This window comes from Imperialibacter sp. (assembly GCF_048007035.1).
Classification (GTDB): Bacteria; Bacteroidota; Bacteroidia; order Cytophagales; family Cyclobacteriaceae; genus Imperialibacter.
In genome coordinates this window covers 5612724-5670394 of record NZ_CP180355.1, presented here as the reverse complement: position 1 = coordinate 5670394, position 57671 = coordinate 5612724, and the positions used below count along the sequence as shown (strand labels likewise).

Here is a 57671-nt window from a genome sequence, read left to right as displayed (position 1 = left end):
TGTTCAGGATCTGCTTTCAACAGTTCAATCATCCAAATATCGGCATTGGCCAAATCGTCCTGATAGAGGTAAGTCTCCGTCATTATCTCAAGCGCCCTTATACTTTCTTCTTTAGCAAAGCCTCCACTTTTTATACAAGGCATCAGTAAAGCCGGAATGCCAGGAAGGTCGCCTATATCGAACATTCCTTGCGCCCGATCCAGGTTTTGTGTACAAACAACAGTCTGCGCAATTGCACTTCTGGAAATCAGAACAATGAGAACGCTAAACAAAGCGATTGCCAATAACTCATTTTTTTTAGTATCCTTCATCATTTTATTGTTCAGCTCCACTTGGATAATCCGGACAGGTAATTTCGTAATCGATGTCGCTGCCAACGTATTGATTCCATTCTGTTTGGTCAAGATTTCGGTCAATTTCGCTGCACAATCCAGCAGCAATCATATCGGGTTTAGTGGGCCACACCCGAAGGAACTTATCATTACTCGCCGTAGCCAAATAGTGACCGTCAGGAGAAAATGAAACAGCGTTAACATAGTCGCCATGGTCATTCAAAATGGTAGGCAGTCCGAAAATATCGTTAAGCACCCAAAGCTTTGCCGTTTTGTCCCAACCTGATGATGCAAGCAACGTGGTAAGTCCATTGAATTCAAGGTCAGAGACCGAGCTTTCATGGCCATTTAACTCTGCCAGGGTCGTCTTTGCAACGATATCCTGAATGACGATTCTGCCCGACTGATCACCATAAGCCAGAAACTGCCCGTTTCGGCTGAAGGCTACAGAAGTGATTGGAATATTGTCGGCATTGACCAGAGTGGTCTGTAGGCTATTATTAGCCATGTTGTACAAATATACATTGCCGTCAGATCCGCCCGCAGCCAGTGTTTTTCCATCGGCGCTGATAGCCAGCTTTTTCACTGGCTGGTTAAGACTTGCCAAAGATGAAAAAGACGAGAAATTGCTTCTTTGGATTTTTCCATCAGTTCCAACAGACACAAATCCACTCGCATCAGGTAGGAAGACCAAGTCGTATACAGTGCCTCCGTGTGCGTCAAGTAGGTTGGGAGCTTGTGGGTTAGACAGGTCGATTAGCTGTATGTGATCTTCATTGCCCACCGCCAGGTATTTTTCATCGGGACTAACCGCCACAACCCTATTTACGCTGGTATTCGGAACTGGCAACACGTCAATCCCTTCTCTGGCGTCGTTGGACATGCTCCACTTCAATACTCGTCCATCAGATCCGGCTGTGTACATATTTTGACCGTCTTTGCTGTACACTACCGACTTAACCCCGCCGGTATGTCCCTTCCATTTTACCACGTCTGCCCCGTTTTCCGTTGTCCATGCGTTATAGAGCCCCAGGTAAATATCTCCATTATAAGGTTTGTTACTATATTCCCTGAAGAAGTTGAAGGCTTGCATGGCAATGAGCGTCTTTCGGGTAGTATCCTTCACCTGTGCCGTTTTGATCGCCATTGACTGGGCAATGGCCTGGTAACGAAGATCTTCTGCATTTTTCCTCGCTTCGTCCGCTTGTACTCTGGCAGCCGTGGCAAGATCTTTTTGTTCGTTGGCAATCGTTGCTTGCTTTACGGCTTCCTCCTGCGCAATCACTGCATCCTTTCTGGCAGCCTCAGCCAGTAATGTAGCAGCCTCAGCATTTCTTCTTTGTTGATCTGCTTCGTTTTTTTGTTCAATCGCCTGGGTCGTGGCTAGCTCGGCCTTTTCCCGTTGATCGTTGGCCTCTTTTGCGGACTTCTGGGCTGCCTCCGATTGGATTTGAGCCTCATCGGCATTTTTCTGTGCTAATTCAGCCTGTTGTTCGGCTATGACAGTCTGTTTGGTCGCCTCAGCCGCCAAAATAAACGCATAAATCATCATGAAAATACACACCAGCGCAGCGCCAGCCAGCACAAGTGCAAAGATCCTGGACCGGCGTATCTGCCTCTTCTGGAGAAGCTCTTTGTTTCTTTGCTCGGTTTCGTAGGCTCTCTTGCTGGTTTCAAGAAAAACAATCGTGCGCTCATACGCTGTGTTGTACCTTTGACCCCACACCAGCGTAGGCCTGTTCTCCTCCTGCCAGTTGAGTGCCAGTTGCAGGTCGGGCATTTTCCACAGACCGGCCCGTCCTTCCTGGTATCTTCCTGCCGATTCAGACAGCTTAAGGTACATTTCTGCTGAACGGCTTTCCTCATCCAGCCATGACTTCAGCCTCGTCCAGATGCGCATCAAGCTTTCATGCGAAATATCAATTACAGTCTCAGATTCGAGCTGTTTTCCATGAGGTGGCATCAGCAAAGACCTGCCCGGCTCCCGGAATTTATCGACCACCCGGTACACCTCATCCTCGGTTACACCGGCAATGGATGCGATGACGCTAAGCTTGGTAGGCCTTCTAATGCCCTGATTTTCTGATCCCCGCTCGGTGAGTGCCTTGAACATGGTCTCGCAGATCTGCTTCTCCCGTTTGGAGAGCATGTCGTAGGCCTCGTTGGCATGCTGCGACAGGGCTTCCTTCAGGGTACCAATGGCGTTATAATGCCTAATGTCCATTGCCTCGGCTTCCCTGTGATTGTCGGCCCAGAATGACCAGGTACGCATTAATGAGTGCTGCAGGATGGGCAGCTGATCGGGGTTGTCTCCCACGTCGTTCAATAGCTGCTGTACCAAACGAGGTGCAATGGTGCCCCCGCCCACGGCCACCGGACCCTCAATCGCCAACCTTTTCTGGTCCCTTGTCATTTGAGGAATCAGATAGTGGCTGTCGTTGATCATCTGAGTCAGCTCAGGAAAAACAGCGCATTCACCGATAAAGTCGGAACGCATAGTGATGGTGACATAAATGGGCTCATCAAACTGATGCACTGCCTCCATCAAAAGGTTCACAAAAGCAGATGACTCGTCCTGAGACGACGTCATGCTTTCAGTCTTCTTATACCGGAAGAGTTCCTCAAACTGATCGACAAGGATCAGGATATTCTCATCTTCCGATTTTTTCAATTGCTTTACTGCTTCAACTAGTCCGAGCGAACTACTTCTAAGCACCGTAGCGGTGATTGTCTTTCTTATCAGCCGTTCCTCTTCTTCCAGTCCTGAATATTCGTCGTCCTTTTCTACCAGCGACTCGGCGAGGTTGTCGATCGGCCCCCCGCCTGGTCGCAACACCACAATTTTCCAATTGGAGCCTGCCTGTGTCATGAATCCGCCGTAGAGCGTTGGAATCAATCCACAGTACATCAATGACGATTTACCGCTTCCTGAAGATCCCAGCACCGCAGAAAACCGGTTCTCTGCCAGCTTTACAAGCACTTCGTCACTCTGGCCTTCACGGCCAAAGAAAAGGTGAGATTCCTCCACGCCAAAGGGTCTAAGGCCAGGGAAGGGGTTAAAGAGAGTTGTGGTGTCGCCTCTCGTTACGGATCCTGTGGAAACCTGTTCAGGTCTTCCATCGGACTCATTGGGGGTAAGGTTGCTAGCACTCATAATTTACTTTTCAATCTTTTCCAGGAATGGTTTCAGTGAATCGGCCTTAAATTCGCCGTTACCGGTTAAAATCAGGGTGCCCTCCTCTTTGAACTCCTCGGCCTTCACTTTGGCCTCCCCTGCCACATAAATAGCTTTTGCCTTCAACGGCTTAATTCTGCCAAATCCAGGAGCCTTCAAAAGATCCTGAAGTTTGGCTTTAATCCATTGGTGATTGGCTTTACCGAAATATATTAGCGAAGCATCACAGCGTCTCAGGTTTTCCTGATGCAGATAGCGTAAGTCAATCAGATCGCCATCAAAAAGGGATGTCATCACCTCGCATCCTTTGGCTGTCAGTGCCTTCGCAATAGGTTGGGCTGCCTCCGCATCCGATTTGTCACAAATGAGATAAATCATTTTGCCTCCTTTGTTATCCTCATCCTCTCTGGCGTAATGATCTCTTGTTTTGAACCTCCCGCCGGTAAGCAGCTCCTCCCTTACAATGGATTTAAGTTCTTGCAGGGTAATTTGCAGCACCTCAGCTTCTTCCACGGCAGCGGCATCAGACTTTAAGTCCTCAATAAAAATCTTTTGCCTCTCCGACACATTGACCATGTCAGGCGAAAGCCAGATCAGCCTTGAAAAAGGCTCTCTGTCGGCACTTTTACTGTTGTGCTCGATTACCTTCAGCACATATTCCGATGCTATCTTGTTCTGTATATCTACAATCGAAAGGTCAGCGCCCTTCGGCTTGTAACCATAGTCCTCACCAATCAAGTGAATCGACAAACGGCACTTTTCCAAATCTGACTTTACCATCGCTTCGAGGAGCTTGGCTTCCTTGGGGAGCGACTGCTCCGGCAACACCCTGTAGCCATGGCGCAACAACTCTCTTTTGATAATGTCTCGTTGAATAAGAATGTCAACACCAGTGCTCGCCAGGTAAACGGTACGCTCTTTGGGAACTATGTCTTTTGTGGTCTTCTTGGTTGATCCAAGTTTGTCAAGAATCTGGAAAATGTCGTACGACATATCCACCAGTTTCAGCCAGTAGCTTCTCTCCGCTTCGGATCCAAAATACCTTGTGTACTCCTGTGCCTCTCCAGTCATTGGATCAATCTGAAACAGGTCGTAGGGCAAAATCTCCTCATACTCAGGCAGGACACTGTCAATTTCCACAGGATGCTTTAATACCTTAAACATTCTTGCCTTCCCGGCAACGCTCAGGTTTTTATCTTCGGTGGCCTTAACACCAAAGTGAGAAATACCTTTTACCAGTTTGGCGTCTGCCTTGAAGTTGTTTGACAATATGGCAATCAAAACAGCTGCTTTCTCAATTTCTCCGGGATCCTGCTGACTTTCGTCTATCATTCTCACATGAGGTTCCTCCTTCATTATTTGTGTAAGAAGGGTGGTAAGGAACTTACAAAAGCTTGTCACCCAGCCCCTGTCGCCCGCTATCCTTGGATGGTTATCTTCTGAGGAAAAACTGATTAGAATTTCTTTTCCAACTGCCATTTTTTTCAGGTCAAAATCTCATATTCCTTTTAAAAACTCGATAAATATTGTCTTACTATTGACTAAAAAGCAACAGTCTTTCTTCATCCATCACCTCATCTTCTGCTTCGATCTGATCAGAATCCTTCACCGACAAGAGTGTTGCCTCAACCATCTCAATATTTTTGCTCATCAAATCGAAAAGAGCCTCCATTGAAATAGTCAAAAAGATCGCTTCGCTGGTCGTTGTATAGCTGTATTCAAATTGATCTGTCTCAACCAATTTATTGAAGCCGATTACATCTCTACTGCCGAGTGTTCTCTGGCGGCCGTTGTCATCTTGTTCAAGCACGTTGCCCTTAACAATAATGTAAATTGGTGCATTGCCGTTATCTCCTTTGTTGATGAAAGTTATACCTTCCTTCATTCTCACTTCCTCTGAGGCGTCTACCACGTCCGTTAACACCGATCCTGGAATTGTTTTGAATAAATCCAATCCCTTCACAAACACAGCCTTCTCAATGAGCAGCATCTTCATGTGCAAATCCTCTTCCGTCTCAACAAATGTTGGCGGCACTATGGCCCTGTCCAGGTCTTTCTTAACACCCGGGCGTATCCTTCTGGTGTGACGCTGATACTCCCCCTTGTCTTTTTGGTAAATGATCCAGGCAGATGTTTGAAGGATGAGCTTATCAGGGTTGAAAAGATTGGCGATAAGGTCCGCCGACACCTTAGATTCATCGATCATAGACAACCTGTACAATGCAACTGCCTTCGTCCACCTGTTTATATGGTTGTAATCCCTGTTAACTATAGAAAGGAGCAAGTCTTCATAACTGCTAAAAGCCTCAGGAGCGTAAAAGTCATTCAGTTGACTCAGCCTGTCGTGGGGCTTGAGTTCGTCGAAAACGGGGAATAACTTGGGTTTCAATTCATCCTCAAGGATAATATCGAGCATTTCTACGGCGAACGTAATACTTTCACTCGTCCCTACACCGATATTCTCTTTAACAAGCTCAACTGCCTGAGAGTCGTAGATGAGGGCCAAAAGCATAAAAATATCATCATAGTTCTGGGCGTTCTCCTCTTCGATTGCCTGAACAAGAAGATGGTCAGTTTCATTTTCTTTGGGTATTTCGGTGAGCGCTTTTATATTCCAGGCCAGGTCACCAATTTCTGCCTCAATTTGAATCTTAATTCGGGCTGCCTGAAAGTCCTTGGCATGGTAGCCTATATAACTAAGTGATAGTAAGATCTCTGAAACGATAGCCTTATCCGGGAAGTCAATTTTTTTCCATAGACGCTCAACCCCCTCAGGGCCACCAATACGCCCGAGAATCTGCACAACCCGAAACATTGTGGTAGCTTGTTGTCCTGTTTTATAAAACGCAGTATCTACAGTGTGCAATGTCGGTTCTCCGCCAGCAATTAATGCCGCCTTAGCAACATTGGAATAAACGGGCACATGAAGGTTCTCAATCATAATGGGCCAAAGCTCGGGCCATTTATTGATTCCAGCGCTGGTGATGGCAGCTGTCCTTACGTTAACGTTGATATCTCTGGCAAGCTCCACAAGCAATGGGATATACTTTTCGTCATCCAATTTCGCCAAAACTTGAGCAGCGAATACCCGATCTTCCATATCAACAGACCTCGCCAGCTTTCTGATGCTAACCTCGTTCAGCTTGTAGTCTTCAGCCAGTTGCAAGAACGCAATTACCTCTATCGCCAGGTTCCGTATTTCCTCCTCTTGTTCATAGGATGCCAGTTTTTTGATTTCTGCCAGCTTCTCAAAGTTATTTACCTGCCTGCACTTGGCATAAGCATATTTTCGTACCTCCGAATGGGGGCTCTTGAGCGTTTCCACCAGAATTTTTCTGAATTCAATCGGCTCCAGCTTCTCAAATAGCTTCATCGACAGAATAATACTTTCTGCATTGTGCTCATCAAATTCTCTCTGAAGCACATTAACTGTGCTATTCTCATTCTTCTTGCCTTTGGATCCCAGTGCTTCCTTTTGCCTTGTCAAAGTAATTTTCAGCGTTCCCTTATACTCATCGTAGAGCTTCACAGCAACATAGATGACGCCAACCGCCAAAAAGATGATGATGTACGAAAAGTGAATTAATTTAAAGAAACTAAGCAAACCCAGGCCAATTAATGCAGCGCCGGAGATGAGTGCGGCAAATTCATTCACTACCCCTTCAATCCTGGACTGAATATCAAACCGGATTTTAATATCCAGAGGCAGGAAGAATATCTTAAAAGCCGGATTTTCCAAAGCATCTTTCAGGGAGGCGGTCAAAAGCCTGGCAAGGCCGGTAAAAAGAAAAAACAAAATGTACTCTTCATTCTTTACCTCGAATCCAAAAATATGCCCGGATACGATGGCCCCTATCGTTAGTCCTCCGAGTACGATAGGCATAACCATGAGCGAAACCTTCAGTCCAAATTTCCCTATGATAAGGTCGTTAAGAAAGCTCTGAATAATGAAGCTGATGACAATAATGGATCCGTCGTAGAACGATAAAAAGTTGGAAAGTTCGGTTTCGTTCGGGTACATAACATTCACCGACTCATAAAAGCTATACTCAACAAATACGTTAGCTGATGCTGAGAAAACTAAAAACAATGATAACAACCCAAGGTACTTGCTTTTGAAAAGGTCGGAATAGCTGGTGTCGGGCTTCTCCCTGGAAACCTTTTTAGTGGCACCGTCAAGGTTGTAATTTTTTACGATAAGAAGAGTGAAAATAAAAATACCGAAGGCACCTGCAATGGAAATGAACAGCAAATCGGTTGTATCATTTATCAACTGTAGCCTCCTTAAACCCGGAATGGAAAAGAAAGCGAGGCAGGTGGCCAGAAGTTGGCCAGTATCGATTCCTCCCATTATTCTCTTCGATGCCCGCAGATTGAACATTCTGCCGAAGACACCCCAAAAAGTCAGCAGCGTAACAGCTGTTATAGGGCCCATCATCACAAAAAAAGCAAAGGAAATCCAGGGACTGTCGTAAAACTCATACGTTCCTCTCAGCAAGGTGACATACGCCAGGATCAAGAAAGTATTGGTAATAGCGAGGCTGGAGAAGTTAATGTTGCGCTGTAGAGAAACAAAAACAATTGTACTTACGATCCCCAGGAACCCTCCAGTAAAAAAGGCGATGCCTAACAGACCTTCCCCCATTCGGCTGATGAACAGTGTTTCTGCGCCAACCGTATAGGTAGCCAGGAAGATACCCATAAAAAAGCCTTTACCGAGGAGCAGCCACATCTGCTTCTCCTCGCCTGGCTCACCTCCTAAAAATTTTAAGAAAGCCTGCAGCACGTATCAGTATAGTTAGGTTGACATTTCCGGCGCACAGAATGCACCAGAATACTGCCAAAGTACCAAAAAAAATCGTCTTAAGGAAACATACAACCAATAAGATGTCGGCTCACAGGGCAGCGTCCAAAAAATAGCCAACAAATACAATTACAATTCTACATAAAAATATTACAACAGCCAATTGGCTCTAAAAAAAAGTATTATTTAAAAGATTGCGTCTATTTGGTGACGCCTGTCGAATCTGTTTTATCGGTTGGTATCACACCCTTCGACTGAAGGTAGCTCTTATTCAAACCCTTAATTACCTCATCGGTGATATCGAGTCTTTTGTCCGCATAAAGAACACCACTACCCTTCGTGTAGGTCAAAACAAGGTGGTATTTGTTACTTCCACTGAACTCAGACAGGTAGCCACTCACTGCATTGTACAGTTGTTCGTTGAGTTTGGTCTCTTCTTCTACCAGCTGCTGACCCAAGGTTTGCTGATACTGGTAGAGGTTTTGCTGTTTCACCGTGAGCTCCTCCTCCTTTGCCCTGGCCTGGTTCATCGTCATGTTCTGAGCTGTGTTCTGGAAATTCTGTATTTCTCGCTGAAGGCCTTCCGCCCGGTTCCTGTATTCAGACTCCAATTTTGCTCTCTTTTTTTCCAGGTCACTGCTTATATCCTTGAAATATTCATATTTACTCAGCAGTGTATCCGAGTTAACGTAGGCGATTGAAAGGTCACCACTAATCCTGTCGATGGAAGAATCAAGACTAGCTACCTCAGGTTCTGAAGATGCACTCTTATTGCTAAGCACCAGATAAAACAACACAGCAACTGCTGCTAAAAGGACGACACTAAGTACAGTGGATAGATTTTTCACGCTCTAGTTTTGATTAAGAAGCGGCAAATATATGGAAACTATTTGAACGGCAATGGCTAATGCAATGAGATAATATCTTCGCTGGCGTCTTCTTCGTTTTTTGTTGAATTTGTGAATCTTATCAAAAGACTGGGAGGTATTTGAACCTGGTCGGCCACAGCACCAGGCATATCAACTCCACCATTGGCTTGGCCTTCCTCGGTAATGTCATCATGCTGAATTGCCTGGTTTACCGCTAATGCTTCTTCCGTAACACTCTTGTTTCTGAAATGGATGGCGCAAAAAAGCCCCGATAAGCCGCCAAACAAATGAGACTCCCAGCTTATCTGGTCTGAAAAAGGAAAAACACCAGCAAACAGGCCGTGGTAAAGAAAAACAACTATCATGCTTACCGCCAGTGACCTCGCATCACGCTTGATGAGGCCGAAAAAGAAAAGGAAGGAAACCAACCCGTAAATAATGCCGCTTGCGCCGATGTGAAAAGCTGAACGGGCTGTTGTCCACACCCAAAAGCCGGTAGACAGGTATACAATCACAAAAACCTCGAGCGCTATCTTTCTAAAAAAGAAAAAAAGCCCCACTCCAAGAATCGCAAGAGGAAACGTATTGGAGAGCAGGTGCTGAATATCGCCGTGGATAAACGGAGATGTCACAATGCCCAGAGAGCCTTTCAAAGTCCGTGGATATATACCAAGAAAGGACAAATCAACAGACGTGGCATACTCCCATGACTTGACGCACCACAGTACTCCTACAAAAGCAAGTGTGATAAAAACGCTTTCTCTGAATAGCTTGCGCTCGTTCATGATTGAATTAAGCTATTTCCTGGCAAAATTGTAAGCGTTTGTCAAAAGTAAATATCCTGAGCAAGCCTGAAGGTATTGGCATGGGCCTCCACAATGTCAGTGATTTTTTCAGAATAACCACCTCCCATGGTCACTACCACAGGGAGCCTGCATTCTCTGCAAAGCTGCAAGACCAACCGATCTCTTTCTTTGCACCCCGACTGGCTCAAGGCCAGCCTGCCCAGCTTGTCGGTGGCCAGCACATCAACGCCAGCCTGATAAAATGCGAAATCCGGCTGGAAATCATCCAAAATGCTCTTAAGGTTCGCCTCGAGTAGCTTAAGGTATAGCTTATCGTCAGTACCGTCGGCCAGTCCAATATCGAGACTGGACTGCTCCTTTTTGGCTGGATAGTTTCTGGCACCATGCATGCTCAGCGTAAACACCCGTTTGTTTCCGGTAAATATTTGAGCGGTTCCATTCCCCTGGTGAACATCCAGGTCGATAATCAGGATTTTTGACGCAAGAGAATTAGCCAGCAGATCGCTGGCAGCAATGGCCATGTCGTTCAATAAACAGAAACCCTCTCCCCTATCGGTAAAGGCATGGTGCGTGCCTCCGGCTACATTGAATGACACACCATACTGTAAAGCAAAGCTACAGCATTCAACGGTGCCGGCAGCAATGTTTGCCTCTCGCTCAATAAGTGCCTCAGAGTGCGGAAAGCCAATTTTTCTCATTTCTGCAGCGGAAAGGCTCAGGCTGCTTAACCTCCGCCAGTAGTCGGCGTCGTGCGTCCGAAGTATTTGTTTGGTTGAGAGGTGCCCGGGAGCAAACAAATGATCTCCTTTGATAGTGCCCTCGTAAATGAGTTGTTCCGGAAGCAACTCATACTTCATCATCGGGAACCTGTGTTTATCAGGTAGCGGGTGGTTGTACGCTTTTGACCAGGCCACTCGAAGCATACCGCTGCTTTTTATTTAGTCGTCGCTTTCGTCCGACTCGAAACTGTAAAGCGTTGGATCAAGCCTGAGTTGACCAGCGTTAAAGTCGCTGATAAACTTTTCGACCACTGCAGGAGCAACTTTATCTACGTTAAGGCAGACGTCAATTCCTACACGGGCTTCAAGCTCCTCATCCAGTTCCATGTGCTCTTTCACCTTTACCGACTCCTCCTCTTCAAGATCAAGCATCGTCTCAGTGATGAAAATACCTATTTCTTCTTCGAGTTTCGCTGGCAACATGCCCTCACGAATCTCCACTCCCTTGTTAACCAAATCCCTGTATTCGGGAAATCTCTTCATGGCTTGCTTTTCAGCTTCATCATATAATTCACTTTCGTGATGTAGTTGCAAAGTATACAAGGCGGCATCAAACAACACTTCTGCACCTTTGTGCTTACCTATAAAAAGGAACTCGAGGTAGTCGTCTGAGTTGTCGTCGGTTTCATTGATTACATAAGTAGAATCCAGCGCCTTCATCTCTTCCTTCACCTTCCCAATACTCTTTTCGTCAAACTCAAATTCACTTATTCTCATATCATTTTATTTTGCTTGTGCTGCGGCCTTTTTTCCTAAGCTGTGTATTGTAGTCTAGTAAAAACGCCAATGATATTTCAACGTTCCGGTTTGACCCTTCAAAGTTCTCTTTGTACTTATTCAACCCAAAAAAGTTATCTTCTTTTTCTCCGATGTTGGTATGCCCCATATTGTACCTGAAATCCAACTGCACAATTTGATCCTCCAGCACCGGGAACTCGAAACCACCACCAAAACTAAGCCCCACCTGTAGTCTGTTGGCATTTGGCACTTCTATGATACCGTTTGCAATTGGATAATCTCTTTCGTCCGGCCGTGGTGTGTCATATTTCGTGAAATCATAGTGGTAATTCACCGTGCCCACCTTCCCCTCATCAAGTTCGGATGACGATATCTGACCATTTCCATATACCCAGTAGCTCAAGGCGGGGCCAGCATTCACATACCATTTCAGCGACCCCATTTGAAAGGTACCCCTGAACATAGCCGGCATATCAATGTTATGGAAGCGTGTTACGTTCTTCACGTAGTCCAAACCTCGTTTTTGAATAGTCCTCCCTTTTGTGGAATAATACAATTCTCCGTGAAAAGACCACACCGTCGACTTTGAAGCTGAATAGTTGAAAACCCATCCGCCACTAAATCCAGGTCTCCACACAGTCTCGTAGTCACGGGTGTACTGCTTCTCATCGAAGTGCATGGTGGAGAGGTTGAGCCCAACCTTTGGCCCGGTCAATATTTGGCCTTTTACCAGATAACTACTTAAAAATAAAGTAAATAGAATAACAAATGAGGTTCTTGTCATAGAAAACCCTGAAGGCGATTTATTCAATTATCCGAAATTTAGGGTTTAAAAACAGATTTTTACTCTCAAATTAAAAAAATCTAATTTGAAGTTGAAATTTTACTATAAGAATAAATCTCGCTAGCTTGCGTTAAAAGTAAGTTCTATTCTTTTGGAATTGCCTTTTTTAGGCCGGTTCTGTAAAGATTATTATAAGCTGTAAATTAATTTTGATAAATTTCGATTTCTGTTTTCTATCTGCTTTTGACCCGCTACTGAGAACTGGTTTAAAAGAATAGTAATATTATCCAATAGCGTTGACATGAGAAAACGTATACTTTGGCTTTTTCTGAGTTTTTTACCTTTTCTATCAGAAGCCCAGCAAGTACCTGTTTACAGCCAGTTCTTCATGAATCCCTATCTCTACAATCCTGCCTTTGCAGGTATTGAAGGGCATACTGTTGTTTATTTTATGCACCGGCAACAATGGGTTGGCATTGATGGGGCTCCTCAATATTCCCACGTGGTTTTTCATACCCCTTTAAAAAACCGACTGGCACTAGGCGGGGAAATTAGCACTGACAAACAAGGGCCACTAACAGACAATTCATTCAGGGTGACCGGGGGCTACCTGCTGCCTCTAGACAGGAAACACTATTTGAGGTTCGGACTTTCGTTAGGTGCCGGAAACAATGCAGTAGATTTGGACGCCATTGGCAACAGCGCCGACCCGGCATTGGTCAACCTGCTCGACAATAATTTTTATATGAGGAGCGACTTTGGTGTCACCTATCACTTTGGTAAGTTCAATGCCGGTTTTTCATTGCCAAGCCTCATCAGTCACGACGTTCTCAGTGAAAAAACACTGAGTCCGGTCAGGGTCACTCCCATCGACAACATATTATTCAAGGCTAATTATCGCCAAAGTCTTTTTGACGACGCCCTTGCCTGGGAACCACACTTATTATACAAATATTCCGGAGTCGGTAATAGCCAATATGAGGTGACCAACATCTTTCATATCAAGCACCTTGTGTGGGTGGGCGCTTCCTATCGGCAAGACGCCGGTTTTGTTGGGCTGGCAGGTATAAAAATAGCAGAGCGTCTGGCGGTTGGCTATGCTTATGATTTGCCGTCTTCTGACCTGGCAACTTTCTCCACCGGATCTCATGAAATACACCTGGGACTTCATTTGGGTACCAGAAAAGAGCACGCTGAGCATGTTTCCTCCTTCATAAAGAGCCATTCGAAGTCAAGGGCGGAAAGAGATGAAGAGGCGGCAAGGCAATTGGCACTGGAAGAGGCAAGGAAAAAGCGTGAAGAAGAAAGGCTACAGGCGTTGAACAACACAAAGCCGGAAGAGAAGAAGAGTGCGCTTCTGGCTGACGACACACCTGAAAAACCTGTAGAGGAAAAGCAGCCCGCAGGAGCCTCTTCATGGCAATACGTGTCTGAAAATAACGGTGCGCCCATTTCAAGAACAAATGCTGCCGGACAGGACGAAGAAGGTGTTACGCTGACCAGGACGAACGCCCAGGGAAACAAGGAGTTCATTGTTAGCTTTATTCCTGAAGCCAAGTTTGGGTCAGAGGAAGCGTGGTCTCTCGTGAATAATGCAGGAGTCGCACAGGAGCGAGTGAATGCCAATGGACAAAAGGAGGTCGGCGTGCTTTGGCGTGTGAAGCACGAAGATGGTACAATAGAAGATAAAGTTATTTGGTCGCCCGTCTACACATCTGAGGCCGGGATGAAGGCTGGGATGGTGGCCTCCGGAGTCGATATGACTGCCAGCCAGCACCCAGATGCCGCTCATAATTTTGCGCTGTCAAGCAGCCGCTCAACCATGCCTGAAAGAACGGTTAATGGTGAGAGGCAGGTAGGCTTTGTGTTTAAAAATACTTTGGCAGACGGAACGGTAGAGGAAACTATTGTGTGGGTGCCTGCGCCAGATCCAAACACTGGCGAAAGGTGGGAGTTGGCTGATCCTAACGAGAAGCCTGCAGTAAGAATTGGGCCTAATGGAGAGAAAGAACTTGGCGTAATTCTCAAGCGAATCCACCCCGATGGCACTGAGGACTTGATGGTTGAATATGAGCCGGTGGTGAAAAAAGAGGCGCCTAAGCCCACCGCTAATGCTGCAACCGCACCAAAAACAACAAACTGGATTTATGTTTCCGAGAACGAGGGAGCTCCCATAGAGAGAGAGCTAAACGGAACAAAACAAGAGGGTGTGACGCTTTCCCGAAAAAATGCACAAGGAAATACTGAGTACACTGTAAGCTTTATTCCTGTAGCTGATTTCAACTCTGAAGAAAGGTGGTCTCTTGTCAACTCAATTGACAACGTGGAAGAACGAACCACTCCAAACGGACAGAAAGAAGTGGGCTTGCAGTGGAGAGTTTCTGGCCCCGGCCTGCCATCAAGGGTATCTACCGTATGGTCTCCTGCCTATTCGAGTGAAGCTCTCCTTAAAGAGGATCTCAGGAAACAAGGCGTTAAGATTGGTGTACAGGGAAGAAAAGAAGAGACTGACCCTAACAATAACTTTAAACTCGTGAGTAACTCCGGCGACCGCCCCACGAGAACAATCAAGGGAGAAGATCAGGTTGGCTTTTTATTTAGGAACACGCTCCCTAATGGTGACGTGGAGGAATCGACGATTTGGGTGCCGGCACCGGATAAAGCCAACGGTGAGCAATGGCAAATTGCAGAAGAAGGAGAAAAGCCATTGGTTAGGGTTGGAAGTTCAGGGCAAAAAGAAATGGGCTTCACTGTGAAAAAGATTCATGCCGACGGGAGTCAGGAGTTGCTTGTTCAATATGAGCCAGTGACAAGAGTAAATGCTGCTCCCCGAATTGTGGAAAACACTGAAACTGTGCCTGTAGCTACTCCGACTACCCCAACACCACGAACTGGCAGAAATCTTTTGGAAATGGCCCCCGGTAACTATGTAATAGTCGGCGCATTTGCCAATTTCGACAACGCCCAAAACTATAGCGACACCTTGCTGGATGAGGGTTATTTTACGCAGGTAGGATATCACTCACCCAAGAACTTGTACTACGTGCAGATATACAGTTCACAAAGTTTGCCACAGGCTGAAAAGGAAAGAGACAGATTAAGAAAGAGCCCCACACTGAGCAAGGCATGGGTATATACCGTTAAATGATAATGAAGATGATTAACAGCCATTTTAAATTGTCGTCTAACCCCATCAGGTGGACATCAAAACAGTCTTTGCGTTCAGGGAAACTTTATCTTAGTGTCAGAAATCAGAAAATGGATATGAGGCGGATTTTGTTAACGATAGTCAGTTTGCTGTTCTTTGCTTTCAACGTGGTGGCCCAGAGGCCTTTCATTACTAACCTGGATAAAACTACGGCGGCAGCGGGTGATAAACTCACTATTTCGGGTATCAATTTCCCGACTTCCGCAGCTAACATCAAGGTGCGATTCGGTGCTGGTGTCGGCACTGTCACCTACGCCTCGGCCAACTTACTTGAGGTAACGATTCCGGGCAATGCAACCTTTGGCAATGTTTCTGTGACCAACCTTACCAATGGGCTCATCGGCTATTCATCTGAGTTCTTCACCTTGAGCTTTGGCGGCACTTCGTTTCTCTCAGCAGCAGTCGATGCCTCAGCAAAGTTCGCTTCCGGTCAAAACGGCATGTATGACCTCTGCGCCTGTGACTTTGACGGCGACGGAGTGATTGATGCAGCAAGTTCACACAACAACGACCAGGCTTCCAGGGTACCTGTTTACAGAAACACAAGTGACATCTCCACACTTACTTTTACTGCGGTCAACCTACCCTCGCTGCTCATCAATGAACCAACACTGAGTGTGGCCTGTGGCGATTTGGATGGAGACGGAAAGCCAGACTTGCTGGCCACCAGAGCGATTGCCGGTGTAACCCCGGGTGATATAGTTTTCGCTTTCCGCAACACCAGCACGGTAGGTGCTATAAGCTTTGCAGCGCCAATTTCGCTGACGCTTCCTCCTGATGCCGCAGGCAACAGAAAAAATGTTGGCCGGCTTTCAATTATTGACCTTGACGGGGACGGAAAACCAGAGGTAATTGCCTCCAATCAGGTTGATAATCAAATAGATGCTTTCCGAAACACCTCTGCCGTTGGCACGCTCAGCTTTGATGCTCAACCCGCACAATTCAGCATCGGCGGTAGTCGATCCTTTGGACTGGACGTGAAGGACTTAAACAATGACGGGTTCCCCGAGATTGTGGCTTGTGCACTTCAGCAGGCTAACATCTTTGTGCTGCCCAATATTAGCAGCGCCGGCACCATCGCCTTCGGCCCGTCGGTCACGCTCCCTGTTTCAGGTAACCTTGCGAACCTGGTTGTTGGCGACTTAAATGGGGACGGATTGAACGACATTGCCACAACACAAATTGTCAGCAATGCTGTATCTGTCATCCTTAACCAAACCAGCGAAGTGGGCGGCGCTATCGCCTTCGGTGCAGCAAATACATTTAGCGTATCGTCAGGCGCCTGGGGACTTGACCTCGGCGACCTGAATGGTGACGGCAAGCTTGACCTGCTGGTGGCCAGCACCACCAGCAACAACGTGACCGCCCTTGTCAACACCTCGACGACCGGCCTCACTTTCGACAGATTTAACGTCGCAGCCGGAACCACAACCCGAAATGTGAAGATTGCTGATGTAAATGCCGACGGAAAGCCCGACTTGCTGGCAGCAGGCATTACGAACAACGAGTTGATTGTTATTGCCAACAGAAATTGTATTTCGCCAACAATAACGCCAAGCAGTGCCACAGTTTGTACTGGCACAGATTTCACTTTAGAGGCAACAAAAAGCATCGGACATACCTACACATGGGAAACCGCTTCCAGTGCCTCCGGACCCTTTACGGCCCAGGCAGAGACTTCTTCATCTCTCAATCTGTCGAGCCTGCCAGAGGGCAGCCTCTTCATTAGGGTCAATATCAAGTCGAACGACGGTGCTTGCGATGCTAATTCTGCCAACTCTTCACAGCTGCTCGTAACCGGAACACCCCCCACCCCACCCGGAGTTGTTGATCCTGCTCCAATTTGCGCTGGGGAAACGCTGCAAATTGATGGTACAATTGCCGGAGCAAAATCCTACCAATGGACCGGCCCCGACGGTTTTGCATCTACCGAAGCAGTTCTTAGTGTTGCTAACTTTCAGCCAGCCAAGGCTGGAATTTATACACTTCGTTATGTAACGGCATCGGACTGCCTGAGCCCTCCTACCCAGCTGAGAGCTGAGATAAAAAGTCTTCCCCCGGTATCTGTAAGGTTCCAGGGCACAGGTCTTTTTTGCGAAGACGCTTCGGTAGCTCTTTCAGCCGCTTCCTTTGCCGGATATAATTACCAATGGGTGGCAGATGGACAGGATATAGCTGGCGAAACTACGACATCCTTATCGGCTAGTGCTAGTGGCGCTTATGCCATTAAAATTTCAGACCCCGTAACAAGTTGCGCAGTAACAAGCACGGCGGCTACACTTACAAAAAAAGCAGTACCGGCGACTCAGCTCACATCGGTGGATGCCATTTGTGTGAATGTGGATACCGAATTTACTGCCCAATCAACCGGGAAGCCGGCCTTACGCTCAACTATGCCTGGGACTTCACCAGTGATGGTACAACCGACAGCACAAACCCTAACGCAACAAATACTTTCGCAACGGCAGGGACAACCACAGTAAAACTTACAACTGGCTATGATGAAATTGTCGGCTGCATTAGCACGTCCACTAAATCAATCGAGGTAAGGGCAGTGCCTGTTGTGGCTATCGAAACACCAGACGGAGTTGAGAAATGCCCCGAAAATGAAGTGAGTCTTGAAGTAGCCGACAACTTTGTGTCTTACGCATGGAGTACCTCAGAAACAGGGAATGCTATTAGTGTAATAGATCCCGGAACCTACACCCTGACAATTGTTGACGATGCCCAGTGTGTCATCACCAGCACAGTCGATATCGTAAACTTCGATACCTCCAACTCTATAACGGCCGTGTCAAACAGGTCCATTATAGATGAATTTGACACTACTCAGTTCAATGTTTCCGGAGCCTCTGAAATTCTTGACTGGACGCCAATAACCGGCATGGATGACCCAACTATCGCCAACCCGATTGTAACAGGCACTTATGAGTTTGGCGATGTTTTGAATGCTTCCAACCAAAGAGAATACCTCTACGTGGTAACTGCCCTTGACGCCAATGGTTGCGAGGTCTCCGCCAGTATCCCATTGATCGTCATTCCGGACGAATCTCCCCAGCCTATGAAGTCCTTCTCACCCAACGGAGATGGTATCGATGATGTGTGGAGCGTCGAAAATGTCGAGTTTAACCAGGATTGTAAGGTGGTGATCTACGACCGCCGGGGACGAGCCATTTTGGAAAAGAAACCATACAACAATGACTGGGCAGGTAGGGTCAATGGAAATGACGTGGAGCAGGGTGTTTACTATTACGTTTTCATTTGCGACGACGCCACCAGGAGCCAAAACGGGAGCATATTGCTTTTTAGATGACAACACAGCCAGCTCAGTGATATTTAACTTTTATGTGTATATTCGACGGTTAAATTATCCTTTCAATCACCTGCAAGTATATATGCCTGACGCATATAAGAATTATCACATTTTTTCTTCAAAAAATTATTTTTCAATTCTTTTACTCTTAGATGGGTTACACTTTTTCTTTAAATTGTATTAACAATCTAAGAACGGAAAGTGCTCAAAGTAAAAAACTATAGTTTTATAGCCTTTGAGTTTAGCCGAATAAGTATTTTCAGTTTTGAGAAACGCCACGATTTCGAAAAATACCATGAGACGACACAGCCTAGCCACCTCTGCTTTAGCCCTAATTTTGTTTATATGCACTTCTCAGGCCATGGCCCAGCTGCCAAAAACCGAGGGAAGTCCATTACCTAACACGTCATCCTTTTTCATTCCTGACTACAAGGATGGCTTTGCCACCAGAGGGGACGCATCGGCACTTTCAGAGCGCTGCTACCTCATTACTCAGGATCAAAACAACAGGTTTGGTCGTCTTTGGTGGAACACTAAACTTGATCTCACCAAGCCTTTCAGGCTTGATTTTATCATTTTCGCCGGGGACAAAGACGGCAGTGGCGCTGACGGATTTGGCTTTGTGTTGCAAACAGACCCCAGAGGCTTTGAAGCAACTGGTCGAGCCGGTGGTGGGCTTGGGTTTGGAGACTATCAATTTGCCAACAAAATTATTCCATCGGTTGCTATTGAATTCGACACCTGGAGAAACACAGAATGCCCTGGCGATGCCGGTGATGACCCAGCTCACGACCATACCGCCATAGCTTACAACGGTAATATTTGCGACCCTAAAACAAACGAATTATCTACCAATAAGACTCCGAGAATACACCCGACCTTTGATAATATTGAAGACAACTCATGTTACGATTATGTGATCTTGTGGCAGCCCAATGCCGACGGAACACAAACGATTCAAATGTATGTAGAAGAGCAACTGCGAATCTCACATACAGCAAATATGATCACAACTGTTTTCGGCGGTATTACTAACGTGAATTATGGTTTTACCGGATCCACTGGTGGCGCTCGCAACGAACAGACCGTTTGTTTGAGTGGGGGCCAGCAGCCGCCACTAACAGCTGAAGATCATTTTACAACCCCTCAGAACACTAGCAAGTTACTCCCTGTGAGGGCCAATGATATTGTTTTGAATCCTGATCTGGATTCGCTTTGGACGTTTACGATTTTAACTCCTGCCTCCAACGGTTCTTCCTACATTGATGGGTCCACCTTGGACATCATGTATACCCCAAATGTTGGGTTTGCAGGAATGGACTCCATCCAATATCAAATATGTGACGTGCCGGTTGGCCGCTGCTACAGCCTTTGTTCTCCTGAATGGGCTTATATTGACGTTCAATGCGTGCCGTACAACTTCGTGCTAGACAAGTTAACCGACAACGAACTTTGCAATGATGCTCTTCCTGACAATGGGTCAGCCAGGGCTTATATCAGCTCCGCAACAGTTGCCAGCACCACAGCCAACATATGGGAAGAGAAGTTTAATGACCTGTCCACTAATGCAACGGTTGATAACGGGACTACATCCTGGCTGCTGTCGGGTAGTGCAAATGGTTATGCAAAAGTTGTCAACAGCAGCGGAAATAAAAGATTTGAAGTGAGGGATGCCGACCAGATTATTACATGGACATCAGGCGCCATTACAACGACAGGGTATTCCAATGTAAAAATACAGGCAAGTATAAGTGAGGTAGGATCACTAGAAAGCAGCGACATTGTCAAGGCATTCTATCAGGTGGGAACAAATGCCAGAGTGGAGTTTTTCAACCATGCTGATGATATCTCGGGAGGCTCGACGTCTGCATCGGTAACCATTCCCAACGGCAGTTTGGGGTCAACGATAAAAGTAATATTCGAATTCATCAATAACAGCAACAGCGAATACTACAGCATTGATGATGTGCTGGTGACCGGAGATGCTCCTCCAACCACAACATATATTACTGCGGGCTATACCTTTAGGTGGTACGATGGTGCCCCCGGAACCACTAATGCAGCTGACTTAGTCTATACAGGTGCTACCTACAACACCATGGCTGAAGGCACCTACACTGTGCAAGCAACTTCAACCTACGGATGTGATGCAACACCTCTAACAGTAACTATAGACAAGGTTACTGATGCTCCTGTTGTAGTGATCAACCAGGTGCAGGAAGTAACCAACTGCGCCAGCCCGAACGGAGTATTGGAGGCCTATGTGAATGTTAACGGTGTTCCTACAACAGCCGGCTATACGTTCCTCTGGTATGTGGGTGTGGATTTCACCTCAAGTTTTGCAACAGGCCCCACCGCCACCAACCTAAAGGCGCAGAACTATTCTGTCAGGGTAATCAACAACACAAGTGGTTGCGAAGCCGTCGAAGAAGAGACGGTGACCTCTACGCTTACGGCTCCTACCGTTCAGGCAACTGTTACAGCCAATGTGACGAGTTGTACAGCCCCCAACTCAGGCGCCGTTTCTGCAAGCAGCGGAGGTGCTACAGCGGGCTTTACCTTCAAATGGTACAAAGGACCCAGCATTAAGGCCATTGCAGACTACACTGGGGCCACTGTATCCAACCTGGCGTCAGGGTTTTATACAGTTCAGGCCGTCAATTCGTCAGGTTGCGTATCTGAGGGCGTCACTGTTGAGATTACTAATTCCTCAGGGGGGCCGGTAATTGAAACCGAGTTTACCGATAATAGCTCATGTCGTACAGACGGTAACGGCACTATTACGACAACTTCCGGAGGATTAACTACGGGTTTTAAATTTGAGTATTTTTCAGGGCAAAATACTACGAATGCCGTGCCCTCATACAAAATCACGGGAAGCAACGGCAATATTGCGTCGCTGCTAAAGGGCGGGATTTACACAGTGAAGGTCACTAAGGTTTCTACAGGATGTTTCACTACAAAAGAGATAACAATTACTGATGTTCCTCCTACGCTAACGATTGATCCTTCGAAAATCAGCCTCAATTCCAACAAGGGGTGTGGTCCGACTGCTGATGGATCAATCGACGCATCAACAGCCGTTTCAGGCAGTAGCGGTTCTTCTTTTGATGCCAGCGGTAAGCCAATTGCGATCAGTAGCAGTTCAAACGGAGGTTTTGACCAGCCTGTTCTTTCTGGCAGTACCCCCGCTGCGCAGACATTCGCAGGAGGAGCGATAAAAACGTATGATCAATCATATGTTCCGGGGTGGCAAACGACCTCGCCCGACGGTAGAATTGAAATTTGGTCAAGTGGGGCGCTTGGCGTACCTGCCTACCAGGGCACCCAATTTGCCGAAATCAATGCCAACAACGACGCCACTCTCTACTTTGATGTGGTGACTGTGCCCGGAGTAAAAATGAATTGGTCATTTGCCCACAGAGGTCGGTCTGGCACAGACTGTATCGCATTACTTATAAATGCCCCAAACGCCCCCGACAACCAAATTAGCCAGTTTTGTACTAGCAATACAGCGTGGAAACTCTATCAGGGTTCCTATGTGGTTCCTGCCGGGCAGTATGTTACCCGTTTCTTCTATAAAGCTGTAAGCACAGCTACAGGCAACAAATCAGTCGGTAACTTTCTGGATGCTGTTTCATTTGAGGCTGCTTCCAATACATTTGACTTGTTTCTTGGAAATGATGTCAATGGCACACCAATTACATCAAATGAAACGGGCATATTTACAGGTTTGAATGAGGGCACTTATTCAGTTAAATTTAGGGACAACATCACCGGCTGTTTTACTTCAGCGACCAACCTTGTCATTAGCCTTGATCAGGACGTTCCCAATACTGTAGTTACCAAGGTAGATAACACCGGGTGTACGGTAGGTGACGGCGAAATCCTGGTAGTTTCTGAGTCCAGATTCACTCCCACCGGCGAGCCAGCGGCAGGCTACAACATGGAATTGTGGCAAGGTGGGGTGAAAATAGATGAGGCACTCGGAGTGATGTGGCAAAATGCTACGCTCAAAGCACGGCATACTTTTACTGGCCTCCTGAGCGGCACCTATACCGTGAAATCAACCAACCCGGCGAAGACCTGTACCTTCGAGCAGGATGTTACGCTGGATGACCTTTCTGTTGATCCCCAATTTGTGGTAACAGGGACGACCAACGAGCCAAATCATGGATGCGACACTCCTGATGGCAGGCTAACGGTGCAGGTGGATGACGGCGCTGGTAACTTCGACGATCCTTCTGAATACACGTTTGAATGGTACCTTGGAAGTGTAGTTTCCGCACCAAACCTGCTTGTTAACGGCGTTGACCCAGGGAATGGCTCTACTCCAGCGATTAACAGTAATACCGTTACGGGGCTAGCTGCTGGATTTTACACTGTAGTGGCCACCAAAACCTCTGCTGGTTCTACCGGTTGTGAGTCGCCTCAGTATACACTCGAGGTTTCTGACGAAAAAACGATACCAGATATTACCATTGTTGAAGATCAACCGGACATCTCCTGTGGTGGGGCCGGTACAGCCCAGCTTTCGGCATCAGTAACTGAGAATGGAACGCCGGGCGTAACCGTTGGCTACACATTTGAATGGTTTAACGGAGCAACTGCCGGAACAGCCGGAACCGGTTTTGCAACCGGAACTCAAACCGCTGCCAACCTTTCTGCTGGTGAGTATACTGTACTGGTTACAAACACGGCCACGGGTTGTGTGAACGATCTTACCTATGAAATTAATAGTAGTCCGGTTAAGCCAGCAACAACACTTAATGTTAAGAATCCTAATACAAGCTGTTTGGTCGCCAACTACAATGGCGGAGCAACTGTTAATGTCAGCTTTAATGGAACGCCTGTAGCAAGTCCATCTGCTGCTGGCTACACCTTTGCCTGGTATCACGGAAGTGGAGTTGTTGCGGCAAATATTTTAACAAATGGAAACAATGGCGCTTTTGGTGGAAGCGTTACAGGAGCAACCACAGAAACCATTGGTGGTCTTAACGGCGGGCAGTACACTGTGGTGGCCACCAATCCAACCACCGGTTGCGAAGCAGATCCTTTTGTTGTTACGATTGTCAACAGCCCTGTTTTGCCAAATATCGTTATCACGAAGCTGTCGGATCAAACAAATTGCGATGTTCCCAATAATGGTTCACTAAGTGCTGACGTAACTGTAAGCGGTACTCCTCAGCTTGGAGTTGGCTATACTTTCCAATGGTATGCTGGTGGTTCAGTAAGCGGTGCTGTGCTTACGACGAACCGTCAGATAGATAATTTAGCTGCTGGTACCTATACCGTAAGAGTCACTAACCAATCGACAGGTTGTGTGCAGGTGCTTACTTCCTCTGTCTCCCAGGTTTTGGCTGACATAGACGGATCGGGAACTAAAGCCGACTCGGAAGACTGCTCCGGCAATGGCAGTATCACAATTACCAGTGCCTCCATAACAACTTCCGGGGCACCTGTGGTAGCCAATACAGAGGCTGCTATCCTGGCCAGCTACAACCTCACATTGCAGGATGCATCCAATGCCGATATTACCGACTCTGACACTGACGGCTCGGCGACCTTCGGTGGTTTGATGCCAGGCACCTACTATGTTGTGATTACCCACAAATCGTCCAGCTGCGATTCTGAAACGTTGCAGTTCGACATCGCCGACAATGCGGTATCACCTACGCTGTCGATCGCAGAGGATCAGCCTTCTTCAATTTGCCCGGGTGGAACTGGAGGCGATGGAGAAGCTACCGTAACTGTGACCAATGCTGGTGGAAGCACTGATTACACCTACAAGTGGCATACCGGCACAGACACTTCCACCCCCATCGATCCCGTACTCAATCCGTCAGCAGCAACAGCTACATTGACTGGTGTTGCGGCCGGATTTTACACTGTGTTGGTAACCGACAATGCATCTCTTGGTGATGGGTGTTTCGATACGGAGACGGTTGAGATAACGCTCAACCAACCAACCATATCCATCAGCGCATTTGTCAACACTGGTGCTTCTAACTGTGTGGGACTTAACAACGGCTCTTACCAGGTAACCGCTGTCAACTACGGTGGGACTGTCATCACCAATGCTGACGCTGCTTTCGCCAACTTCGAATTCCAGTTCTTCAATAATGCCGGAACTTCAATTCAGGCGGCCAGCAACAACCCTACTAAGACTGCCCTTGCACCTGGCAACTACTCAGTAACTGTAACCAACACTGTTACCAAGTGTGCGTCCGGTTCACTGCCTTTCACTATCGCTAATGTGGCCGTGGCACCTACCGCTACTGTAGCCATCACCAATAACGTCTCTTGCGACCCGGCCACGCCAATGGGGGCTGCTACGGCTAACCTGACAAATAGCGACGGTGGTACTTATACTTACCAGTGGTTCTTCGGGGCTGTTGGAAACACCACCACACCTCTGGTAAATGGTGGTACGACTAACGGCTCTGTTATCGTTATCAACGCTGGAACACCTCAAACTGTCTCAGGACTCGCTGCCGGTAACTACTGGGTAAGAATTACTGACACACAAGTACCTTCTAATACTTGTTCTGTAGACAAAGCCGCTGTGATTGGCTCTTCTCCTGCCAATCTGGTCGTTACTCTGCCTAATGTGACTATAGTATCTGACAGAGATTGCGCTACAGGCAAAAACGGCTCCATTAGGGTCGATCAAATCTCTGACAACGGATCTAACATCTCAGGGGCAGTAAACCTTTTCAGCTACTCTTACCAACTCCTGCAAAGCGACGGGGTAACTCCTATTGCCTCTGCCTTCAATAAAGGTACTTCCGGTGCTGAAATCGTGCCGATCGCTGCCAATCTTGATGGAGGCACTTATTTTGTCGTTGTATCTAACAGCCTTAACTGTAAATCAGCGGCCCTGCAAGTAGTAGTGCCTACCAACACTACTCCTCCTAACTTCACTGTAACCCCGCTAAATGCTACCATTTGTGCTGGTGGCGCCAGCCCTGATGGCAGTGCCTCTCTAGCACTTGCTCCTGATGACGGGGGTACTTATACCTATCAATGGTACAACGGAAGTGCTGCTACTGGTACAGCTATTGCCAATGGAGACAACGGTGGAACCGTAACAGGGGCTACTTCCAACTCCATCGCCGGCCTATATGCCGGAACCTATACTGTTAAAGTAACTGATACTCAGTCTAACGGTGACGGCTGTTTCACCGCCACTACATTTGTGGTTGGCTCTAGCTTCCCTGCTATCACTGTTCAAACTGCTGTCAACACTGGTGCCTCTAACTGTGTGGGACTTAACAACGGCTCTTACCAGGTAACCGCTGTCAACTACGGTGGGACTGTCATCACCAATGCTGACGCTGCTTTCGCCAACTTCGAATTCCAGTTCTTCAATAATGCCGGAACTTCAATTCAGGCGGCCAGCAACAACCCTACTAAGACTGCCCTTGCACCTGGCAACTACTCAGTAACTGTAACCAACACTGTTACCAAGTGTGCGTCCGGTTCACTGCCTTTCACTATCGCTAATGTGGCCGTGGCACCTACCGCTACTGTAGCCATCACCAATAACGTCTCTTGCGACCCGGCCACGCCAATGGGGGCTGCTACGGCTAACCTGACAAATAGCGACGGTGGTACTTATACTTACCAGTGGTTCTTCGGGGCTGTTGGAAACACCACCACACCTCTGGTAAATGGTGGTACGACTAACGGCTCTGTTATCGTTATCAACGCTGGAACACCTCAAACTGTCTCAGGACTCGCTGCCGGTAACTACTGGGTAAGAATTACTGACACACAAGTACCTTCTAATACTTGTTCTGTAGACAAAGCCGCTGTGATTGGCTCTTCTCCTGCCAATCTGGTCGTTACTCTGCCTAATGTGACTATAGTATCTGACAGAGATTGCGCTACAGGCAAAAACGGCTCCATTAGGGTCGATCAAATCTCTGACAACGGATCTAACATCTCAGGGGCAGTAAACCTTTTCAGCTACTCTTACCAACTCCTGCAAAGCGACGGGGTAACTCCTATTGCCTCTGCCTTCAATAAAGGTACTTCCGGTGCTGAAATCGTGCCGATCGCTGCCAATCTTGATGGAGGCACTTATTTTGTCGTTGTATCTAACAGCCTTAACTGTAAATCAGCGGCCCTGCAAGTAGTAGTGCCTACCAACACTACTCCTCCTAACTTCACTGTAACCCCGCTAAATGCTACCATTTGTGCTGGTGGCGCCAGCCCTGATGGCAGTGCCTCTCTAGCACTTGCTCCTGATGACGGGGGTACTTATACCTATCAATGGTACAACGGAAGTGCTGCTACTGGTACAGCTATTGCCAATGGAGACAACGGTGGAACCGTAACAGGGGCTACTTCCAACTCCATCGCCGGCCTATATGCCGGAACCTATACTGTTAAAGTAACTGATACTCAGTCTAACGGTGACGGCTGTTTCACCGCCACTACATTTGTGGTTGGCTCTAGCTTCCCTGCTATCACTGTTCAAACTGCTGTCAACACTGGTGCCTCTAACTGTGTGGGACTTAACAACGGCTCTTACCAGGTAACCGCTGTCAACTACGGTGGGACTGTCATCACCAATGCTGACGCTGCTTTCGCCAACTTCGAATTCCAGTTCTTCAATAATGCCGGAACTTCAATTCAGGCGGCCAGCAACAACCCTACTAAGACTGCCCTTGCACCTGGCAACTACTCAGTAACTGTAACCAACACTGTTACCAAGTGTGCGTCCGGTTCACTGCCTTTCACTATCGCTAATGTGGCCGTGGCACCTACCGCTACTGTAGCCATCACCAATAACGTCTCTTGCGACCCGGCCACGCCAATGGGGGCTGCTACGGCTAACCTGACAAATAGCGACGGTGGTACTTATACTTACCAGTGGTTCTTCGGGGCTGTTGGAAACACCACCACACCTCTGGTAAATGGTGGTACGACTAACGGCTCTGTTATCGTTATCAACGCTGGAACACCTCAAACTGTCTCAGGACTCGCTGCCGGTAACTACTGGGTAAGAATTACTGACACACAAGTACCTTCTAATACTTGTTCTGTAGACAAAGCCGCTGTGATTGGCTCTTCTCCTGCCAATCTGGTCGTTACTCTGCCTAATGTGACTATAGTATCTGACAGAGATTGCGCTACAGGCAAAAACGGCTCCATTAGGGTCGATCAAATCTCTGACAACGGATCTAACATCTCAGGGGCAGTAAACCTTTTCAGCTACTCTTACCAACTCCTGCAAAGCGACGGGGTAACTCCTATTGCCTCTGCCTTCAATAAAGGTACTTCCGGTGCTGAAATCGTGCCGATCGCTGCCAATCTTGATGGAGGCACTTATTTTGTCGTTGTATCTAACAGCCTTAACTGTAAATCAGCGGCCCTGCAAGTAGTAGTGCCTACCAACACTACTCCTCCTAACTTCACTGTAACCCCGCTAAATGCTACCATTTGTGCTGGTGGCGCCAGCCCTGATGGCAGTGCCTCTCTAGCACTTGCTCCTGATGACGGGGGTACTTATACCTATCAATGGTACAACGGAAGTGCTGCTACTGGTACAGCTATTGCCAATGGAGACAACGGTGGAACCGTAACAGGGGCTACTTCCAACTCCATCGCCGGCCTATATGCCGGAACCTATACTGTTAAAGTAACTGATACTCAGTCTAACGGTGACGGCTGTTTCACCGCCACTACATTTGTGGTTGGCTCTAGCTTCCCTGCTATCACTGTTCAAACTGCTGTCAACACTGGTGCCTCTAACTGTGTGGGACTTAACAACGGCTCTTACCAGGTAACCGCTGTCAACTACGGTGGGACTGTCATCACCAATGCTGACGCTGCTTTCGCCAACTTCGAATTCCAGTTCTTCAATAATGCCGGAACTTCAATTCAGGCGGCCAGCAACAACCCTACTAAGACTGCCCTTGCACCTGGCAACTACTCAGTAACTGTAACCAACACTGTTACCAAGTGTGCGTCCGGTTCACTGCCTTTCACTATCGCTAATGTGGCCGTGGCACCTACCGCTACTGTAGCCATCACCAATAACGTCTCTTGCGACCCGGCCACGCCAATGGGGGCTGCTACGGCTAACCTGACAAATAGCGACGGTGGTACTTATACTTACCAGTGGTTCTTCGGGGCTGTTGGAAACACCACCACACCTCTGGTAAATGGTGGTACGACTAACGGCTCTGTTATCGTTATCAACGCTGGAACACCTCAAACTGTCTCAGGACTCGCTGCCGGTAACTACTGGGTAAGAATTACTGACACACAAGTACCTTCTAATACTTGTTCTGTAGACAAAGCCGCTGTGATTGGCTCTTCTCCTGCCAATCTGGTCGTTACTCTGCCTAATGTGACTATAGTATCTGACAGAGATTGCGCTACAGGCAAAAACGGCTCCATTAGGGTCGATCAAATCTCTGACAACGGATCTAACATCTCAGGGGCAGTAAACCTTTTCAGCTACTCTTACCAACTCCTGCAAAGCGACGGGGTAACTCCTATTGCCTCTGCCTTCAATAAAGGTACTTCCGGTGCTGAAATCGTGCCGATCGCTGCCAATCTTGATGGAGGCACTTATTTTGTCGTTGTATCTAACAGCCTTAACTGTAAATCAGCGGCCCTGCAAGTAGTAGTGCCTACCAACACTACTCCTCCTAACTTCACTGTAACCCCGCTAAATGCTACCATTTGTGCTGGTGGCGCCAGCCCTGATGGCAGTGCCTCTCTAGCACTTGCTCCTGATGACGGGGGTACTTATACCTATCAATGGTACAACGGAAGTGCTGCTACTGGTACAGCTATTGCCAATGGAGACAACGGTGGAACCGTAACAGGGGCTACTTCCAACTCCATCGCCGGCCTATATGCCGGAACCTATACTGTTAAAGTAACTGATACTCAGTCTAACGGTGACGGCTGTTTCACCGCCACTACATTTGTGGTTGGCTCTAGCTTCCCTGCTATCACTGTTCAAACTGCTGTCAACACTGGTGCCTCTAACTGTGTGGGACTTAACAACGGCTCTTACCAGGTAACCGCTGTCAACTACGGTGGGACTGTCATCACCAATGCTGACGCTGCTTTCGCCAACTTCGAATTCCAGTTCTTCAATAATGCCGGAACTTCAATTCAGGCGGCCAGCAACAACCCTACTAAGACTGCCCTTGCACCTGGCAACTACTCAGTAACTGTAACCAACACTGTTACCAAGTGTGCGTCCGGTTCACTGCCTTTCACTATCGCTAATGTGGCCGTGGCACCTACCGCTACTGTAGCCATCACCAATAACGTCTCTTGCGACCCGGCCACGCCAATGGGGGCTGCTACGGCTAACCTGACAAATAGCGACGGTGGTACTTATACTTACCAGTGGTTCTTCGGGGCTGTTGGAAACACCACCACACCTCTGGTAAATGGTGGTACGACTAACGGCTCTGTTATCGTTATCAACGCTGGAACACCTCAAACTGTCTCAGGACTCGCTGCCGGTAACTACTGGGTAAGAATTACTGACACACAAGTACCTTCTAATACTTGCTCGGTCGATAAGGCCGCTGTGATTATTGATGATCAGGATGATATCACGCTAACCGGTGTCAATATTGTTTCATCCACACAATGTTCGCCTGTAAATGGCTCTATCGAGATCGATGAACTCACGATTGTAGACGCCAGCGGCACGACCGTGCTGAACACCTTTGCAGCAATTGATGACTATACATTCAAATTGTACAATGCGGCACTTGTAGAAATCGTCGGCGGCATTACTCAGGGAACAGCAACAACTTTCCCTATAGCGAATTCACTGGCAGCCGGGACCTATTTTGTGTCAGCGGCTAACTCTTTCGACTGTGAATCAGTTACCCTGCAGGTCGATGTGCCTGATGGAACAACCGACCCAACTATCACCTTCACCAAAGTAGACAACACAAGCTGTACAGCGACTGGCAACGGTTCTATTACTGTTACGTTAACGGGTGGTGCAGAAATCACTGGAAACTACACCTATCAGTGGTATCAGGGGGCACTTAACAACACAGGTACTCCGGTTGGAGGTCCGGTAGCTGCCACAACAACAAGCACTATCAATACCTTGCTTGGCGGAACCTATTGGGTTGAAATTACTGACAATGCCGCAACTAATCTGGGCTGCGTGTACAAAGAGGAGTTTACACTACCCAACACATTACAAACTTTGTCCATTCCACTGGTTCAAATCACGCCAATCTCTGCCAATACGCATTGCGTGACGCCTAATGGTTCGGCTACAGTGGACAATATCTTGATAAATGGGGCCGTCACTGATCCGACAACGCTTTCAGATTACACTTTCAACTGGTATCAGAGCGATGGTACGACTCTAATCACTCAAACAGATGTTACGGTTCCTGTTTACTCGCAGTTTGTAGGTGGGAATTACAAAGTGCAAGTCGTTAATGATCTGACAGGTTGTTCATCGGCTTTGACTTCTTTCACTATTGGACAAACTCTCGACAGACCAAACATTGCTGGCGCAAACGCTTCAGTGGTGAACTCTCTAAGTTGTGATCAAACCAACTTCCCTAATGGGTCAATTACCGTCACCCCTGATGGCACGGGAACACCAATGGTGGGCTATACCTATGTTTGGTACAACGCACCTTTAACCGGCATCGGCGCTGCCACACCTCTCGCATCCACTAACAATGCACTCACAAGCATGGGGCCAGGTGTTTATTCTGTCGTTGTCACAAAAACGGCATCTGGATGTACATCGCAGAGGGAATTCACAATCACAGGCAGCCCATCTGGCAACCCTGATATCAGCACTGTTATTTCAGGAATTACAGCGACCGACGTAACAACATGTAATCCAATCAACGGGTCGCTAATGGCAAACCTGGCTGTTGGGGCAGTGACCGATTACAACTGGTTCTGGTACTACGACGATAAGACAACACCAGTGGCTACTGGTGACAATTCTGGCTCGGTAACTGTCAATAACAATGTAGTGACTGGGCTGCCAGACGGCAAGTATTTCCTAAGAATGCAGGACAAAGCAACAGGCTGTTTGACTGGTTTTGCAGATCAGACAGTTGTCGTGGACCCGGCGGCGCAGATCACAATAAACATATTTGCCACTCAACCAGGGGATTGCGACGGACCCACAGGTGTTTTGCGAATTGAAGCAACTAATGCTTCGGCTCCTAATTTTACTTTCGAAGTGTATAAAGGTGAAAGCGACCTTTCAGCATCGCCAATCTTGATTGCTTCCAGTACAACGGAAATAGAAACAGGAACAGTGTCCGACAACGACAATGCTTCCTATGTAAACGGCAATACAATAGACGATGGAGACCCTACAGATTATGTAGTGAGCGGATTAGTGAATGATACCTACACGGTTGTTGCAACCAATCTGGCTTCAAGCTGTGCGGAAAGAAAAGTGTATATATTATTCTACTCACAGGTACAAAGAGTTGATGTTGATCCGTTGATAACGACACAGGCTCTCAATTGCCAACCTTACGCTGACGGAACGGGCGCAGGTGGAACAGGTGGTAATACTGGTGAAGTAGACGTCACTCTACGAGTGCCTTTTGGAAACGGTAATACGCATGATGATTTCATGTTATTCCTTTACCCAACTACCTCGGTAAGTCCACAACCTGATATGGAAACAGGTGATGGAGATCCAGGTACATGGGAGACAGGCGACCTTTCAAACCCCAGGCCAGCTATTGTACAGTCGGTAGCAGGAACAGTGGCAGGTGAGACTTACCAAATTGACTACACACTTGGTGGCGGAGCATTTTCGGCGGGAATGGTTATTGAAGGACAAACAAGTTTAGCTACGGCTACCATCGCTACCGTCAATGCAACCACAATGACTTTTACGGCCGTGCCAACAGGAATTTTCGTGGATGGCGAAACGATTCAGGAACAAGGAAACGCAGCTAATTTTGGCACGAACGATTCTGGAAACACAACAAATGTCTACACTTTCCAAGGGTTGGTTGAAGGCCAATATGCAGTAGTAGCTGCTGAAATTGGTGTTAGCTTCTGTTACTCTCCTCCGGTTACATTTGATATTACCGACGACACAGAAACGATAGATCTAGATCCTTCCGATGTGACCGACCTAACGATCGTAGATAACTCCGATTGCTCTGGCAACCCTAATGGTAGCTTAACGGTGCTACAACTTCACCGTGGTGCGACTACCGACAATGTATCTGCTGCAGGGCCGCAAAATGGTGACTATACTTATCAATGGTTCTCAGGAGCTGACCCGGATACTGACCCTGCACTAAATGCAGCAAATGTTACGGCAGCGGGCAATGAGGCATTCGATTTGGCAAGCGGAACCTACTCATTGCGAGTAACCAAGCAGGCAGGAACCAACGAGCTGGGCTGCTCGGCCGACTTTGTTTTCTTTGTCAATGACAGCCCTACTACAGTCGAAATCACTGACCATACTCAAGTTGATATTCTTAACTGTGATCCACTCAACAACGGTAGCATCACCATTAACGAATTTTCTCTCAATGGAGCTGCGTCCCAGCTATGGAATACGGCGCTCGCTGACTGGAGACTGCGCCTGTATGATGACAGCGGCAACATACTTGAAACCAAGGCTAACAACGTAGACAATGTGTTCTCTGGCCTTGTGGCTGACGATTACATTGTTGTAGTATTCGACGCTGTGCTGCAATGCGAGTATGATCCATTTGCAGTAACAATCGACAATGTTGCCACAGACCCTGACCTAAGTGGCTTTGTCATCAATCCAAATACAGGCTGTAACACAGGCCGAACAGGTTCAGTTGACGTAACTTTAGCGAATGCCAACACTGATTACGACATTCAGTGGTTTGTTGGTGGCATTGCAAGTTCAACTTTATTTGTTCCTGGTACCGACGGCACCCTGGTGACTGACGCTGCTGGAACGAGAATTACGGGAGCGAGTGGTGGTGATTACAAGCTTGTTGCGAAAAAGAATACTGCACCAGATGATCAGTGCGAAAGCATTGCAGTATTCAACGTACCTCAGCAGGTCGACCAGATCATTTCGTTCACAGTCAATCTTACTCACGATGCAGATTGTGCTACAGGCTCAAATGGAGTTATTGAAGTGTCTGGCATCACGGTACAAGACGGTATTACGGCAGCAACTAGCGTAGAGGCCACACCTGCCAACATCGACGCCAACTACGATTTTATATTGTTACAATCTGACGGAGTGACCTCTATTGGTACTTTTGGCACAGCGTCAAGTGCAGGCCCAATTTCTAGCAGAGACAATGGCACCTATTACTTAATAGTAGAAGATGTTGTGACTAAATGCCAATCTGCGCCAAAACAGATCACAATTCTCAATCAGAAAGTTACTCCCACCCTTTCGGTAACAGGATCCACAGCTAACATCGTGTGTAACCCTGCCATTGGCCCGACTACCCCAACAGGCTCCATTACGGTAACGATAGGCAATTACGATGCTGGCGCTTATAACATACAGTGGTACAAGGCCCCCCTTGGCACAACAACACCTGCGGCCGTTGAAAGGAATAATGGCGTTGCCTACCCTGACGGCTCAGACGTAACAGTTTCCGCAATTAATGGTGCTGGTGAGTTGACAATTTCCGGTATCGTCTCCGGCAACTACTGGGTAAGTATTCAGGACAATGCAACCCCTGGTTTAGGTTGTAGTGCAAGCGTTGCCTTTACTGTTGTAGATAATTTTTCTACCATAGAGGTGCTGACATCCAATGTAGTCGTGGAGCCCGATGTGGACTGCGACAACAATGACACAGGCTTAATCCGGGTAGAGGCTGTGACTGTGAATGCAGCTGATGATGCGGCTGTGGATGCTAATTACATTATAGAATTCTTTGACGATGCTTTTGGCTCACTCGGAAATGGTAGTGTGAATGGCGCATTCAGGGAGCTCGGCTCGTTGGCCGAAGGCACCTACTATGTGACTGCTACGAATAAAACGACAGGTTGCGTATCAGACTACGCTGAGGTTACCGTTTTGTTCACACCTGCTGAACCCATCATCGAGGTGACGACGAACAGTGCCAACAGATTCTGCGATACCAGCGGTGGTACAGTTGGAAATGGGGCAATTACGATTCGAATTCAAAACCCTCTTGGTGGATACTACGATCCCGCCAACTACACCTTCGATTGGTACGACCAGCAATCTGGTAGTGCTGGGCTCCCTGACCAGTCAGGAGTGGGTGTTGCTGGTCTTGGTTTTGGCTTTGACGAACGAACTGGACTAGCTCCTGGTTTCTACACTGTGGTTGTCACTGCGAATGACGCGGCTGCCAACGATGGCCTTGGTCGAGGCTGTTTTGATCAGGTGATTGTTGAAGTGCTTGATAACCCAGACGTAATTGAACTTACAACAGCTATTGTCGCTGCCAATAATGCAAGTGACTGTTCACCTGACAATGGGCAGATTGTGGTGACGGATGTACTACGCAACACATCTAGTGACGCCCTCGGCAACTACACCTTCCACTTGTATCAAAGCGATGCCTCTACTGAAATCTTAGGAGCTTTCGCTGGTACTACCGCAGCCAACCTTTCTCCTGGTGTGTACTTCGTGGAAGCACAAAACAATACAGTTCCAGCTACTGGTTGTTCCTCTAACTTACTACAGGTTACAATCGCTGATGACGCAGTGAACCCTGCCATCACTATTGCTGAAACAAATCAGAACACAGTCTGTAACCCTGACTTCGGTGGGGCTGGTGCCATCACTCCTACTGGTTCATTGACAGCTACTATTACTGCCGGAGCTGGTGTGGACATGGATGGTAGCTATACTTTCAACTGGTTCCTCGGCGTGACAGGCGATGTTACAGAGCCTATTGCTAACGGAGCTACTTTATCTAACAGCTCAGATGTAACTATTACCAACGACCTGGCATCTAACCCGCACACTTCGCTGATCAGTGGTCTCATGGCAGGTACTTACTGGGTAAGGCTTACAGATACCAACAACCCTAACAACAACTGTACTGCTACCGCCGAGTTTACACTCACTTCCGACTTCGAAACCATCGAAGTACTATCGGCCAACGTAGTAGTGCAGCCCGATGTGGATTGCTCAAACAATGACACTGGTTTGATCAGAGTAGAGGCGGTTACTGTCGATGGTGCTGATGACGCTGCCGTTGATGCTAACTACGGTATCGAATTCTTCGACAACACCTTCGCCTCTTTGGGCAATGGTGTGGTCAACGGAGCCTTCAGAGAACTTGGTTCACTGGCTCCCGGCACATACCATGTAAAGGCAACTAACAAAACCACCGGTTGTGAATCTGACTACACTGAAGTAACTATCATCGCCGATACTATCGAGCCGGACATTGCCAGTGTGGTAGCACCAAACACTTTCTGTGACTTTTCTGTCAATGGAAATGGTACAATCACCCTGACTATCGATGACCCGGCAAGCCCTGGTACACCTAGAGCGGCGGCTAACTACAACTTCCAGTGGTACGAAGGTTCTGGCATTCTTGGAGCCAACTTCCAAACTGGTGCAGGTCTTAACAGCGCTGCCAACCTGAAGCCTGGCTTCTACACCATAGTCGTAACAACTATTGACAACGCAGGTAACAATGGATTTGGACGGGGATGCTCTGATCAGGTGATCGTTGAAGTGCTTGATACCCCAGATAACATCGCTCTGACCAACGCTATCATCACACCTTCCAATGCAAGTGACTGTTCGCCTGACAATGGCCAGATTGTGGTGACTGACGTATTGCTAAATGGTGCTTCTGATGGAACAGGCAACTACACCTTCCACTTGTATCAAAGCGATGCCTCTACTGAAATCTTAGGAGCTTTCGCTGGCGCTACGGCAGCTAATCTTTCTCCTGGTGTATACTTCGTAGAAGCCCAAAACAATACTGCTACGGCTACTGGTTGTTCCTCTAACTTACTACAGGTAACAATCGCTGATGACGCAGTGAACCCTGCCATCACTATTGCTGAAACTAGTCAGAACACAGTCTGTAACCCTGACTTCGGTGGGGCTGGTGCCATCACGCCTACTGGTTCATTGACAGCTACTATTACTGCCGGAGCTGGTGTGGACATGGATGGTAGCTATACTTTCAACTGGTTCCTCGGCGTGACAGGCGATGTTTCCGAACCTATTGCTAACGGAGCTACTTTGTCTAACAGCTCAGATGTAACTATTACCAACGACTTGGCATCTAACCCGCACACTTCGCTGATCAGTGGTCTCATGGCTGGTACTTACTGGGTAAGGCTTACAGATACCAACAACCCTAACAACAACTGTACTGCTACCGCCGAGTTTACACTCACTTCCGACTTCGAAACTATCGAAGTACTATCGGCCAACGTAGTAGTGCAGCCCGATGTGGATTGCTCAAGCAATGACACTGGTTTGATCAGAGTAGAAGCGGTTACTGTCGATGGTGCTGATGACGCTGCCGTTGATGCTAACTACGGTATCGAATTCTTCGACAACACCTTCGCCTCTTTGGGCAATGGTGTGGTCAACGGAGCCTTCAGAGAACTTGGTTCACTGGCTCCCGGCACATACCATGTAAAGGCAACTAACAAAACCACCGGTTGTGAATCTGACTACACTGAAGTAACTATCATCGCCGATACTATCGAGCCGGACATTGCCAGTGTGGTAGCACCAAACACTTTCTGTGACTTTACTGTCAATGGAAATGGTACAATCACCCTGACTATCGATGACCCGGCAAGCCCTGGTACACCTAGAGCGGCGGCTAACTACAACTTCCAGTGGTACGAAGGTTCTGGCATTCTTGGAGCCAACTTCCAAACTGGTGCAGGTCTTAACAGCGCTGCCAACCTGAAGCCTGGCTTCTACACCATAGTCGTAACAACTATCGACAACGCAGGTAACAATGGATTTGGACGGGGATGCTCTGATCAGGTGATCGTTGAAGTACTTGATACACCAGATAATATCGCTCTGACCAACGCTATCATCACACCTTCCAATGCAAGTGACTGTTCGCCTGACAATGGCCAGATTGTGGTGACTGACGTATTGCTAAATGGTGCTTCTGATGGAACAGGCAACTACACCTTCCACTTGTATCAAAGCGATGCCTCTACTGAAATCTTAGGAGCTTTCGCTGGTACTACCGCAGCTAATCTTTCTCCTGGTGTATACTTCGTAGAAGCCCAAAACAATACTGCTACGGCTACTGGTTGTTCTTCTAACTTACTACAGGTAACAATCGCTGATGACGCAGTGAACCCTGCCATCACTATTGCTGAAACTAGTCAGAACACAGTCTGTAACCCTGACTTCGGTGGGGCTGGTGCCATCACTCCTACTGGTTCATTGACAGCTACTATTACTGCCGGAGCTGGTGTGGACATGGATGGTAGCTATACTTTCAACTGGTTCCTCGGCGTGACAGGCGATGTTTCCGAACCTATTGCTAACGGAGCTACTTTGTCTAACAGCTCAGATGTAACTATTACCAACGACCTGGCATCTAACCCGCACACTTCGCTGATCAGTGGTCTCATGGCTGGTACTTACTGGGTAAGGCTTACAGATACCAACAACCCTAACAACAACTGTACTGCTACCGCCGAGTTTACACTCACTTCCGACTTCGAAACTATCGAAGTACTATCGGCCAACGTAGTAGTGCAGCCCGATGTGGATTGCTCAAGCAATGACACTGGTTTGATCAGAGTAGAAGCGGTTACTGTCGATGGTGCTGATGACGCTGCCGTTGATGCTAACTACGGTATCGAATTCTTCGACAACACCTTCGCCTCTTTGGGCAATGGTGTGGTCAACGGAGCCTTCAGGGAACTTGGTTCACTGGCCCCTGGCACATACCATGTAAAGGCAGCTAACAAAACCACCGGTTGTGAATCTGACTACACTGAAGTAACTATCATCGCCGATACTATCGAGCCGGACATTGCCAGTGTGATAACACCAAACACTTTCTGTGACTTTACTGTCAATGGAAATGGTACAATCACCCTGACTATCGATGACCCGGCAAGCCCTGGTACACCTAGAGCGGCGGCTAACTACAACTTCCAGTGGTACGAAGGTTCTGGCATTCTTGGAGCCAACTTCCAAACTGGTGCAGGTCTTAACAGCGCTGCCAACCTGAAGCCTGGCTTCTACACCATAGTCGTAACAACTATCGACAACGCAGGTAACAATGGATTTGGACGGGGATGCTCTGATCAGGTGATCGTTGAAGTACTTGATACACCAGATAATATCGCTCTGACCAACGCTATCATCACACCTTCCAATGCAAGTGACTGTTCGCCTGACAATGGCCAGATTGTAGTAACTGACGTATTGCTAAATGGTGCTTCTGATGGAACAGGCAACTACACCTTCCACTTGTATCAAAGCGATGCCTCTACTGAAATCTTAGGAGCTTTCGCTGGTACTACCGCAGCTAATCTTTCTCCTGGTGTATACTTCGTAGAAGCCCAAAACAATACTGCTACGGCTACTGGTTGTTCTTCTAACTTACTACAGGTTACAATCGCTGATGACGCAGTGAACCCTGCCATCACTATTGCTGAAACTAGTCAGAACACAGTCTGTAACCCTGACTTCGGTGGGGCTGGTGCCATCACTCCTACTGGTTCATTGACAGCTACTATTACTGCCGGAGCTGGTGTGGACATGGATGGTAGCTATACTTTCAACTGGTTCCTCGGCGTGACAGGCGATGTTTCCGAACCTATTGCTAACGGAGCTACTTTGTCTAACAGCTCAGATGTAACTATTACCAACGACTTGGCATCTAACCCGCACACTTCGCTGATCAGTGGTCTCATGGCTGGTACTTACTGGGTAAGGCTTACAGATACCAACAACCCTAACAACAACTGTACTGCTACCGCCGAGTTTACACTCACTTCCGACTTCGAAACTATCGAAGTACTATCGGCCAACGTAGTAGTGCAGCCCGATGTGGATTGCTCAAGCAATGACACTGGTTTGATCAGAGTAGAAGCGGTTACTGTCGATGGTGCTGATGACGCTGCCGTTGATGCTAACTACGGTATCGAATTCTTCGACAACACCTTCGCCTCTTTGGGCAATGGTGTGGTCAACGGAGCCTTCAGAGAACTTGGTTCACTGGCTCCCGGCACATACCATGTAAAGGCAACTAACAAAACCACCGGTTGTGAATCTGACTACACTGAAGTAACTATCATCGCCGATACTATCGAGCCGGACATTGCCAGTGTGATAACACCAAACACTTTCTGTGACTTTACTGTCAATGGAAATGGTACAATCACCCTGACTATCGATGACCCGGCAAGCCCTGGTACACCTAGAGCGGCGGCTAACTACAACTTCCAGTGGTACGAGGGTTCTGGCATTCTTGGAGCCAACTTCCAAACTGGTGCAGGTCTTAACAGCGCTGCCAACCTGAAGCCTGGCTTCTACACCATAGTCGTAACAACTATCGACAACGCAGGTAACAATGGATTTGGACGGGGATGCTCTGATCAGGTGATCGTTCAGGTGAAAGACACCCCGAACCAGTTGCTAATTCGTGCTGCCGACATCACGAAAACCAATTCGCAGGATTGTAACCCAGCGCAAAACGGAACAATCACCGTGAATGATGTATTCTTAAACAATGTTTCGAATGGTACAGGTGGCTACACTTTCAAACTTTTCAATAATGCCTTTACCGACATTTCTGGTACCTATGCTTTCGCAGGAAACGTAGTAAGTAGTTTACCAAGCGGAACCTACTACGTGCAAGCCACCAGCACATCTGGTTCGGGTTGTAAGTCCAACTTCCGTCAGGTAATTATTAGCGACGTTTCGGTGAAGCCAACGCCATCAATTAGCCAGGTACGACCAAATACATATTGTGATCCTGCCAACTTTGACGGTAGCTTAACAGTGACTATTGGCAACAACGATGGTGGGGCATACCTCTACCAATGGCATAAAGGCTCGATTGGCGTTGTCAACCCAGTAGCAGTGGGCAATGGTGGCCAAACTGCAACCATCTCAAATGTTGAGGACGGACAGTATTGGGTGAGGGTGACCGACAACCAGTCTACAGGCTTGAACTGCTCTGCTACGGCCACTTTCAACCTTCAATACGTACCGGTTGTGATCACCCTCCAGGCAAGCAGCACAGATGATACGTCTTGTGATGTCGAAAACGGCTCTGTTTTCTTTAATGGCACGACTGACTTCATAGCTATCACAAGCTCAGGCAACCCTGCGGACAATGCAACGGTTAATACAACGGCTAACATTGATGCGAACTACACGCTCCGCTTGTACAACGCTAGCTTCTCATTGCATGGAGCTGGTGTGTTCACAACGGCAGCGCTTGCAGCAGAACCCCTGGCTCCTGGTCGCTATTATGTGACTGCCACACACAACACCTTCCAGTGTGCGTCTGAGTTCTACCCTGTCGATATAGAAGATGCCAGGGAGATGCCTGAATTGGAGTCGTCTACTGTTACAGCCGACATCAACTGCACAGGCGACAACGGAACAATCACCTTTGGATTGAAGACTGGTGCAAGCAATACCGGGCAGACTTACGGCCTGATCTGGACATACCAAACAACTTTATCTGCCGCAGCTGGCGCCTTTGTTCCCGGCTCAATCAGCGGAGATGGCAACTCAGGAACTGAGTTTGTGGTATCCAACCTGGCTGCAGGTTTCTATACTGTAATCGTAGAAAATACGGCTTCTGGTTGCGAAACCACTGAGCGGTTCCAGGTTACTGAGAACCTTGTGACCCCTGCCTTTACCGTGGCGGCTTTGACACACTCTTCATTGTGCACAACTCCGGCAGGTAACGGATCATTCGAATTGAGAAGCAATAAGATCACCAACGGCGTTCAGGATCTGCAGGCATATACCTGGAGGTTGTACCAAAGCAACAAAACAACCCAGATAGGTGCCAACCTGGATGTAAGCGGGTCAACCACTGTTTACAATCATACAAGAACGCTTGGCCCTGGTGAATACTATATTCAAGCGACCAGAAATTCGACGGGTTGTCCTTCAGCATTTATCAAGCTAACCATAGAAGACCACCACGTGAATCCATCGCTGACAGCAGCGGTCACTAAAGACCAGGGTTGTGTGGGTGGAACGCTTGGAGTGGGAGCAATCACAATCACTGTGGCAGCTCAGGATGCAGATGGAGACGCCACTACTGATGGCACCACCATCACCTGGGCCAACTCAAGTGGGGCGCTGCCTGCCTTCAATGGCTTGACAACCATCACCGGTCTCTCAGCCGACACCTACACGGTGACGATCCTTAACAACGTTTCTCAGTGCTCAGTATCTCAGAAAATAGTCGTAGGTACGCAAGCTCTTCCAGTTGTAGTAACCGCAAGAACTACAACAGACCAGACTAACTGTACACCAAACGGTGCGGCGTCAGTGGATGTGGTTACATTGGGCGGAGCGGCAAGTGCTTTGGCTGATTACAACTTCACATGGAAGGATGTAGACAATGCCACAACCCTTGTCAACAACGTGGCTGGTCAGAACAGCATCAGCAACCTGAGCGCTGGAGCTTACACTGTAACCCTCACACACGCAGTAACAGGTTGTGCACAAACACTCGAATTTGTGGTTGAAGAAGAAATCACCTACCCAGTTGCAGACATCACGCTGGTGCAAGCGGACCAAAGCTGCGATCCTTCAACTGCGAATGGAGAGTTGAGTGTAATAGTGGACAACCCAAGTGCTCCTGGTTACGATATTAGCAACTACGTGATAACCTGGTACGAAGGTAGTGGTGTGACAGGCACTAACCTGGGCAACACGCAATCCATCAGCGGATTGGCTGCCGGGCCTTACACTGTAGAGGTATTGAATAGCCTCACAGGTTGTACAAGTACTGCTGAAATCACCCTGGAAAATGAACCAGTTATTCCGCAGTTGCTGTTTGATGACATTGAGACGTCGCCAATGACGGTATGTACCCCTGCCGACGGGTCTATTGAGATCAATGGCATCACACCTGGCGTATTGGCAGACTACAACTTCGAACTGTGGAATGTAAACCCTTCTACAGCTGGTGCATCACCAATAGCTACAGTTGCCGACTCTATCTTCACAGGTTTGGAAGCTGGTATCTACTACGTAAGGGCTGTGGACAACGCCTTCGGATGTAGCTCCATAGAAGTGGAAGTAGAAGTAGAAGACGCTACTACACCGCCAATAATTAGTCTGGTAAATGTTGAAGTGCAAACCAACTGTAACCCTGCCATTCCAAATGGATTGCTTGAAGTAACAGCCAATGGATCTGGCGATACGAATGTATATACTTTCGCCTGGTACAGGGGCACTACGGCCACTGGCACACCGCTTCTGGCAAATAACCCAGAGCTAAGAGGCATTGCAGCCGGTATGTACACTGTGTTGGTTACCGATCTTGCCACAGGATGTAGCTCAGTAGAGACTTATCCTATGTCGGACGAGTCAATCAATCCACTCGAGGTAACAACCACGGCTACAGTGAACGACAGATGTATTGCGCCATTCGACGGAGTAGTTGCAGCAAACCTGATTACCCTGCCATTTGGCAAGGAGATTCAGAACTACAAGTTCGTTTGGAATGCCGGTTTGGTTCCTCCTGGCTTCAATGCCGGAGAGTTTGACTTTGAAGGACAGTCGTGGGAGAATTTGAACAGCGGCACCTACACATTGATGGTGTATAACCGGGATGACCAATTGTGTCAGTCACAACCAATTCAAGTGGTGGTGCCGGATGCAACTACCATTCCTGACGTGATCGTCACTGAGACACAAGCACTCACTATATGTTTCGAAGACCAGCCTAACGGCGAATTAAGTGCCATCCTTGCAGACAGCACGGTAACCGGTCACACTTTCGAATGGTATATCGGAGCCCTGGTTGATCCGGCCGCTAAAATCTTCGACGGCCCGGTAGTTGGCAACCTGGCTGCTGGCCCCTACACCCTGAGAGTGACGAACACTATCACTGGTTGTCAGTCGACCCAAACAGTAGAAGTGACGGATCAAACAGTAACGCCTTCTAACCCTACGCTAACGCTTGTGAGCAACATGACAAGTTGTGCCGAACCAAACGGTGAAGCAAGGGCAACAGTGGACGGTAATATTGGTAACTATCAGTTCGACTGGTACGAAGCAACGGATACTACTACAATAATCTACACCGGCTTCGACCCTAAAGGACTGGGAAGAGAAGGTGAAACGGTGGAGTACGTTGTGATCGCTACCGATCTTCTGACAGGTTGCGTATCTGAAGAATCAAGAATATCGATCAGCGATGCCCGCACAGAGCCACAGTTTGTGGTGGATGTGCAAGATTCTCAGTGTCTTGTGCCAACAGGGGTTGCGCTGCTGGCATTCCCTGAGCCTGTAGAACTTGACAGCGTCGTGTGGACTCACTTAGCCACTGGTAACACTACTTTTGAAGGTGGTCTGTTTGAAGCAACATTTGGTGACTATTCGGTGACCATTTGGGACGGCAATGGATGTACTGCAACACGGGAATTCACTATTGGGGCGGATATCGTGATCTACAATGGTGTGTCGGCCAACGGCGATGGACTGAACGATCTCTTCATCATGGATTGTATCGATCAGTTCCCTAACAACAATGTGAAAATATTCAACAGAGCCGGAGCCATTGTGTGGGAAGGGGATGGTTACGACAACACCGATGTATACTTTGACGGTGTTAGTAACAAGGGAATAGTGGCGGGAAGCAGGCTGTTGCCAGCTGGCACCTATTTCTACCTCGTAGACAAAGGTGATGGAACTGATCCACTTTCTGGCTATCTTGAGCTCGTAAGATAATTTGAAGTATGAAGATTGTAACTAGATTATCGTTCTACATAGTGTTGTTGTTGGGTAGCTGGGGGGTGTTCGGCCAGCAACGCCCGGTTATTTCGCAGTACATGTACAACGGAATGGTGCTTAACCCTGCCTACGCAGGAAGCACCAACGAATTCAGCGCTGCGGTTATCCACCGGGATCAATGGGTCAATATTGATGGCGCACCGTCCTTCCAAACGTTTACTGCGCACACACCTTTGTTTAGTAACCAGATTGGAGTGGGACTGATGGCAACCAGAGACCAGGTGGGTATTCATACCGATTATGGATTTTATGCCAGCTATGCCTACAAAATCAAGCTATCGACAGGGTATTTGGCAATGGGTCTTCAGGGCGGGTTCAATGACAGAAGGTCAAACTACGATCTACTAACCATTAGGGACAAAAATGACAATATTCTGATTGGCACTGACCGAAAGTTCAGTCCGAATTTCGGAACAGGCGCTTACTACTATAACAAACGGATGTACCTGGGAGCTTCGATCCCTCATATCGTAAAGAATAGGGTTGTCGACGTAAGTTTGGGTAAGGAGACGGAAGCAAGAACACCCCGTTACGTATATTTAACCGGAGGAATGGTTTTCCCTTTAACCGACAACATAAACCTTCTCCCTGCTGTGCTGATCAGGTACCAGGATAACCTGCCATTGGGTATCGACCTTAACTGTAATGTGATATTTGAAGACATTGTTTACGCAGGTCTCTCCTATCGTAGCGGTGACTCAATGACGTTGATTACTCAGCTCGTTTTGAACGAGAACATTCGGCTTGGCTATGCCTATGATATGGTTACCAGTAGCCAAAGGCAGTACACCAACGGAACGCACGAGATCATGCTCAACTACAGAGTATTAATAAAGGCCCTGTCAAAGGATCCTTTATGCCCGGTTTATTATTAATCAACCTAACTTCCTCGAAAAGCCAAACAATGTTGTTTGGCTTTTTTTTTGCCCAGCCTCACCGCTTTAAAAGTGATACAGGTTCTATTGAAGGCAGACTTAATCTCCAAAAGAGATGCCTAACCCTCTGGCTGTTTTCACGAGGTAGGAATCCGTGTTAACATAATTGTAGGTACTAATGGCTTCCAGCAATGGTACGTCCACGATGTCGTTGTGTTTATAGGCCACCATCCTGCCAAACTTCCGTTCCAGCACCATTTCAAATGCCTTCACACCAAACTGTAGGGCAAGTACCCTATCGAAGGCTATTGGCCCTCCTCCTCTTTGGATATGCCCCAATACGGTCTCTCGAATATCGGCCTCACAGCCTGCATCTTTCAATTCCTGAGAAAGCCGGTAAGCACATCCCCCCAACCGGACATTTTTATACCCGACCTCATTGCTTTTAGTGGCAACCACATCTCCTCCAATCGGCTTAGCACCTTCAGCCATCACAATATGAGCGAAGCCCTTTCCATTGTGGTAACGCTGGTCAATTCGTTGCTTTATTTTCTCTATATCGTAAGGTATCTCCGGAATAAGGCAAACCTCTGCTCCGCCGGAAATGGCCGTATGGAGAGCAATCCACCCCGCTGCCCTGCCCATCACCTCCATGATCATAACCCGGTGGTGGCTTTCGGCAGTGGTTACCAGCTTATCAAGGCTATCGGAGGCAATTTGCACCGCTGTTTGAAAACCAAAAGTAAAATCGGTGCCCGAAAGATCGTTGTCAATGGTTTTCGGCACACCCACAATATCCAAACCCCGCTCGTAAAGCTTCTGCGAAATGCGCTGCGAACCATCCCCACCGATACTAATCACTGCGGTTATGCCGAGATCATCGAGGCGGTTGAGTAAGTCATCGGAGCGATCAATACTGGACCAGGTACCATCTTCATGCTTCACCGGCCAGGTAAATGGCCCTCCTTTGTTGGTTGTTTTTATGATAGTGCCGCCCTTTACGTGGATGCCGGCGATGGCCTTGTTATCCAGCCTGACAATCTCCTGCGGGTCGCTCAGTACACCGTTGTAGGCTTCAATGCTTCCGTACACCTCCCACTCGGGATTTTGCTGCGACCTCTTTACAATCCCCCGCAGCACAGCGTTCAGGCCGGGACAGTCGCCGCCGCCTGTAAGCACCAGTAGTTTCTTCTTGCTCATATTTCCAGATTTCAGATGAATCTAAGCAATCCGTACGAAATACAAAGTGGTTCTTTAGTGAATAGGCTGTAACTATACCCCAATGGTCTGACTTATCGCCTACAGATGGCGAACATGGGCAAGCTTATGCTAGACAACGGGAACAAGGTTATCCTAGTACTCCCACACTTTCAATCCCATCCAACCCGCATCATAAAGAAACAAGGTGACAATCACACAAGAGAAGGCCAGCAAGATATAATACACCGAGAAAGCCTTCTTCTCACCCAATTTAAAGTTCATAATACCAAAGCGGGTACTTAAAAAAGCGCTGAACAGGATGATCCAACCTCCCAGATAAATTAGCCAGCCATTGACGTTCGGTTCGCCTGCTTCACTTAACTTATTGATGGTTCCGAACAGCCCCGTAGCAATCATAATCAAACCAACCACCACCAACGACGGCACCATTCTCCGAAGGAACTCCTGCCAGGCCAAAGACTTCCTGATAGCAAAAATCAGCCAAATCAGAGTAGCAAAACATGAGCTTACAAGCAACACCAACGATGCCACCAGTAGCACCCTCTTGGTGAGAACGCTTGAGTATTTCACTCTCTCAAGGTAATTGCCAACAACTGCTGTAGCCAGCACGGGCTCACCTTTGTCGGTTGGTACAAATACATGACTGGGAACATAGTCTTTGAGTCCGGCAAAAAGATAGCCCTCACCTCCCGGATTAGCAACCGGTAGCACGGGAAAGCGATCCTTCATAAACTGCTTCAGGTACAGCGTGTCGTTATCGATGGTTACCTCGCAGGTGCTGAATATGCGATCGATAAAGGCGAAAATCTGATTACGGGAGGCCTTGAAGAGGTAGTAGCCCTCGTATCGTTTCATTGTTTCAACGTCCAATGCTTGCGTAGCGGGTTTGGCAACTGATACGTCCTGCACAAGAAACTGCTTGACAAGGTTGACCAAATCTCCCATGCCCTTGCCTGCATTGTTGGAAATGGCATAACCTATCCCATACTGACAATTGTAGCCGTAAGAGGAAGAAAAACCATCAATCCCGCCATCGTGCCCATGAAACGAGGCAGGCATCTGCGTATCAAAAGTATAGTTACCTAAACCGTAGCCAACTGGTAAGCCCGCCTGATTGGCAATGGTGTAGGCTGGTGCCTCCATCAGCTCAAGTACTTTTGAGGGAAAAACCTGGGCAGAATCTACCCTGCCTCTGTTGATCCAAAAAGAAAGAAACCGTGCCATATCATCGGCATTGCTATTGAAGGCTCCTGCAGGGCGATGATAGATAGGGAGAAAGGGCACTTCATTGCCTGTTCCATCATATCCTTTGGAATAAGCCTGTCCCTCAGGAACAGACTTAAAGTTAGAGGTCTTCATTCCGATTGGGTTGAGCACCGTTTCCGTGATAAACTCATCGTAGGGCTGCTCAGCATACTTTTCGATAAGATAACCGGCCACTGTCCAACCAGGGTTGCTATAGGCATAGCGGGTTCCCGGCTGCCACCGTACTTTAAGTGTCTTCATGTGCTGTTCCAGCACCTTCCTTAGAGGATAAACGACGGTATCGGATGTATTATAAACCTCATTCAGGTGCATGTCGTCGAACCCAGCTGTGTGCGAAAGCAGGTGTTTTACCCGCACAGGGTGCTCCGGCTCAAAGCTATTCTCAAAGTCGATTTCCGGCGCCAACGCCTTCACTTCGTCTTCCAGCGAAAACTTGCCTTCTTCCACTAACCTGAGCACGCCCAACGCCACAAAGCTTTTGGTGATGGAGCCCAATCTGAACAGGGTCGATCCATCTACCTGCGAGTTGGTCCCTTTGTCTTTCACACCCAGTCCGCCTGAAAAGATGGTGCTGTCATCTTTAACAATGGTCAGCATGATACCAGGGATGTCGTTCCTTTCCATCAGCACTTCAAGTGAGTCTGTCAGCTGCCGGGGTGTTAGCGGCGTGCCGGAGGGCTGGGCTTTTGAAACAAGAACGCTAAAAACAAGAGCGACAGTGAGTTCAAACGCATGCTTCATTCCTTTTTCTTTTTAGGAGGCTTGTCAAATGAGTTTCAAAAAAGCAATTTAAGTCCGAAAAATGACTTCTCAGTCTGGCTAAACAATATCTAAGTATTTACTTTTACAGATGGTACTTTGGGGAATGGCGTTGAGCTTCTCCAGATAGCACCAATTGTTTTATTATTCGCCAGCTCAAATAACTTTCCAACCAGTATTCTATGAGGTTACTCTTACTTATCCCTTGTTGCCTTTTGTCTTTTGCACTACAGGCACAAACCACGCAAAATCCCATTGCGCTGGTCAATACGCTCATGGGAACAGACTCTAAAATGGAGCTGTCCAATGGCAACGCCTACCCGGCAGTGGCCGTTCCCTGGGGCATGAACTTCTGGATTCCTCAGACTGGAAAAATGGGCGACGGTTGGGCCTATACTTACGATGCCGACAAAATCAGGGGATTCAAACAAACGCACCAGCCATCGCCCTGGATGAACGACCATGGTCAGTTCAGTCTTATGCCGGGCACAGGAGCTGTTCAGTTCGATCAGGACAAAAGGGCCAGCTGGTTTTCGCACAAGGCCGAAGTAGCCCAACCACACTATTACAGCGTGTACCTGGCCGATGCCAACATTACCACCGAAATTACCCCCACAGAAAGAGCGGCTGTTTTCAGGCTCACTTATCCGGAGGCAGACAGCGCCTGGCTCGTTATTGATGGCTTCGACAAAGGTTCTGAAGTAACCATCGACAAAGAAAACGCCAGAATAACTGGCTACACCGTAAGAAACAGTGGTGGAGTGCCAGCCAATTTCCGCAACTATTTTATCATTGAGCTGGATAAAAAAGTGAATTGGAGCGTTTCCGACACGCTCAAAAAAGGGCATGCTGTGGGAGCAGTGGGCTTCTCAACAAAAAAGGGAGAAGTGGTGCACATCAAAGTAGCCTCCTCCTTTATCAGCCCCGAACAGGCCACTATCAACCTGAAAAGGGAAGTGAGCAACAAAACCTTTGAGCGGGTAAAAGCCGAAGCAGAAAAAGTATGGAACGAAAAACTTGGCGTGGTGGCCGTCGGGGGTGGTTCAATCGACCAGATGAGCACGTTCTACTCATGCCTCTACCGCACACTCCTTTTTCCGCAAAAAATGTACGAGCTGGATGGGCAGGAAAAAATCGTTCATTACAGCCCTTACAATGGGCAAGTGCTTCCCGGCTATATGTTTTCAGGCACAGGCTTCTGGGATACGTTCAGGGCTCTTTACCCTTTGCTCAATCTTCTGTATCCGTCTATCAACAAGGAAATGCAGGAGGGGCTCATCAACGATTACAAAGAGGGTGGCTTCCTGCCCGAGTGGGCAAGTCCGGGATACAGAAACGTAATGGTAGGCAACAATTCAGCCTCTGTCGTCGCCGATGCATACATAAAGGGCCTCAGAGGATATGACATCAATACGCTGTACGAAGCGTTGAAGAAAGATGCCAATACCGAAGGGCCAATGGACGCTGTAGCCAGAAGGGGTGCTCCCTACTACAATAAGCTGGGCTACGTGCCCTACAATGTTGGCATCAACGAGAACGCCGCACGCACTTTGGAATATGCATACGATGATTTCACCATTTATCAGCTGGCAAAAGCACTCAACAAGCCTCAGAAAGACATCAATCTCTACAAAAAGCGCTCACAAAACTATCGGAATCTTTTTGACAACGAGACAAAACTGATGAGAGGCAAAAATGAAGATGGCAGTTTTCAATCGCCTTTCAATCCACTCAAGTGGGGAGACGCATTCACTGAGGGCAATAGCTGGCACTACACCTGGTCAGTTTTTCACGACATAGAAGGGCTAAAGCAACTCATGGGTGGCGACAAAATGTTTATAAGCATGCTCGATTCCGTCTTTAGCATGCCACCGCTCTTTGACGATAGCTATTATGGCTTCACCATCCACGAAATCAGAGAGATGCAAATCATGAACATGGGACAATATGCACACGGAAACCAGCCCATCCAGCATATGACCTATCTGTACAATTTCACTTCAGAACCCTGGAAGGCGCAGTATTGGATCCGTGAAGTCATGAACAAGCTGTACACCCCTGCTCCTGACGGTTACTGTGGCGACGAAGACAACGGACAAACCTCCGCCTGGTATGTCTTTTCAGCCATGGGCTTCTATCCCGTGTGCCCTGGCACCGATCAATATGTGCTGGGAGCTCCCCTGTTCAAAGAAGTAATGATTTCCCTGGAAAACGGTAAAAACATTGAAATTCTTGCACCGGAAAACAATCATGCAAATTTTTATGTTAATGAAGTGGCCTACAATGGAAGTGTGTATGATAAAAATTGGCTCGCTCATTCCGGGTTGGTGAAAGGGGCGAAAATCTCATTTGATATGACATCAAAACCAAACACAAAAAGGGGTGTTTCTGCTGTCAACTGGCCATTTTCGATGACTTTTGATAAAAAATAGTGCTCTTTCACAGTCTTTTATTCTTAAACACTGTCAGGCTTACATTAATTATAGGACTTAAGTAATAAAAAAAATAATTATTAGGGGTTACCTTTAACGATAATGTGATATCAACACTAGTGAACATTATAAACTTACATGAGTAATTTTAGTTATCCACTTTCGTTTTTTTCTGTTTTACTAGTTTGTAACTACGCCGCCTGAAATATTTTGTTTTACCGATTTATAAACATTGTGATCGAGCGACGTTGTATTTTTTTTTCGGAAATTGAGATTAACTGATTTAGTCGACCAGCATGATTAAGAAGCTATTAACCGTAGGAGTCCTCTTCGTCGTATTTTTTAATGGGGAATCGAAATCCCAGGAGAAAGCGTCCGACGCAGATTCCGCCCAGTATTGGTGGGGCAAGGGGTACGTTAGTGCCGTCAAAGGGGATTATGAAGCCGCCATTGTTGACTACAACAAATCCATCCAACTGTATGGACTGAAGGGGGAAGTGTATTACGACAGAGGTAATGCTCGTGCCGAGCTAAAAAACTATGCAGGGGCCATCGAAGATTACACCAACGCCCTGAGGTACCTGATTGACGATCCTGATAAGCTAAAGACTTACTACGTGAGGGGCATGGCAAAGATCGAAATGCTAGACCTTGATGGCGCCATAGCAGACCTCACCGAAGTCGTGAAACTATCTCCAAACCACGAGGAAGCATTTTATTACCGGGCAACCGCCAAAGACAAACTAAAAGACTACAGAGGTGCGATAGAGGATTTCACAAAAGTCATTGAAATCAATCCCCAGTCAAGCAGGGCCTATAAGCTTAGGGGTATCGAGAAGATCAGGCTTCGTGACAAACAAGGTGGTTGTAGCGATTTGTCGATGGCCAGTGAACTTGGCGACACCAAAGTGGCCAGCGTGATGGAAAAGCTTTGCGGTTCGTCAAATTGATCGATGGGCCGACACATCAAGTAAACCCTGAATTGGCTAAAAGCACCTGGTAGGATCACCTGCCCTTTCTCTGTACCCCTCGCACTGCCAGCGCCGTCCAGGGGTCATCGGGCCAGGAGTGTTTCGGATACCTTCTCTTAAGGTCTTTCTTTACTTCGAAATAGGCATTGCTCCAGAAGCTTTTGAGGTCTGACGTTACCTGCACCGGCTTGTATCCCGGAGATAGCAGATGCAGCACCACAGCGGTTTTACCTCCGTTTATTCTTGGTGTCTCAGCGAGGCCAAACACTTCCTGCAACCTGACCGATAATACAGGAGATTCCCCGGTAGAAAAGTACTGTAGCTTAATTCTTGATCCGCTCGGCACCTCAATATGTGTTGGAGCTAATTTCTCCAGCTCTTTTTGAATTTCCCAGTCCAGAGAGCTATTGAGCACCTCAGCCAGGTCAATCTTTTTTAAATCCTCCGGCCTCTTAATGCCCGATAAATAAGGCCCCAACCACTCTCCGTTTGTCGCCAATAGTGAATGTGTACTTACATCGGGCCAGCCCTGCTCCGGATTCCATTTTCTTAAGCTCATTACCCTGCTCTGCCATTGAACGAACTTATCGTCAAAGTTCAGAAGCGCCTCCCCTTCCTTTGCGATGGCTTCACTTATCGCTTGTATCAATTGGCTTTCATTGGGTGTTGGCAATGGTTTCGAGCGAAGGATAATGCTTCCAATTCTCAAATCGAGCGACGCTATGAGGCCTCCCTTTCGTGTGTCCCACGTCACCACTTCCTTTTCTTTCACCAAGGGGGTGAGGTCTTTAGGATTAAGGGGAGCAGCCAGAAAAATCTTACCCATGCCGTCACGAGCGTCGAGGTGGGCCACTGCCAGCCATGGTTCATGCGCAAGGTCATCCATATGTCCGGCCATGGCATACTTCCCATTGGCCAGCTGAAACTGCGCATTGTTGCCAGGCCGGGCACAAGCAATTCTTTCCGGGTAGGCGTAGGCCAATAGCAAACCAACCTCATAGGGATCAAAAACCCCGTTGTCTTCTCCCAGATTAAATATCCTCCGATACGATTCCGCCACTTTTTCAATCCTCCCAAACTGCCTGCCCTGCCCGCCATTATCCCGAAACCTTCGCAAGGCCTCAATCCGCAAGGTGATATCGATGCCAGTCTCTCGTGGCAAGGGGTCTCTTTCTTCCAGCACAGCGGCTAAATCGGTGGCTAACTCCAGCTTTTCTGATTCTTCAGCCTTTAACAGCATGTGAGCAATCCGGGGATGACAAGGCAGCTCATGCATCTTCTTGCCGTGAGAAGTGATCCTGGCATTTTCAAGTGCATCCAGCTGATGCAGGGTATCTGAAGCCTGGGCAAGAGCGCCCTTTGGCGGCGGTGTTAACCAGGTAAGCTGTTTAACATCCACGATGCCCCATTGCGCCATGTCCAGCATAAGGTTGGCCAGGTCAGCTTCCATGATCTCTGGCGTTCGGTGCGGCTCCAGCCGCTCCTGTGTAGCTTTGCTCCACATCCTATAGCAGGTACCGGGGCTGAGCCTGCCTGCTCTGCCCGCTCGTTGGTCGGCGGAATCCTTGGATATCTGCACTGTTTCAAGCCTCGATAAACCCGAGCGGGGATCAAATTTCGAGGTGCGGCCGTAGCCAGTGTCCACCACCACTTTGATGCCCTCTATCGTGAGGCTTGTTTCTGCTATCGAAGTGGCCAGCACCACCTTTCTCCTTCCGTCGTTGACTGGCATGATGGCGGCGAATTGCTGATTTTGTGGCAGCTGACTGTAAAGCGGGTGGATAGCGAAATCAGTCATTTCCTTTCTGAGCAGCTCCTCACATTTTCTGATCTCCCCTTCTCCAGGGAAAAATGCCAGAATGTCTCCTTCCCGTTCTCTGGAAGCCTTAAGAATGGTTCGGGCAGCCATTTCCGGCAACAGCATCAGATCCTGCTCGCCGGTGTAAACCACCTCCACAGGGTACTGCCTGCCTTCACTCACGGCCACAGGCGCTTTCATGAGCTCAGGCAACTTCTCCATGTCCAGCGTGGCCGACATGATCATGATGCGCAGATCGGGCCGCAGCACCTGCTGCACCTCTCTGCAAAGCGCCAGGGCGACGTCGGCATGCAGGCTCCTTTCATGAAATTCATCGAAAACAACCATCCCCACCCCTTCTAACGCATTGTCAGAGTGGATCAACCGGGTGAGGATACCTTCAGTGAGCACTTCGATTTGCGTTTGATCCGACGTCCTGTTTTCGAACCTGATCCGGTAGCCGACCTTCTTTCCCAGGTCATCATTCAGCATGGAAGCCATACGGGTGGCTATCGACCTTGCCGCCAGGCGCCGGGGCTCCAGCATCAGTATTTTTTTACCGGCCAACCAAGGCTCGTTCATCAGCGCTAGTGGTAGCAGTGTGCTTTTTCCTGCTCCTGGAGGCGCATTCACGATCAGGGTGTTTTCCTTAGCCAGACTCTCCCTGATCTGTGGAATAATGTCAACAACAGGAAGGTCGAAGGCGAGTGGATCGAAAGACAAACTGAAAGATTTTGAGATATTCAGACTATTTAGACACAAAACTACACACCACTCGCCTAATTCCTTTTATCCGGTTTCTAAGTTTCTACATTTGCGTCAAAAAAACATCCATGACCAAAATCACAGTAAACAATAATGGCTCCTTGAAAATCGACGGAGATTTTGAAATTGTAGACAAAGAAGGCAATGCATACGGTCTTCAGGGAAGAACGATTGTCTCTTTGTGCCGTTGCGGAAAATCTGCCAACAAGCCATTTTGTGATGGGTCGCACAAAGAGCACTTTGAGCACGAGGCCATTGCCTTTGACTTACCTCCGAAGAAGGTATAAGGCTTTACATATTCCTCCTGTACTGCCCACCCACTTCATACAAAGCATGGGTGATTTGCCCCAGAGAACAGTACTTCACAGCTTCCATCAGCGCTTCAAACATATTCTGATTGCTGATGGCAGCCTGCTGTAGCTTCGAAAGCATTTCCTGAGACTTGCCGTCGTTGAACTTCTTCAGGTTATTGAGCGACTCGATCTGAAACTCCTTTTCGTCTTTTGTCGCTCTGATCACCTCCATGGGCGTAATAGTCGGTGAGCCTTTGGAGGAAAGGAACGTGTTCACACCAATGATCGGGAAGTCGCCATTGTGCTTCATTGTTTCATAGTAAAGGCTTTCCTCCTGAATTTTGCTACGCTGGTACATGGTTTCCATGGCCCCCAGCACGCCTCCTCTTTCGGTGATTCTGTCAAACTCAGCCATGACGGCCTCCTCCACCAAATCGGTCAGTTCTTCGATAATGAAGGAGCCCTGTAGCGGGTTTTCATTTTTGGCAAGCCCGAGCTCTTTGTTGATGATAAGCTGAATGGCCATGGCACGACGCACCGACTCCTCCGTCGGCGTGGTAATGGCCTCGTCGTAGGCATTGGTGTGCAGGGAGTTGCAGTTGTCGTAAATGGCGTACAGAGCCTGAAGCGTTGTCCTGATGTCGTTGAAGTCAATCTCCTGGGCATGTAGCGAACGTCCGCTGGTTTGGATGTGGTACTTCAGCATTTGAGAGCGCTCGTTGGCGCCGTATTTCAGTTTCATGGCTTTTGCCCAAATCTTCCGTGCTACTCTGCCAATCACAGAATATTCAGGATCAACGCCATTGCTGAAGAAGAAAGAAAGGTTAGGAGCAAAATCGTCGACATGCATGCCACGGCTTACATAGTACTCAACGAAGGTAAAGCCATTTGACAACGTGAAAGCCAACTGAGAGATTGGGTTGGCACCTGCCTCGGCTATATGATAGCCGGAGATAGATACAGAATAGAAGTTTCGAACATTCTGGTCAATAAAATACTGCTGCACATCGCCCATTACTTTAAGGGAGAATTCGGTGCTGAAAATGCAGGTGTTCTGTGCCTGGTCTTCCTTGAGAATATCGGCCTGTACAGTGCCCCGTACTTTTGAAAGGGTATCGGCTTTGATCTTCTGGTACACCTCAGCAGGCAGCACCTGATCGCCAGTAACGCCCAAAAGCATGAGCCCCAAACCATCGTTACCCTCAGGAATCGCCCCGCTATACACAGGCTGTTTCATTCCTTTGGCCTTGAAGAGTTTAGCGATTTTCTCCTTCACCTCCGCTTCCAGCCCCTGTGCTTTGATGTATTTCTCGCAGTTCTGGTCAATAGCGGCATTCATAAAAAATGCACAAATAGTAGCTGCCGGCCCGTTGATGGTCATCGACACAGAAGTGGTTGGGTCAATCAGGTCGAAACCGGAATAGAGCTTCTTGGCGTCGTCCAGCGAGCAGACGCTCACCCCGGAATTGCCAATTTTGCCGTAGATGTCGGGCCGGTGGTCGGGGTCTTCCCCATACAAGGTCACCGAATCGAAAGCGGTCGACAACCTGGCAAACGCATTGTCTTTCGATACGTAATGGAAGCGCTTGTTGGTACGCTCCGGGCCGCCCTCTCCGGCAAACATGCGGGTCGGGTCTTCAGTAGTGCGCTTGAAGGGAAATACGCCAGCAGCATAGGGAAACTCGCCCGGTACGTTCTCCTGCAAGTTCCACTTCAGCACATCACCCCAGGCTTCGTACCGGGGCAAACTGATCTTTGGTATTTTAGTATGGGAAAGCGATTCAGTGTGCGTGGGCACCTTGATCTCTTTTCCTCTTACTGTATAAACATATTCCTCGTTTTTGTACTGCTGCACCTTTTCAGGCCAGACTTCAATCACTTTAAGGTTTTTGGGGTCAAGGTCGAGCGACGTCTTTTCGAAAAGTGCGTCCAGCTTCTCTCCCAACACCTTGTCCTCTCCTGCTTTCTTCGCTGCGGCTATGGTTTTTTTGATACTGTACAGCGTTTGTGCTACTTCCTTCTGATCTTCTACCCACTGATTGTAATGCCTGATGGTTTCCGTTATCTCCGACAAATAGCGGGTGCGCTTGGGCGGGATGATGAAGATCTTTTCTGATAGTTCGTCTGACGAGGTGGAGGCAGATGCCAGCGAAGCGCCGGTTTTTTCCACAATCTTGTCCATCAGCTTCCTGTACAGCGTGTTCATCCCCGGGTCGTTGAACTGGCTGGCAATGGTGCCGAATACTGGCAGTTGTTCGTCTGGCGTTTCCCAAAGGCCATGATTGCGCTTGTACTGCTTCTTCACATCCCGCACTGCATCCAGGGCCCCTCTTTTATCAAATTTGTTGATGGCGATCATGTGAGCAAAGTCGAGCATGTCGATCTTCTCCAGCTGGGTGGCCGCTCCATACTCTGGCGTCATCACGTACAGCGAGACATCCGAATGATCAGTAATTTCCGTGTCAGACTGCCCGATCCCGGAGGTTTCCAGAATAATCAGGTCAAACTCTGCGGCTTTGAGAATGTTGACAGCCTCCTGCACGTGCT

The 57671-nt window shown here is 47.9% G+C and carries 21 protein-coding genes (2 of these 21 cut by a window edge); 8 read left to right on the top strand and 13 right to left on the bottom strand.

The genetic code is table 11. From position 1 onward, the window contains the following. From ACMVP2_RS24240 to ACMVP2_RS24200, 9 genes are all read right to left on the bottom strand, one after another. On the bottom strand, window positions 1-314 hold the start of the coding sequence (locus ACMVP2_RS24240; RefSeq protein WP_339795134.1) for an outer membrane beta-barrel protein. It extends 859 nt beyond the left edge of the window; 314 of the gene's 1173 nt are visible here — the first part of the coding sequence; the start codon lies at window positions 312-314; its stop codon lies off the left edge, out of view. Window position 315: 1 nt separating this feature from the next. After that, entirely contained in the window at window positions 316-3486 is a 3171-nt protein-coding gene (locus ACMVP2_RS24235; protein WP_416865473.1) for a High-affnity carbon uptake protein Hat/HatR, read from the bottom strand. A 3-nt stretch (window positions 3487-3489) separates the two neighbouring features. Continuing rightward, window positions 3490-4986 (bottom strand): hypothetical protein, encoded by a 1497-nt coding sequence (locus ACMVP2_RS24230; protein ID WP_416865472.1) that lies wholly within the window; start codon window positions 4984-4986, stop codon window positions 3490-3492. A gap of 55 nt (window positions 4987-5041) precedes the next feature. After that, window positions 5042-8293, bottom strand: coding sequence for a HEAT repeat domain-containing protein (locus tag ACMVP2_RS24225; protein ID WP_416865471.1), 3252 nt, complete (start codon window positions 8291-8293; stop codon window positions 5042-5044). Between the two features lie 218 nt (window positions 8294-8511). Beyond that, window positions 8512-9159, bottom strand: coding sequence for an OmpH family outer membrane protein (locus tag ACMVP2_RS24220; protein ID WP_416865470.1), 648 nt, complete (start codon window positions 9157-9159; stop codon window positions 8512-8514). A 56-nt stretch (window positions 9160-9215) separates the two neighbouring features. Further along, a complete protein-coding gene (locus ACMVP2_RS24215) occupies window positions 9216-9965 on the bottom strand; it encodes a rhomboid family intramembrane serine protease (protein WP_416865469.1) in 750 nt (249 codons plus the stop codon). A gap of 41 nt (window positions 9966-10006) precedes the next feature. Further along, window positions 10007-10909, bottom strand: a complete 903-nt coding sequence (locus ACMVP2_RS24210) for a histone deacetylase (protein WP_416865468.1) — start codon at window positions 10907-10909, stop codon at window positions 10007-10009. A 15-nt stretch (window positions 10910-10924) separates the two neighbouring features. Continuing rightward, window positions 10925-11482, bottom strand: a complete 558-nt coding sequence (locus tag ACMVP2_RS24205) for a hypothetical protein (RefSeq protein WP_416865467.1) — start codon at window positions 11480-11482, stop codon at window positions 10925-10927. 1 nt (window position 11483) lies between these two features. Then, a complete protein-coding gene (locus ACMVP2_RS24200; protein WP_416865466.1) occupies window positions 11484-12287 on the bottom strand; it encodes a hypothetical protein in 804 nt (267 codons plus the stop codon). Between the two features lie 301 nt (window positions 12288-12588). Between ACMVP2_RS24200 and ACMVP2_RS24195 the strand changes: the two genes are divergently transcribed. The 5 genes from ACMVP2_RS24195 to ACMVP2_RS24175 all read left to right on the top strand — a co-directional run bounded on the left by ACMVP2_RS24195 (window position 12589) and on the right by ACMVP2_RS24175 (window position 45619). Beyond that, window positions 12589-15435 carry a PorP/SprF family type IX secretion system membrane protein gene (locus tag ACMVP2_RS24195; RefSeq protein WP_416865465.1) on the top strand — a complete coding sequence of 949 codons (2847 nt, stop codon included), beginning with the start codon at window positions 12589-12591 and terminating at the stop codon, window positions 15433-15435. 116 nt (window positions 15436-15551) lie between these two features. Then, window positions 15552-17978 carry an FG-GAP-like repeat-containing protein gene (locus ACMVP2_RS24190; RefSeq protein ID WP_416865464.1) on the top strand — a complete coding sequence of 809 codons (2427 nt, stop codon included), beginning with the start codon at window positions 15552-15554 and terminating at the stop codon, window positions 17976-17978. 401 nt (window positions 17979-18379) lie between these two features. Beyond that, the gene (locus tag ACMVP2_RS24185; RefSeq protein WP_416868221.1) at window positions 18380-18808 is read left to right on the top strand and encodes a gliding motility-associated C-terminal domain-containing protein; all 429 of its coding nucleotides are present in this window, start codon (window positions 18380-18382) and stop codon (window positions 18806-18808) included. 295 nt (window positions 18809-19103) lie between these two features. Next, the gene (locus ACMVP2_RS24180; RefSeq protein WP_416865463.1) at window positions 19104-44681 is read left to right on the top strand and encodes a lectin-like domain-containing protein; all 25578 of its coding nucleotides are present in this window, start codon (window positions 19104-19106) and stop codon (window positions 44679-44681) included. An 8-nt stretch (window positions 44682-44689) separates the two neighbouring features. Beyond that, on the top strand, window positions 44690-45619 hold the full coding sequence (locus ACMVP2_RS24175) for a type IX secretion system membrane protein PorP/SprF (RefSeq protein WP_416865462.1): 930 nt from the start codon (window positions 44690-44692) through the stop codon (window positions 45617-45619). Window positions 45620-45718: 99 nt separating this feature from the next. Here the strand turns inward: ACMVP2_RS24175 and ACMVP2_RS24170 are convergent, their stop codons facing one another. Beyond that, window positions 45719-46819 (bottom strand): 6-phosphofructokinase, encoded by a 1101-nt coding sequence (locus tag ACMVP2_RS24170; RefSeq protein ID WP_416865461.1) that lies wholly within the window; start codon window positions 46817-46819, stop codon window positions 45719-45721. Window positions 46820-46972: 153 nt separating this feature from the next. Next, the gene (locus ACMVP2_RS24165; RefSeq protein ID WP_416865460.1) at window positions 46973-48847 is read right to left on the bottom strand and encodes a serine hydrolase domain-containing protein; all 1875 of its coding nucleotides are present in this window, start codon (window positions 48845-48847) and stop codon (window positions 46973-46975) included. A gap of 200 nt (window positions 48848-49047) precedes the next feature. Between ACMVP2_RS24165 and ACMVP2_RS24160 the strand changes: the two genes are divergently transcribed. Together ACMVP2_RS24160 and ACMVP2_RS24155 are read left to right on the top strand one after the other, a co-directional pair. Then, window positions 49048-51297, top strand: a complete 2250-nt coding sequence (locus tag ACMVP2_RS24160; RefSeq protein ID WP_416865459.1) for a GH92 family glycosyl hydrolase — start codon at window positions 49048-49050, stop codon at window positions 51295-51297. Between the two features lie 296 nt (window positions 51298-51593). Then, entirely contained in the window at window positions 51594-52247 is a 654-nt protein-coding gene (locus ACMVP2_RS24155; RefSeq protein WP_416865458.1) for a tetratricopeptide repeat protein, read from the top strand. Between the two features lie 55 nt (window positions 52248-52302). On the opposite strand, the gene hrpB is transcribed toward ACMVP2_RS24155, so the two are convergent. After that, window positions 52303-54789, bottom strand: a complete 2487-nt coding sequence (gene hrpB / locus ACMVP2_RS24150) for an ATP-dependent helicase HrpB (RefSeq protein WP_416865457.1) — start codon at window positions 54787-54789, stop codon at window positions 52303-52305. 110 nt (window positions 54790-54899) lie between these two features. Here hrpB and ACMVP2_RS24145 point away from each other — a divergent pair, with 110 nt between their 5' ends. Then, the gene (locus tag ACMVP2_RS24145) at window positions 54900-55118 is read left to right on the top strand and encodes a CDGSH iron-sulfur domain-containing protein (protein WP_151998692.1); all 219 of its coding nucleotides are present in this window, start codon (window positions 54900-54902) and stop codon (window positions 55116-55118) included. Between the two features lie 4 nt (window positions 55119-55122). Here the strand turns inward: ACMVP2_RS24145 and ACMVP2_RS24140 are convergent, their stop codons facing one another. Next, window positions 55123-57671, bottom strand: partial view of a methylmalonyl-CoA mutase family protein gene (locus tag ACMVP2_RS24140; RefSeq protein ID WP_416865456.1) — the 3' portion only. Its footprint extends 829 nt past the window's final position; 2549 of the gene's 3378 nt are visible here — the last part of the coding sequence; its start codon lies beyond the right edge, outside the window; its stop codon occupies window positions 55123-55125.

Coding starts and splice junctions, on each gene's coding strand:
- ACMVP2_RS24235 (WP_416865473.1), bottom strand. CDS start 3,486: ATGAGTGCTAGCAACCTTACCCCCAATGAGTCCGATGGAAGACCTGAA.
- ACMVP2_RS24230 (WP_416865472.1), bottom strand. CDS start 4,986: ATGGCAGTTGGAAAAGAAATTCTAATCAGTTTTTCCTCAGAAGATAAC.
- ACMVP2_RS24215 (WP_416865469.1), bottom strand. CDS start 9,965: ATGAACGAGCGCAAGCTATTCAGAGAAAGCGTTTTTATCACACTTGCT.
- ACMVP2_RS24210 (WP_416865468.1), bottom strand. CDS start 10,909: ATGCTTCGAGTGGCCTGGTCAAAAGCGTACAACCACCCGCTACCTGAT.
- ACMVP2_RS24205 (WP_416865467.1), bottom strand. CDS start 11,482: ATGAGAATAAGTGAATTTGAGTTTGACGAAAAGAGTATTGGGAAGGTG.
- ACMVP2_RS24200 (WP_416865466.1), bottom strand. CDS start 12,287: ATGACAAGAACCTCATTTGTTATTCTATTTACTTTATTTTTAAGTAGT.
- ACMVP2_RS24195 (WP_416865465.1), top strand. CDS start 12,589: ATGAGAAAACGTATACTTTGGCTTTTTCTGAGTTTTTTACCTTTTCTA.
- ACMVP2_RS24190 (WP_416865464.1), top strand. CDS start 15,552: ATGAGGCGGATTTTGTTAACGATAGTCAGTTTGCTGTTCTTTGCTTTC.
- ACMVP2_RS24185 (WP_416868221.1), top strand. CDS start 18,380: ATGGATGACCCAACTATCGCCAACCCGATTGTAACAGGCACTTATGAG.
- ACMVP2_RS24180 (WP_416865463.1), top strand. CDS start 19,104: ATGAGACGACACAGCCTAGCCACCTCTGCTTTAGCCCTAATTTTGTTT.
- ACMVP2_RS24175 (WP_416865462.1), top strand. CDS start 44,690: ATGAAGATTGTAACTAGATTATCGTTCTACATAGTGTTGTTGTTGGGT.
- ACMVP2_RS24170 (WP_416865461.1), bottom strand. CDS start 46,819: ATGAGCAAGAAGAAACTACTGGTGCTTACAGGCGGCGGCGACTGTCCC.
- ACMVP2_RS24165 (WP_416865460.1), bottom strand. CDS start 48,847: ATGAAGCATGCGTTTGAACTCACTGTCGCTCTTGTTTTTAGCGTTCTT.
- ACMVP2_RS24160 (WP_416865459.1), top strand. CDS start 49,048: ATGAGGTTACTCTTACTTATCCCTTGTTGCCTTTTGTCTTTTGCACTA.
- ACMVP2_RS24155 (WP_416865458.1), top strand. CDS start 51,594: ATGATTAAGAAGCTATTAACCGTAGGAGTCCTCTTCGTCGTATTTTTT.
- ACMVP2_RS24145 (WP_151998692.1), top strand. CDS start 54,900: ATGACCAAAATCACAGTAAACAATAATGGCTCCTTGAAAATCGACGGA.